Source organism: Mesorhizobium sp. LMG 17147 (assembly GCF_024297145.1).
Classification (GTDB): domain Bacteria; phylum Pseudomonadota; class Alphaproteobacteria; order Rhizobiales; family Rhizobiaceae; genus Mesorhizobium.
This window is the reverse complement of record NZ_JANCTC010000001.1, coordinates 1-55,662: the sequence shown is the minus strand read 5'-3', so window position 1 is coordinate 55,662 and position 55,662 is coordinate 1. Positions and strand designations below refer to the sequence as shown.

General features: G+C 63.4%; 55 protein-coding genes (1 of these 55 only partly in view). 29 read left to right on the top strand and 26 right to left on the bottom strand.

All coding sequences use genetic code 11. The features are described from left to right. Positions 1–490, bottom strand: the 5' portion of a protein-coding gene (locus NMG46_RS00275; protein WP_254815762.1) for an MgtC/SapB family protein. 323 nt of this gene lie to the left of the window's left edge; the window shows 490 of its 813 coding nt (coding positions 1–490); its start codon is at positions 488–490; the stop codon falls past the left edge of the window. Between the two features lie 117 nt (positions 491–607). On the opposite strand from NMG46_RS00275, the gene NMG46_RS00270 reads away from it, so the two are divergent. Both NMG46_RS00270 and NMG46_RS00265 read left to right on the top strand, forming a co-directional pair. Then, complete coding sequence (locus tag NMG46_RS00270; protein WP_254815761.1) at positions 608–775, top strand: hypothetical protein; 168 nt, start codon at positions 608–610, stop codon at positions 773–775. A gap of 30 nt (positions 776–805) precedes the next feature. Continuing rightward, positions 806–1,804, top strand: a complete 999-nt coding sequence (locus NMG46_RS00265; RefSeq protein ID WP_254815760.1) for an ATP-dependent DNA ligase — start codon at positions 806–808, stop codon at positions 1,802–1,804. 133 nt (positions 1,805–1,937) lie between these two features. Here NMG46_RS00265 and NMG46_RS00260 read toward each other — a convergent pair whose 3' ends face one another. Both NMG46_RS00260 and NMG46_RS00255 read right to left on the bottom strand, forming a co-directional pair. Continuing rightward, positions 1,938–2,465: a ferritin-like domain-containing protein gene (locus NMG46_RS00260; RefSeq protein ID WP_254815759.1), complete on the bottom strand. Its 528-nt coding sequence runs from the start codon at positions 2,463–2,465 to the stop codon at positions 1,938–1,940. A 168-nt stretch (positions 2,466–2,633) separates the two neighbouring features. Further along, entirely contained in the window at positions 2,634–3,308 is a 675-nt protein-coding gene (locus NMG46_RS00255) for a Crp/Fnr family transcriptional regulator (RefSeq protein ID WP_254815758.1), read from the bottom strand. Between the two features lie 573 nt (positions 3,309–3,881). On the opposite strand from NMG46_RS00255, the gene NMG46_RS00250 reads away from it, so the two are divergent. Then, a complete protein-coding gene (locus NMG46_RS00250) occupies positions 3,882–4,079 on the top strand; it encodes a hypothetical protein (RefSeq protein WP_254815757.1) in 198 nt (65 codons plus the stop codon). 291 nt (positions 4,080–4,370) lie between these two features. Here NMG46_RS00250 and NMG46_RS00245 read toward each other — a convergent pair whose 3' ends face one another. Next, entirely contained in the window at positions 4,371–4,535 is a 165-nt protein-coding gene (locus NMG46_RS00245; RefSeq protein ID WP_023677107.1) for a DUF3309 family protein, read from the bottom strand. A gap of 307 nt (positions 4,536–4,842) precedes the next feature. Here NMG46_RS00245 and NMG46_RS00240 point away from each other — a divergent pair, with 307 nt between their 5' ends. Beyond that, a complete protein-coding gene (locus tag NMG46_RS00240) occupies positions 4,843–5,154 on the top strand; it encodes a hypothetical protein (RefSeq protein ID WP_254815756.1) in 312 nt (103 codons plus the stop codon). 77 nt (positions 5,155–5,231) lie between these two features. Here the strand turns inward: NMG46_RS00240 and NMG46_RS00235 are convergent, their stop codons facing one another. Further along, a complete protein-coding gene (locus NMG46_RS00235; protein ID WP_254815755.1) occupies positions 5,232–5,474 on the bottom strand; it encodes a hypothetical protein in 243 nt (80 codons plus the stop codon). Positions 5,475–5,737: 263 nt separating this feature from the next. Between NMG46_RS00235 and NMG46_RS00230 the strand changes: the two genes are divergently transcribed. Together NMG46_RS00230 and NMG46_RS00225 are read left to right on the top strand one after the other, a co-directional pair. Continuing rightward, positions 5,738–6,259: a DUF4142 domain-containing protein gene (locus NMG46_RS00230; RefSeq protein ID WP_254815754.1), complete on the top strand. Its 522-nt coding sequence runs from the start codon at positions 5,738–5,740 to the stop codon at positions 6,257–6,259. Between the two features lie 233 nt (positions 6,260–6,492). Then, on the top strand, positions 6,493–6,735 hold the full coding sequence (locus NMG46_RS00225; protein ID WP_254815753.1) for a polymerase: 243 nt from the start codon (positions 6,493–6,495) through the stop codon (positions 6,733–6,735). A gap of 117 nt (positions 6,736–6,852) precedes the next feature. On the opposite strand, the gene NMG46_RS00220 is transcribed toward NMG46_RS00225, so the two are convergent. Further along, entirely contained in the window at positions 6,853–7,641 is a 789-nt protein-coding gene (locus NMG46_RS00220; RefSeq protein ID WP_254815752.1) for a DUF1236 domain-containing protein, read from the bottom strand. Between the two features lie 202 nt (positions 7,642–7,843). Between NMG46_RS00220 and NMG46_RS00215 the strand changes: the two genes are divergently transcribed. The 4 genes from NMG46_RS00215 to NMG46_RS00200 all read left to right on the top strand — a co-directional run bounded on the left by NMG46_RS00215 (position 7,844) and on the right by NMG46_RS00200 (position 11,135). After that, positions 7,844–8,143, top strand: coding sequence for a DUF1236 domain-containing protein (locus tag NMG46_RS00215; RefSeq protein WP_254815751.1), 300 nt, complete (start codon positions 7,844–7,846; stop codon positions 8,141–8,143). A gap of 308 nt (positions 8,144–8,451) precedes the next feature. Continuing rightward, the gene (locus NMG46_RS00210; RefSeq protein WP_254815750.1) at positions 8,452–9,300 is read left to right on the top strand and encodes a MetQ/NlpA family lipoprotein; all 849 of its coding nucleotides are present in this window, start codon (positions 8,452–8,454) and stop codon (positions 9,298–9,300) included. Positions 9,301–9,400: 100 nt separating this feature from the next. Continuing rightward, positions 9,401–10,498, top strand: a complete 1,098-nt coding sequence (locus tag NMG46_RS00205; protein ID WP_254815749.1) for a methionine ABC transporter ATP-binding protein — start codon at positions 9,401–9,403, stop codon at positions 10,496–10,498. After that, the gene (locus NMG46_RS00200) at positions 10,479–11,135 is read left to right on the top strand and encodes a methionine ABC transporter permease (RefSeq protein WP_254815748.1); all 657 of its coding nucleotides are present in this window, start codon (positions 10,479–10,481) and stop codon (positions 11,133–11,135) included. Before NMG46_RS00205 ends, NMG46_RS00200 begins: the two co-directional genes overlap by 20 nt. A gap of 44 nt (positions 11,136–11,179) precedes the next feature. On the opposite strand, the gene NMG46_RS00195 is transcribed toward NMG46_RS00200, so the two are convergent. From NMG46_RS00195 to NMG46_RS00185, 3 genes are read right to left on the bottom strand one after another with little or no spacing between them, the layout of a single operon-like run. Beyond that, a complete protein-coding gene (locus NMG46_RS00195) occupies positions 11,180–11,554 on the bottom strand; it encodes a hypothetical protein (protein WP_254815747.1) in 375 nt (124 codons plus the stop codon). Beyond that, complete coding sequence (locus NMG46_RS00190; protein ID WP_254815746.1) at positions 11,551–13,236, bottom strand: hydantoinase B/oxoprolinase family protein; 1,686 nt, start codon at positions 13,234–13,236, stop codon at positions 11,551–11,553. The genes NMG46_RS00195 and NMG46_RS00190 overlap by 4 nt, the downstream gene beginning before the upstream one ends. 1 nt (position 13,237) lies before the next feature. After that, on the bottom strand, positions 13,238–15,322 hold the full coding sequence (locus NMG46_RS00185; protein WP_254815745.1) for a hydantoinase/oxoprolinase family protein: 2,085 nt from the start codon (positions 15,320–15,322) through the stop codon (positions 13,238–13,240). A 218-nt stretch (positions 15,323–15,540) separates the two neighbouring features. Here NMG46_RS00185 and NMG46_RS00180 point away from each other — a divergent pair, with 218 nt between their 5' ends. The 5 genes from NMG46_RS00180 to NMG46_RS00160 all read left to right on the top strand — a co-directional run bounded on the left by NMG46_RS00180 (position 15,541) and on the right by NMG46_RS00160 (position 21,751). Then, positions 15,541–16,368, top strand: a complete 828-nt coding sequence (locus tag NMG46_RS00180) for a ferredoxin--NADP reductase (RefSeq protein ID WP_254815744.1) — start codon at positions 15,541–15,543, stop codon at positions 16,366–16,368. 163 nt (positions 16,369–16,531) lie between these two features. Further along, positions 16,532–17,581 carry a deoxyribose-phosphate aldolase gene (deoC, locus tag NMG46_RS00175; protein WP_254815743.1) on the top strand — a complete coding sequence of 350 codons (1,050 nt, stop codon included), beginning with the start codon at positions 16,532–16,534 and terminating at the stop codon, positions 17,579–17,581. Positions 17,582–17,594: 13 nt separating this feature from the next. Beyond that, positions 17,595–19,967: an aldehyde dehydrogenase family protein gene (locus NMG46_RS00170; protein ID WP_254815742.1), complete on the top strand. Its 2,373-nt coding sequence runs from the start codon at positions 17,595–17,597 to the stop codon at positions 19,965–19,967. A gap of 177 nt (positions 19,968–20,144) precedes the next feature. Then, positions 20,145–20,876, top strand: coding sequence for an SDR family oxidoreductase (locus NMG46_RS00165; protein ID WP_254815741.1), 732 nt, complete (start codon positions 20,145–20,147; stop codon positions 20,874–20,876). A 29-nt stretch (positions 20,877–20,905) separates the two neighbouring features. Continuing rightward, the gene (locus NMG46_RS00160) at positions 20,906–21,751 is read left to right on the top strand and encodes a fumarylacetoacetate hydrolase family protein (protein WP_254815740.1); all 846 of its coding nucleotides are present in this window, start codon (positions 20,906–20,908) and stop codon (positions 21,749–21,751) included. A 44-nt stretch (positions 21,752–21,795) separates the two neighbouring features. Here the strand turns inward: NMG46_RS00160 and NMG46_RS00155 are convergent, their stop codons facing one another. The 6 genes from NMG46_RS00155 to NMG46_RS00130 all read right to left on the bottom strand — a co-directional run bounded on the left by NMG46_RS00155 (position 21,796) and on the right by NMG46_RS00130 (position 28,102). Further along, positions 21,796–22,794 carry an ABC transporter ATP-binding protein gene (locus tag NMG46_RS00155; RefSeq protein WP_352476910.1) on the bottom strand — a complete coding sequence of 333 codons (999 nt, stop codon included), beginning with the start codon at positions 22,792–22,794 and terminating at the stop codon, positions 21,796–21,798. Positions 22,795–22,809: 15 nt separating this feature from the next. After that, positions 22,810–23,871, bottom strand: coding sequence for a Gfo/Idh/MocA family protein (locus NMG46_RS00150; RefSeq protein ID WP_254815739.1), 1,062 nt, complete (start codon positions 23,869–23,871; stop codon positions 22,810–22,812). Then, the gene (locus tag NMG46_RS00145; protein ID WP_254815738.1) at positions 23,868–24,707 is read right to left on the bottom strand and encodes a carbohydrate ABC transporter permease; all 840 of its coding nucleotides are present in this window, start codon (positions 24,705–24,707) and stop codon (positions 23,868–23,870) included. Before NMG46_RS00145 ends, NMG46_RS00150 begins: the two co-directional genes overlap by 4 nt. 8 nt (positions 24,708–24,715) lie before the next feature. Beyond that, positions 24,716–25,639 (bottom strand): carbohydrate ABC transporter permease, encoded by a 924-nt coding sequence (locus NMG46_RS00140; protein WP_254815737.1) that lies wholly within the window; start codon positions 25,637–25,639, stop codon positions 24,716–24,718. A gap of 241 nt (positions 25,640–25,880) precedes the next feature. Next, on the bottom strand, positions 25,881–27,140 hold the full coding sequence (locus NMG46_RS00135) for an ABC transporter substrate-binding protein (RefSeq protein WP_254815736.1): 1,260 nt from the start codon (positions 27,138–27,140) through the stop codon (positions 25,881–25,883). Between the two features lie 2 nt (positions 27,141–27,142). Beyond that, complete coding sequence (locus NMG46_RS00130) at positions 27,143–28,102, bottom strand: N-acetylmuramic acid 6-phosphate etherase (protein WP_254815735.1); 960 nt, start codon at positions 28,100–28,102, stop codon at positions 27,143–27,145. Positions 28,103–28,301: 199 nt separating this feature from the next. Between NMG46_RS00130 and NMG46_RS00125 the strand changes: the two genes are divergently transcribed. The 4 genes from NMG46_RS00125 to nagA are packed head-to-tail and all read left to right on the top strand — an operon-like array spanning position 28,302 to position 32,159. After that, complete coding sequence (locus tag NMG46_RS00125) at positions 28,302–29,183, top strand: N-acetylglucosamine kinase (protein WP_254815734.1); 882 nt, start codon at positions 28,302–28,304, stop codon at positions 29,181–29,183. After that, positions 29,180–29,962: a GntR family transcriptional regulator gene (locus tag NMG46_RS00120; protein ID WP_254815733.1), complete on the top strand. Its 783-nt coding sequence runs from the start codon at positions 29,180–29,182 to the stop codon at positions 29,960–29,962. The genes NMG46_RS00125 and NMG46_RS00120 overlap by 4 nt, the downstream gene beginning before the upstream one ends. Further along, positions 29,959–30,990: an SIS domain-containing protein gene (locus NMG46_RS00115; RefSeq protein ID WP_254815732.1), complete on the top strand. Its 1,032-nt coding sequence runs from the start codon at positions 29,959–29,961 to the stop codon at positions 30,988–30,990. Before NMG46_RS00120 ends, NMG46_RS00115 begins: the two co-directional genes overlap by 4 nt. After that, positions 30,987–32,159 carry an N-acetylglucosamine-6-phosphate deacetylase gene (gene nagA / locus NMG46_RS00110; protein ID WP_254815731.1) on the top strand — a complete coding sequence of 391 codons (1,173 nt, stop codon included), beginning with the start codon at positions 30,987–30,989 and terminating at the stop codon, positions 32,157–32,159. The genes NMG46_RS00115 and nagA overlap by 4 nt, the downstream gene beginning before the upstream one ends. Positions 32,160–32,161: 2 nt before the next feature. Here nagA and NMG46_RS00105 read toward each other — a convergent pair whose 3' ends face one another. Together NMG46_RS00105 and rpe are read right to left on the bottom strand one after the other, a co-directional pair. After that, positions 32,162–33,685 carry a malonyl-CoA synthase gene (locus NMG46_RS00105; protein WP_254815730.1) on the bottom strand — a complete coding sequence of 508 codons (1,524 nt, stop codon included), beginning with the start codon at positions 33,683–33,685 and terminating at the stop codon, positions 32,162–32,164. A 39-nt stretch (positions 33,686–33,724) separates the two neighbouring features. Beyond that, complete coding sequence (rpe, locus tag NMG46_RS00100) at positions 33,725–34,402, bottom strand: ribulose-phosphate 3-epimerase (RefSeq protein WP_254815729.1); 678 nt, start codon at positions 34,400–34,402, stop codon at positions 33,725–33,727. Positions 34,403–35,186: 784 nt separating this feature from the next. Between rpe and dnaK the strand changes: the two genes are divergently transcribed. The 3 genes from dnaK (at position 35,187) to pmtA (ending at position 39,163) form a co-directional block, all read left to right on the top strand. Continuing rightward, the gene (dnaK, locus tag NMG46_RS00095) at positions 35,187–37,103 is read left to right on the top strand and encodes a molecular chaperone DnaK (protein WP_254815728.1); all 1,917 of its coding nucleotides are present in this window, start codon (positions 35,187–35,189) and stop codon (positions 37,101–37,103) included. Positions 37,104–37,315: 212 nt separating this feature from the next. Then, positions 37,316–38,452, top strand: coding sequence for a molecular chaperone DnaJ (dnaJ, locus tag NMG46_RS00090; RefSeq protein WP_254815727.1), 1,137 nt, complete (start codon positions 37,316–37,318; stop codon positions 38,450–38,452). Between the two features lie 111 nt (positions 38,453–38,563). Next, positions 38,564–39,163 (top strand): phospholipid N-methyltransferase PmtA, encoded by a 600-nt coding sequence (gene pmtA, locus NMG46_RS00085; protein ID WP_254815726.1) that lies wholly within the window; start codon positions 38,564–38,566, stop codon positions 39,161–39,163. Between the two features lie 29 nt (positions 39,164–39,192). On the opposite strand, the gene NMG46_RS00080 is transcribed toward pmtA, so the two are convergent. After that, positions 39,193–40,191 (bottom strand): alpha/beta hydrolase, encoded by a 999-nt coding sequence (locus tag NMG46_RS00080; protein ID WP_254815725.1) that lies wholly within the window; start codon positions 40,189–40,191, stop codon positions 39,193–39,195. A 123-nt stretch (positions 40,192–40,314) separates the two neighbouring features. On the opposite strand from NMG46_RS00080, the gene NMG46_RS00075 reads away from it, so the two are divergent. The 3 genes from NMG46_RS00075 to NMG46_RS00065 are packed head-to-tail and all read left to right on the top strand — an operon-like array spanning position 40,315 to position 41,936. Further along, the gene (locus NMG46_RS00075) at positions 40,315–40,911 is read left to right on the top strand and encodes an NADPH-dependent FMN reductase (protein WP_254815724.1); all 597 of its coding nucleotides are present in this window, start codon (positions 40,315–40,317) and stop codon (positions 40,909–40,911) included. Next, positions 40,908–41,621 (top strand): orotidine-5'-phosphate decarboxylase, encoded by a 714-nt coding sequence (pyrF, locus tag NMG46_RS00070; protein ID WP_254815723.1) that lies wholly within the window; start codon positions 40,908–40,910, stop codon positions 41,619–41,621. The genes NMG46_RS00075 and pyrF overlap by 4 nt, the downstream gene beginning before the upstream one ends. Before the next feature lie 27 nt (positions 41,622–41,648). Next, complete coding sequence (locus NMG46_RS00065; RefSeq protein WP_254815722.1) at positions 41,649–41,936, top strand: DUF1330 domain-containing protein; 288 nt, start codon at positions 41,649–41,651, stop codon at positions 41,934–41,936. On the opposite strand, the gene NMG46_RS00060 is transcribed toward NMG46_RS00065, so the two are convergent. The 6 genes from NMG46_RS00060 to NMG46_RS00035 all read right to left on the bottom strand — a co-directional run bounded on the left by NMG46_RS00060 (position 41,933) and on the right by NMG46_RS00035 (position 48,367). Continuing rightward, complete coding sequence (locus tag NMG46_RS00060; RefSeq protein ID WP_254815721.1) at positions 41,933–42,991, bottom strand: D-alanine:D-lactate ligase-like protein; 1,059 nt, start codon at positions 42,989–42,991, stop codon at positions 41,933–41,935. The genes NMG46_RS00065 and NMG46_RS00060 overlap by 4 nt on opposite strands. A 207-nt stretch (positions 42,992–43,198) precedes the next feature. Next, the gene (locus NMG46_RS00055) at positions 43,199–44,080 is read right to left on the bottom strand and encodes an SMP-30/gluconolactonase/LRE family protein (protein WP_254815720.1); all 882 of its coding nucleotides are present in this window, start codon (positions 44,078–44,080) and stop codon (positions 43,199–43,201) included. Then, positions 44,080–44,718, bottom strand: coding sequence for a 2-dehydro-3-deoxy-6-phosphogalactonate aldolase (locus tag NMG46_RS00050; protein WP_254815719.1), 639 nt, complete (start codon positions 44,716–44,718; stop codon positions 44,080–44,082). Before NMG46_RS00050 ends, NMG46_RS00055 begins: the two co-directional genes overlap by 1 nt. Further along, a complete protein-coding gene (locus tag NMG46_RS00045) occupies positions 44,715–45,665 on the bottom strand; it encodes a 2-dehydro-3-deoxygalactonokinase (protein WP_352882539.1) in 951 nt (316 codons plus the stop codon). Before NMG46_RS00045 ends, NMG46_RS00050 begins: the two co-directional genes overlap by 4 nt. After that, complete coding sequence (locus NMG46_RS00040; protein WP_254815718.1) at positions 45,665–46,432, bottom strand: SDR family NAD(P)-dependent oxidoreductase; 768 nt, start codon at positions 46,430–46,432, stop codon at positions 45,665–45,667. Before NMG46_RS00040 ends, NMG46_RS00045 begins: the two co-directional genes overlap by 1 nt. Before the next feature lie 132 nt (positions 46,433–46,564). Then, a complete protein-coding gene (locus NMG46_RS00035; protein WP_254815717.1) occupies positions 46,565–48,367 on the bottom strand; it encodes a GtrA family protein in 1,803 nt (600 codons plus the stop codon). Positions 48,368–48,495: 128 nt separating this feature from the next. Here NMG46_RS00035 and NMG46_RS00030 point away from each other — a divergent pair, with 128 nt between their 5' ends. From NMG46_RS00030 to NMG46_RS00015, 4 genes are all read left to right on the top strand, one after another. Continuing rightward, a complete protein-coding gene (locus tag NMG46_RS00030; RefSeq protein ID WP_254815716.1) occupies positions 48,496–49,503 on the top strand; it encodes a glycosyltransferase in 1,008 nt (335 codons plus the stop codon). Between the two features lie 8 nt (positions 49,504–49,511). After that, on the top strand, positions 49,512–49,886 hold the full coding sequence (locus NMG46_RS00025; RefSeq protein ID WP_254815715.1) for a GtrA family protein: 375 nt from the start codon (positions 49,512–49,514) through the stop codon (positions 49,884–49,886). 220 nt (positions 49,887–50,106) lie between these two features. Continuing rightward, a complete protein-coding gene (gene gshB, locus NMG46_RS00020) occupies positions 50,107–51,048 on the top strand; it encodes a glutathione synthase (RefSeq protein WP_254815714.1) in 942 nt (313 codons plus the stop codon). 163 nt (positions 51,049–51,211) lie between these two features. Next, positions 51,212–52,744, top strand: coding sequence for a YifB family Mg chelatase-like AAA ATPase (locus tag NMG46_RS00015; protein WP_254815713.1), 1,533 nt, complete (start codon positions 51,212–51,214; stop codon positions 52,742–52,744). Between the two features lie 43 nt (positions 52,745–52,787). Here the strand turns inward: NMG46_RS00015 and NMG46_RS00010 are convergent, their stop codons facing one another. Together NMG46_RS00010 and NMG46_RS00005 are read right to left on the bottom strand one after the other, a co-directional pair. Continuing rightward, positions 52,788–54,962, bottom strand: coding sequence for a malate synthase G (locus NMG46_RS00010; RefSeq protein ID WP_254815712.1), 2,175 nt, complete (start codon positions 54,960–54,962; stop codon positions 52,788–52,790). A gap of 119 nt (positions 54,963–55,081) precedes the next feature. Next, on the bottom strand, positions 55,082–55,662 hold a 581-nt coding region (locus tag NMG46_RS00005; RefSeq protein WP_254815711.1), incomplete at its 5' end, for an ISAs1 family transposase.

Below are 55,662 nucleotides of genomic sequence, written 5' to 3'. Positions count from 1 at the left end.
CGCCCAAGCCGTATTGGCCACCACCGAAAGCCAATCCGATCGCCGTCATCACCCACAAGGTGGCCGCCGTGGTGACGCCGCTGACAAGACTGCCACGGCGAAGAATGGCGCCACCGCCGATAAAGCCGACGCCGGTCAGCACGCCCAGCGGAAAGCGCAAGACGTCCATCGATGCAAACGAATCCGGGTGCTTGCCAACGGTTCCCAGCAGAATGCTGGCCTGGACCATTGCGATGGCGGCCGCCAACCCGACCAGCACGGTGGTGCGTAGCCCCGCCGCGTGCCCGCGCGCTTCCCGGTTGAGGCCTATCAACAGGCCGGCGAGCGCGGTCAGAAGTAGTCGTGCTGCGATGTCCTGCCAAACCGGAACAACGAGGAGCATCGCGGTCACCCGTCGGGCCAGGCGCTGCTGGCCAGGAATAGCGCCATGGTCAAAACGAACAAGGGCAAGAGCGTCTTCATCGCAAATTCTTTTCGTCGATAGCAACAAACGATGCGCCTGGATTTTGGTTGCGCCGCCGACGATTCACCCCGGCGATGGGCAGCGGCGGAACAAAACCTCCGGCCTGCGGGTTGGTGGGTTCACGCCAACGAAGGATTTGCAGTCATGGTCCGCTTGCTGCTTGCTGGAGCCGTCGCTTATCTGGCCTATCGCATCACCAAGGAGATCGGTGGATCCGGCGAGGTCGATCCGCTGTCGCCTTCGGCCGACCAAGCCGGCCGCAAGGCGCCGAGGCGGCAAAGCGGGGCACAGAGGAATGGCCGACGGCGCTAGCGAATGCCGTAGCGGCGGCGCGGACCAGCCATGACCGCATTTCCGTTGCCGCTCGACCTTCGTCCAATGGAAGCCAAAGCCGCCGATGCAATTCCTGGCGGCGACGGGCTTTGGCAATACGAGCCGAAATGGGACGGGTTTCGCTGCCTCGCGTTCAAGGGCGACGATGCGGTCGACCTGCGTGCAAAATCCGGCAGGCCGCTTGGCCGCTATTTTCCCGAACTGGTCGCGGTGCTGCGCGATGTGAGCTCGCGACAGTTTGTTGCCGATGGCGAGATTGTCATCGAGGTCGACGGATCGTCCTCGTTCGAGGCCCTGCAAATGCGCCTTCATCCCGCCGAAAGCAGGATCCGCAAGTTAAGCCTCGAGACGCCTGCCATGCTGGTCCTGTTCGATATGCTGGCCGAACCCGGCGGCAGGATCATCATCGAAGAGCCTCTCACCACCAGGAGGCAGGCGATTGAGGCCTTTGTCGCGACGGCGGCACGGCCCGAACTGCACCTGTCCAAATATACGCACGACGCCGCCACCGCCGAGCGCTGGCTGCAGGGCGCCGGCCACGGCTCCACCGACGGTGTTGTTGCCAAACTGATCGCCGGGCCATACCGGCCCGGCGAGCGCGCCATGGCCAAGGTCAAGCGACTGCGCACTGCGGATTGCGTGGTCGGCGGCTTTCGCTATCTCGCCGGCAGCAACGAAGTCGGATCCCTGCTGCTTGGCCTCTACAATAACGAAGGCAGGCTGGACCATGTCGGGTTCACCTCGACCATCGGCAAGGACGACAGGGCAGCATTGACCAGACGGCTGGAAAAACTGCGGGCCAAACCGGGTTTCACCGGCAAGGCGCCGGGCGGACCAAGCCGCTGGAGCACGGAGCGGAGCGGACAATGGGAACCGATAAAGCCTGAACTGGTGGTCGAGGTTCGGTTCGACCATGTGACAGGGGACCGGTTCCGGCACGGGACAAAGCTGTTGCGCTGGCGGCCGGACAAGGAGCCCCGGCAATGCACGTTCGAGCAGATCGAGTAAGTCCGCTCCGAGGCCCCGCTTCAAGGCTCTAGCCGCCCGCTCTACCGTTCATGACGGACCAATGCAATTCACTGGTTCGCCGCGGCCAACCGAGCCTTGGCAACATTTCCGAGGCTCGGTTGCGGTTTTGAAATCAAGCGGCTTCTTGCATTGCGCGTTCGTTGACACCGCTTTCGCCGAGCTTGGAAAGCGCTTCGTCGGTCGCGACCTCTTCCTTGAGAGTTGCCCTGAGCAGCTCGACAACGTCGCTCTTGCCAAGTTCTTCCGCCCACGCGATCAAAGTGCCGTAGCGAGCGATCTCGTAATGTTCGACAGCTTGCGCCGCACCGACAAGCCCGGCGTCGAGCGCGGGAGCACCATTATACTCCTCGAGCATTTCCGAGCCCTCTTCGATGATGCCGTCAATTGCCGGACAGGTTTTGCCGCGGGCCGGCTTGCCGAATTTCTCGAACACCTCCTCGAGGCGGTCGACATGTCCTTCGGTTTCCATGCGGTGTTTCTCGAAAGCGGCGGTCACTTCTTCCGACTCCGCGCCCTTGGCCATTTTGGGCAGCGCTTTCAGTATCTTCTTCTCGGCGTAGTAGAGGTCTTTGAGCCCGTCGAGGAACAGATCCTCAAGGCCCTTGCTTGCCGCCTTCGCGGCCTTTTTCGTGGTCGCCATGATCCTCTCCCGAATGGTTGGTGCCGCCTCGCAAAGTGGAGGTGTCCGATAACCCTCCGACGGGAAACAAGTTCCCTGACGCTGCGGGAGCTTTGAAAATTTTTTCCGACCCGCGTGTGGTGTCGCAAGGGCCTCGACCTGCGGCAGCAATCGGCGAGGAAAGCGCCGTCAGCGCTCGCCGATATGCTCGAACAGGCGGATGTATTCGGCCTCGGCCAAGCCGTAGCCGCCATCTGCCAGTGCGACGAGACCATCGCGGTCGCGGATGATAATTTCGCCGCGGCGGGACCGGATGAGCCCTCGCCCCTCAAGCAGCTGCAGCGCGACCGTGACACCCGGGCGCCTTACGCCAAGCATGATCGACAGGAATTCGTGAGTGATCGCCAGCCGGCCGCCGTCCACCCGATCGTCACACATCAGCAGCCAGCGCGCCAGCCGGTCTTCAAGTTTCGATCGCGCGTTGACCAGCGCGGTAAAGCCAGTCTGTACATGCAGATATTGCACGTAGCGCAGCAAGAACAGCCGCAGCGTCGGGCTTTGTGTCAGCGCCGCTTTGAACGGCTCGGCGTCGATCTTGGCGGCTTCTCCCGCCAGCTGCACATAGCAATCATGGACCGTACGGTCGTCGCCCATTATCAGGGCCGAGCCGGTCATACCTTCCAAGCCGACAAGGCCAACTTCCGCATCGCTGCCGTTCGGCATCTTCGCAACCACGGAACCGATACCCTCCTCGAGGAAATAGATGGCCTCGATCGGCGATCCGGACACTTCGAGCGATTGCCGTAACTCCAGCGAACAGCGCTCGATGTGCGGCTCGAGAGAAGCGAAATCGCCGGCGTTCATTCGGCGCAACAGCTTGTTTTTGTATGGATTTTTATTGGAATATGGATTCTTATTGGAAGTCGCTGGATCAGACATAGCTGGGCCCAAAACAGGGCAAGAGCTTTCTTATCTCCCAGCCGTCCGCGCCCGGTATAACCTGCGAACGATAGCGCTTATATAAGCACTGAAAGGTATGGAGCCTACTAAATAAAAAAATGAATCGATGCACGGCAGTTCTCCTGCCGCTTGCCTACGAAAGCATCCGACTGAAAGTTAGAGTTGGAAACGTACCAAAGACGGTTTCGTACGAAAACGACAATTGAGATCGCCGAACTCGAAAGAGCCCGTCGCGAGGGATGCAACGGGCTCCATTCGGGCGTCGTGGGCTACGCCCAGTGATCCAAATGAGGGTGGGTTGGATCGCAGCAACAATGCAGGTGCGAGACAGTCGTTCCCAAACTGTCTGCTTGGTAATTTCTGTACATTGAGTTTGGACGAGAGCGGCGCTAATTGAATTGGAGTCGTCCACACAGGTATGGCGAGTGGACGCTTGAAAGACGCTTCGCGCTTTCGCCCTTTTCAAGGGAGGATGGCATGTCGATGCAAGGTGCAGCAACTCCAGCCGAACTGAGCGTGCTGAGAAAAGCGCTCGACGACTGCTGCCGCGAGTTGGGTGTTGCGGACGACAGTCCTGTCCGCGAGCGGTTGGCAGCCCGTATCATGTCGCTGTTCAACGAGGGTGTGCTCAGCGCCGATCTGAAAGAAGCGCTGGCCGCCGATCGCCAACACTAAGCTGCTGCTATGGTGGCGTCCTCGGCGCCGAAAGGTTCGGCACCGAGTCGCCCTTTCTGGCCAGGGTCCCGGTTTGCCAAGGATCTTGGAAATCTTGTCTTTTCACGACAAAACGCCCGGCGCTTATTACCAAGCGGCAGGCGTTTTTGTCGCGAGCGTGACACTAACGCGTGTCACGCTTGACCGGCCTCATGCGATGCACTTTAGGTTCCTGTTTTATGCATGTCGTTATCACAAAACCGCTGCACACCCTCGGGTCAAGCCCGAGGGCATGCTTTTGCGCGCCATGCCTCAAATGCGCCCAAGCAGGACCAGGATAATGACGATAAGCAGCACCAGGCCGAGGCCGCCACCACCGTAATAGCCGGTGCCATAGAACGGTCCGCCGCCCAAGCCGCTGAAGCCGCCAAGCAAGGCAAGGACCAAGATGATGATGAGAATGGTTCCAAGGCCCATGATGTCTGCTCTCCTTGTTTGCGCTGCCGCCATTCGTATCAGCGCGTCGCATTGTACAAAGGTATGAACTCGCAAGAGCCATTCCTGTTCCGGCGGAACGGTAAGGCGTACACTCATGCGGCAAGCAAAATGCCGGGCCGTGCCGTCAGAAAAGTCCCAGATGCATGCCTGCGGAGAATGGCATGGCGGCCGCCTTGAACACCTGAGAACATGCTGAAATTCATGGGGAATTTGTCGGAACCTTCGCCCGCCCGAACGGTTGTTTTCGTAGTCGCAACGCGACGACCCTCGTAAAAGGAGAAGCATCATGTTCACGAAAATTCTCGCAGCTTCCGCGCTTACGATCGGTCTGGCCACGTCAGCGATGGCCCAGAACGTCGGCGATCCCTCCGGAGACGCTACCGACGGCAGCGGGCGGACGATCGTAGTCCCGAATAATGGCGGCCCGGACACCGGTACGGATTCGACCATCACCAACAGCATTCGCGACTTCTCAACGACGAGTTCGAATGCCGACCGGAATTGCCCGCCAGGCCCGCAGGGGGCTCTGCCCGATGCGACCGGCAAGGCTCCTGGCACGATGGCTCCGACAGTGAACGACAACCACTGCGGCAAGTAAGCGCCCGGTGATCACAGCCTGACCAGGCCGCGGAGCCTAGGCTCCGCGGCCTGTTGATTTTTGCCGCAAATTAGCGCCTAACGGCCGCGGTGGTCGAAGCTGACGGCGATCTGCCGACCGTCCAGCGCCCGAACGATGAAGCCAACCAGTTCTTCGTCGGTTTGCCGGAACCAGGGAAAGCGTCTGCGCAAATCGGCTATAACGACGGTGGTCGAGAGAATGTCGCCGGAATGGTAGTCGGCCATGGCGGTATGAACGGCAGCGTCGGTATCAATACCGATTCCTAGCGGCGACTTGATCTGCCCCACGGAAGCCTCCACCCATCTCTCCCGACCGACGATAGCAAGACTGCGGCAAAGCGAAAGAGCTTGTACGATTCCGTACGATCTCGCAGCGTGCGTTGCGATTTGCGGGACGCAGCCGGCGTCCTTTGTTTTGCGTTTCCAAACTATTGTCTGGCGTCGCGGCGGCTGGGCGCCACGACCAGGCAACCTCGCTGCAGCTTCCGCGTTGAGCCATCGAGGGATGACATCAGCCTCGGAGAGCTCCCATGAAAACACTTCTATCCGTCACTGCGGCAGCGATGGTGGCCGGCGCGCCTTTGGTTGCTTTTGCCCAATCGGCGACGCTGACGCCTCTAACGACCGACACCATGAGCAAGGTTGACACTGCGACGTTCGTCAAGACGGTGCCCATCGCCAATACATTCGAAATCGAATCGAGCCGACTTGCGCAGACGCAGGGGAAGGCCGACGACGTAAAAGCCTTCGCGGCGCAAATGGTCACGGACCACACCAAGGCCGACGAGGAGTTCAAGGCGGCGCTCAGCAAGGGTCAGACGACTTCGGCCACCGCGCCAGCCGGCCCGCCGCTGGACACCAAGCACCAGGCGCTGCTCGACCAACTCAAGGAGGCCAGCGGGGACAGCTTCCAATCGAAATACATCGACATGCAGACCCAGGCGCATAAGGAAGCGGTGGCGCTGTTTTCCGCTTACGCAAATTCCGGCGACGATCCGGCGATGAAGGAATTTGCCAAAAAGACGCTGCCGGTGCTGCAAATGCACGAACGTCACGTGAAGGATCTCGCTGCCGCGCATCAATGAGGGCGACGACCGCCAGCGGTTTCGCCAACGGAGACGCCGGGCTTGAAGGGAGCGGCTGTCGTCGGCCGCGGGAACAAAGTACCGAGAGTGCCGTTATTCACTTGGCCTATTCCCGGGAGGATCCAATGGGAGGCGGCATTCGCGAGGCGCCGAGGGCAGTAGAGCTGGGTTTCGGCGCCGTTCCGATTGCCGCTGTCACAGGCTGAATCGATTTCCGGCCGGGACAGGTTACCATGCGCTACGGCGAGATATTTGCAAACGCAACGGCGCTCTTGTTGCTGGCGCTGATGGTTGGCGGCATCTTCATCTTGTTTGGAGAACCGCTGTGGCCGCGGCACTACGCGAGAATGGTGCTGGTCCCGAATATTGATGCCATGGCCACCGCGTCATTCCGAACGAGGTGCGCTCCAAGTCCATGCCTGCCCGACACCATCGATCAGACCATGCTGGCTCCTCGCCCCGAGGACGGACCGTGATCTGCGATTTGCAGACGCTGCAACGCTGTGGAGCGGGATGCGGTAAGGCCCGCCGCGCAAGTCGCGCCGCGGGCTTACCGGTGCAATCAAACGGTCTTGCAAACCGTCCGGCTACAACTAGGTCAGGATAAGCACGATCTTGTAGGTATTCGGATCGACGATGACGATTCGGCCATCGGCCAGCACGAAATATTCATAGGATTCGTAAGCCGGAACAATCTTGACGATGCGCGCCGGCAGACGATGTAGCCGGACCTTCTTTCGCGGAACCTCGACGCCGACAGAGATGTCGAAATCGACATTGGAAACGGGTTGCACGTTCGTTTCCTTGATGACCTGGGTAATCTCTGTCTTCTGTTCAACGGTCACATTGCTGATGGAAGCGGTCGAACTCTGGTCCTGCGTCTGCGTAGAGGCGTTGCCCTTAGTTTGCTCGCTGGTCGTGGTCCCAGTCTTGCCCTGAGCCTGCTCCTCGGTCTTCATTTTCGTGTTGCCTTGGGCCTGCTCGGTAGTGGTGGTTCCGGTTTTGCCCTGGGCCTGCTCGTCGGTTTTCATTTTGGTGTTGCCCGTGGCCTGCTGGTCAGTCGTGGCGCCAGCCTTGCCCTGAGCTTGCTCGTCGGTCTTCATTTTCGGCTTGCCCTGAGCCTGCTGGTCAGTCGTAGCGCCAGCCTTGCCCTGGGCTTGCTCGTCGGTCTTCAGCTTTTTGTTGCCCTGCGCCTGTTGTTCAGTCGTAGCGCCGGCCTTGCCTTGGGCCTGCTCGCCCATCTTTGCGCCATTTGGACAGTTGGCAGTGCCGGCTGCGCAATTGGCGCCGGACTGGTCGTCGGTCGACTGCTGCGTCTGGGCAAGTGCCGCTCCGCAGCTGACGCTGATTGCTAGCATGCTGGTAATCAGAACGCCTTTCATGAGAGATCTCCTTGGAAAATGCGTCCCTTCACCGCGTAAAACTGCGGCTAAAAAACTTTGTTCCAAATTCACCGAGCGAAACGGCAAGCGATCCGAGCGGCGGAACAAGCTTTGCCCGGTGACGTTACCGACCTAGCGACCCCGCTGCGAACGGCATGACGCGGCGCAGCGCAGAGGTGGCTCACGACGAAAGGAGACGATCATGAGAATGCATCTTTCCGCGGCTGCGGCTGGGTTCTTGCTGCTTGCGGGTGTTGGCGCCGCTGCGGCCCAGGACGTGGTCATCGAACCGCAGCAGGAGACGATCGTACGCGAGTATGTGAAAAAGCAGCCTCTGGCGTCCGTCCAGCTTCCCGGCGTGGAGCTCAATGTCGGCTCGACACTGCCCGATACCGTCGAGCTTCATGAAGTTCCCAGCGTCAAATACCGCTACGTCGTCGTCGACAATCGGACCGTCCTGGTCGATCCTGGCACGCGCAGGATCGTGAAGGTCATCGAGTGAACAAGCGCGTCGCTTTGAAGGGACATGCGGCGCGTCCAGCATTGTCGACATCCCAGACTGCTGCCCTTGTTGGGCATTCCGACGCAGAAAGGCCCGCCGTTCCGACGCACGGCGGGCCACATAGCGAGTCACCACGCCAGGCGGCAGGGTCCTGTGCTCGCCAGGCCAGAAACTTTGAGAGAATATTCCCGGCTCCTCATCTGGTGTGAAATACTGTTCTTTGATCTGGCGATCAGCATTTCCGATGATGCCCGCAAGGCTTCGCATTCCGCTTGGCCGCAACGATTGCAAAACCGATGAGATTGACCATGCCTGGGAACACCAACACTTTGCTTCAATTCTTCTCGGCAACTATAAGCCGGCGCGCCGGCTTCGCTGTACTTCTTGCATCAGCGGTTGCGATTGTCAGCCTTGCTGCGCCGTCGTTCGCCGAGGACAAGACGGCGGTCAAGGTCGGCATCATGAGCGGCGAGGACGAGGACGTCTGGCGCGTCGTCACCGCCCAGGCGGCGGAGAGGGGCCTGACGATCGAGACCGTGGTGTTCAACGACTATACCCAGCCGAATGAAGCGCTCGAGCGTGGCGAAATCGACGCCAACGCCTTCCAGCACAAGCCCTATCTCGACAACCAGATCAAGACGCAGGGCTATCACATCGTCCCGGTCGGCTATACCGGGGTCTGGCCGATCGGCCTTTATTCCAAGAAGTACGCGAATATTGGAGACCTGCCCGAAGGCGCCGTCATTGGCGTGCCGAACGACCCGTCCAATGAGGGCCGCGCACTGCGTGTCCTGCAGAGCGAACATCTGATCAAGCTCAGGGAAGGCACCGGCATTCTGGCGACGACCACCGACATCGCCGAAAACCCGAAGCACTTGGTCATCAAGGAGCTGGACGCAGGCATCGTCGGGCGCTCGGTGGAAGACCTCGACGGGGCCGTAGTCAACACGGATTGGGCGCTTAAAAGCGGCCTCACACCGGAGAACCGCATCGCCCAGGAGGCGGTGGCCGACAATCCCTATCGCAATTTCATCGCGGTCAAGGCCGGCAATGAAAACCAGCCCTGGGTAAAGACATTGGTCGCCTCCTACCAGAACGAAAAGGTGAAGGCCGAATTCGACCGGGTCTACAAGGGAACCGGCATCAGCGCCTATTGATGCCGAGCTCGACTGGGCGCTGAAGCCCGGCATGATAAAGCGGTCCGCGCTTCAACGCGGACCGCGATCGCGTTTGCGGGACACCAATACAGGAACTTTTATGAACCAGCATTTCGCCTCGGTCACCGAAGTCACGCATCCCGTCGGCGGCCGCTCCGCGGGACCGAACGATGTCGTGCGCCTCATCGAGCTGAAGCGCCGTTTCGGCGCGACAGCGGCGCTGGACGGCGTGTCGCTCAGCGTGCGCCAGGGCGAGATCCTCGGCATCATCGGCCGCAGCGGCGCCGGCAAGTCGACGCTGATACGCTGCCTGAACGGTCTGGAGCGGCCGGATTCAGGACAGGTCTTCATCGAAGGCCGCGACATCAGCCGGCTCGGCGAGCGCGAATTGCAGCCGCTGCGCCGGCGCATCGGCATGATCTTCCAGCATTTCAACCTGCTGTCCGCCAAAACGGTCGAAGACAATGTAGCGCTGCCGCTCAAGATCGAAGGCCGGCCCAGGGCCGAACGCCTGGCGCGCGCCGCCGAGCTGCTCGAGCTTGTCGGCCTGTCGGAAAAGGCGAAAGCCTATCCGGCGTCGCTGTCGGGCGGGCAGAAGCAGCGCGTCGGCATTGCCCGGGCGCTTGCGGCGCGCCCGGCGCTGCTGCTGTCGGACGAAGCGACCTCGGCGTTGGACCCGGAGACGACGCGCTCCATCCTTGCCTTGCTCAGAGACATCAACCGGCAGCTCGGCCTGACCATCCTGCTCATCACGCACGAGATGGAGGTGATCCGTTCGATCGCCGATCGTGTCGCGGTGATCGACGCTGGGCGGATCGTCGAGCAAGGCCCGGTCTGGTCGATTTTTGCGGACCCCAAGTCGGCGATCACGCAGAGCCTGCTCGGCGGCATCCGGCCGCAATTGCCGGCGGAGATCGCAAGCCGGCTAACGCAGAACGCCGGTGTGGAGGCGATCCTCAGGATCGACGTGGCCGGTGAGGCCGCGCGAAGCCCGCTTTTGTCCGATCTTGCCTTGGCAGTTCCCGGCTCGTTTCGCCTCGTGCATGGCGGCATCGATCACGTCCAGCAGCAGCCTGTCGGGACACTGTTCGTGGCGGTCGCCGGCAGCAATGAAGCTCACCTGGCAGAGGTGATCGCGTTCTTGAAAGCCCGCCAAGCGCGGGTGGAGGTGCTTGGCCATGTCGCCGGTTCTGTTTGAGCTTCTCGTCCGTTCGATCTGGGAAACGATCCTGATGACGGCCGCCTCCGGCCTCATCTCGCTAGTTTTCGGGCTGCCGCTTGGCCTGGCGCTGGTCGCCACCGACCGCGGCGGCATCGCCGAAAACCTGTGGGTGAACCGCGCGCTTGGCGCTGTCATCAACGGCTTCCGCTCTGTGCCTTTCATCATCCTGCTGGTTGCGCTGATCCCGGTGACGCGGCTGATCGTCGGCACCTCGATCGGCACCTGGGCAGCGATCGTTCCGCTGTCGATCGCGGCGACGCCCTACTATGCCCGGATCGCCGAAGTGTCGCTGCGTGAGGTCGACCACGGGCTGATCGAAGCGGCGCGCGCCATGGGCGGCAACCGCTGGACGATCATTCGCGAGGTGCTGGTGCCGGAAGCGCTGCCCGGCATCGTCGCCGGCTTCACGGTGACGCTGGTGACGCTGATCGGCGCCTCGGCGATGGCCGGCGCCATCGGCGCCGGCGGGCTCGGCGACCTCGCCATCCGCTACGGTTACCAGCGCTTCGAAACGTCAGTCATGATCGCCGTGGTCATCGTCCTGATCGTCCTGGTCTGCGGCATCCAGTGGGCCGGCGACCGGCTGGTCGCGAGGCTGGATCACAGGGCATAGCTTCGCGCAGCGGTCGGGCAATATGCCAGCACCCGGTGAGACCCTCACTGCCGGTCCGGCTTCTCCACCGCGCTCAGCGCCGCCAAGCCTTGTAGAGGTGGTTCTCCGGTTTGCAAATATAGCTGGATCAGTTGCTCATCCTCTGCACCTTTATAGGCTAACGGAATACCTCTGATTTGAGCGGGCATGTCCCAATCGAGCGGCCTATCCTCCGACGCGAACCACTTGCATCGCCGAACCTCCACCCAATGCCGGCGAATTGACAAACAATTGCCGAGGCTGTCATCTTCGTAGCCGAACTCCACTCCACAGCACGAACATATGATGTAGCTGGGTTCTTTGCCGTTCTCGCCCCATGGCAGATCGGGAGATTGACCGAGGCCGCAGACACGGCATTTGAATTTGTCTTGTGGATTCATTTGATCCCGAACAGGTCCCTGGCTTGCTCGGCGGTATAGTACCCTAGCCTGACATCCCGAGCGACCAATTGCGGATCGCGCTGCAGCGGATCGCCGTAGCCGCCGCCGCCCGGCGTGCCGACGCGCACGCGATCGCCTGCCTTCAACGCGATGTCCTGCTCCTTGGAAAGATGCGGCGGCACATGTTCCTTGCCGTCGCGGAACACGGCGACCGTGTTGACCGCGCCGTCCTTGCCGCCGAGCGCGCCTTGCGGGCCGAACCGGCCGTGGTCCATGACGAAAGAGGCACGTGCATCGCCGCGCAGGATTTCCACCTCATAGGCAAGCCCAAAACCGCCGCGATGCTTGCCGGCGCCACCGGAGCCTTCGCGCAGCGCATAGTGGCGGTAGAGCACCGGAAAGGCCTGCTCCATGATTTCGACCGGCGGCGACTTGGAGATGCCTATGGTCGAGCAGCCATTGGTCAGGCCGTCGTGATCGGCGTTGCCGCCATAGCCGCCGCCGGAAATCTGGTACATGACGTAGTCGCGGCCGCGCGCCGGATCGTTGCCGCCGAGCGCGAAATTGCCGCTGGAGCCGGCCGGAGCCGCCGTCACCCGGTCCGGCAGCGCCTGCACCATCGCTGCGAACACCGCCTCGGCGATGCGCTGCGAAACCTCGGCGGCGCAGCCCGACACAGGGCGTGGATATTTGGCGTCGAGGAAGGTGCCTTCCGGCCGCTTGACGATCAGCGGTTCGAAGGCGCCGGCGCTGATCGGCACATCCGGGAAAATATGGCGCATAGCGAGATAGACCGAGGACAAGGTCGTCGCCAGAACGCTGTTCATCGGCCCGGCGCAGGGTTTTGATGAGCCCGAGAAGTCGAAGATGAGCGTGTCGCCTTTTTTCTCGACTGCCAGCGCGATGATCAGCGGCTCGTTTACCACGCCGTCTGAATCGACGAAGGCCTGCGAGCGATAGATACCGTCGGGAATGGCCGATATGTTGACGCGCATCTGTTCAGCGGCGCGGCGCCGCAATTCGGCGATCGCTTCGACAACCGTTTCATCTCCGTAACGATCCAGGATTCCATTGAGCCTGTCCTGGCCGATCAGCAGTGCCGCCGCCTGCGCGCGGATATCGCCAATGCGCTGGTCGGCAACACGGATGTTGGAGCAGATGATGGCGTAGATCTCCGGGTCGAGCACGCCCTTCTTGAACAGTTTCACCGGCGGCAACCGCAAGCCTTCCTGCTCGACCGCCGTTGCCGAGGCGGAGAAGCCGCCCGGCACCGAACCGCCAATGTCGGGCCAATGGCCGGTGTTCGACAGCCAGCAGAAGATCTTCCCGTCCCGGTAGACCGGCATGGCGAAGCGCACATCCATCAGATGGGTGCCGCCGAGATAGGGATCGTTGACGATGTAAATATCGCCCGGCTCGGGCGGAAGGCAGCGTCCGTCGGCGATCATCTCGATCACCGTTTTGGTCGAATACTGCATGACGCCGACGAACACCGGCAGGCCCTGGCTGCCTTGCGCGATCAGCGAACCATCGAGCGCCGAATAGATGCCATCCGAACGGTCATTGGCCTCGGCGATAACAGGCGAGAACGCGGCGCGCGAAAACGTCAGGTCCATTTCGTCGCAGACCTGCTGCAGGGCCGCCTGGAGGACCGAAAGCGTAATAGTGTCGAGCTGCGCCATCTCAGGCCTCGCCGATATCGATGATGATGTTGCCGTCGGCATCCGACCGCGCCCGGTCGCCGGGCTCTAGCACGGTAGTGGCGTCCATCTGTTCGAGGATCGCCGGCCCCATGATGACTGCGTCGAGCGGCAGCTTTTCCCTGCTGTAGACCGGCGTATCGTACCAGCGCCCGCCGTACCAGACCGGCCGGATCTCGCGCCGCGCCCCTTCGAGCGTTTTGGCGCGCCCGGCCGGGTCGATCAGCCGGGACAGATCGATCGTCGGCCGCACGCCGGTAACCGACGTGTTGAGGTTGACCAGATTGGCGCGGATTTCCGGCAGCTCGACCTTGAAGCGGGCGAAATATGCACTCTCGAACAGTTGCTGCAGTACCTGACGTGTCACCGCAGACGACGGCAGCGGCACGTTGATGATATGCGTCTGGCCGACGAACTGCATGTCGGCGGAATGCGTGACACGGATTGCTTCCGGCTTCACCGCTTCCTTGCCGATCAGTTCCTCGCCTTCGTTTCGGTGCCGTTCCAATGTCTCGTGGAGTTGGGCTTCATCGAGACTGGCCACCGGCTGGTTGACCGTGTTGACGAAATCATGGCGCAGATCGGCGACGACGCAGCCGAGAGCATTGGTGATGCCCGGCCGCGCCGGCACCAGCACTTTCGGCAGGCCTAGTTCGCGCGCCAATGCCGTCGCATGCAGCGGACCGGCGCCGCCGAAGGCGAACAGCGCGAAATCGCGCGGGTCGTGGCCGCGCGACACCGAGACCATGCGGATGGCGCCGGCCATCTTCACGTTGCCGAGCCGCAGCACCGCACCCGCCGCTTCGACGCCGGACAAGCCTGTGGCGCGGCCGATCCTGTCCTCGAATATGCCGGTGACCCGTTCGACGGTGACCGGGTTTTCCACCGCGAGCAGCTTCTTCGGCGCCAGCCTGCCGAGCACCAGATTCGCATCGGTGATGGTCGGCTCCAAGCCGCCGCGTCCGTAGCAGATTGGCCCGGGATTGGCGCCGGCGCTTTCCGGGCCAATCTGGATCAGGCCTGCCGCATCGACGCGGGCGATCGAGCCGCCGCCGGCGCCGACCGTATGGACCGCCACCATCGGCACGTGGATCGGCATCGCATATTCGATCTCGATCTCGTTCGACACTGCCGGCTCGGCGTTGCGGATCAGCGCCACGTCGGTCGAGGTGCCGCCCATGTCGTAGGTGACCAGGTTTTCGAAGCCGGCGCGTTTGCCGGTATAGGCGGCAGCAATGACGCCGGAAGCGGGGCCGGACATGACGGTCTTGGCCGACTCACGTGTGACAAAGCGGGCCGAGATCATGCCGCCATTGCCGTTCATGATCAGGAAGTCGCGGGCGTAGCCTTTTGACGCCAGCTCCTTGCGCAGCCGCTCGACATAGCGTTCGAGGATCGGTTGGACCGAAGCGTTGACCGAAGCGGTCACGCCGCGCTCGAATTCGCGCGCTTCCGAAAGCAGGGCGTGGCCTGTCGTGATGTAGCCGTTCGGCCAAAGCTCGGCCGCTATCTCGGCGGCGCGCCGCTCATGCGCCGGGTTGACGTAGGAATGCAGGAAATGGATGACCAGGGATTCGCAGCCGGCTGCGATCAGTTGTGAAATCGCTGTCCGCATCTCGGCCTCGTCGAGCGGGATGCGCACCGCGCCCGAGGCCTCGACCCGCTCCGACACTTCGAGCCGCAGATTGCGCGGAATGATCGGGATGAAGGTGCCCGTCATGCCATAGGCCTGCGGCCGTGTCCGCCGGCCAAGCTCGATGACGTCGCGAAAGCCGCGCGTGGTGATCATGCCGGTCTTGGCCAGCCGGCGCTCCAGGACCGCGTTGGTGGTCGTCGTCGTGCCGTGCACGATGAGGTCGATGCCGTCGACCGGAAATCCGGTGGCGCCAAGTGCCGAAACGACGCCGAACGCCTGGTTGTAGACTGTCGTCGGGGTCTTGGCGATGTGCACCCGGCCACCGTCACGGCCGTCGATCAGAAGGAGGTCGGTAAAAGTTCCGCCGACATCGATGCCTGCGACGACGCTGCCAGTCGAATCCAGCGCTTGCGTCGAAAAATTCTGTCCCATTGTCGAAACCCGAAATGCCCGAACTGCCTACATGCCTTAGTTTGGAAAGCTGTTTTACGGCGGCGTCTTGACGCAAATATCGTTTGTATACTAATAAATTCCCGACACAAGAGCTTACCGCTTCGGAGTGTGCAAACGGCTCGCTGGAACCTGACCGGTTCGGGCGCGCAGGTGGAGATTTGGCGCCGGCGCTGAGCCGGCCCAGAAGGTTAGGTTTGATGAACACCACATCCGCGTTCAACACAGCCGGCGCCCGGCCGTTGCAGTTCCCGATACCGGCCAATGTCTATGCCGAAACCGTGGTCTCGGTGAAGCATTACACCGACCGGCTGTTTTCGTTCCGCATCACCCGGCCGCAGTCGCTGCGCTTCCGCTCCGGCGAATTCGTCATGATCGGCCTGCCCAATGCCGAGAAGCCAGTGTTCCGCGCCTATTCGATCGCCAGCCCGTCCTGGGACGACGAACTCGAATTCTTCTCGATCAAGGTGCCGGACGGCCCGCTTACCTCGGAGCTGCAGAAAATCGAGATCGGCGATACCGTCATCATGCGGCAGAAGTCGACGGGTACGCTGGTGGTCGACGCGCTGACGCCGGCCAAGCGCCTGTTCATGATCTCGACCGGCACCGGCATCGCTCCCTTCGCCAGCCTGCTGCGCGATCCCGATACTTATGAGAAGTTCGAGCAGGTGGTCCTGACCCATACCTGCCGCGACAATGCCGAGCTCACCTACGGCCAGGAGCTTGTGGCCGCACTGGAGAACGATCCGCTGATCGGCGAGCTGACCGGCGGCCGCGTCACGCTGTATAATTCGACGACGCGCGAGACCTCCGAGCGCATGGGCCGCATCACCGCGCTGATCGGCTCGGGCAAATTCTACACCGATCTCGGCATCGACAGGCTCAATCCCGAGACCGACCGCATCATGATCTGCGGCTCGATGCATATGCTCAAGGACGTCAAGGAGCTGGCTGAAAGCCACGGCTTCCAGGAAGGCTCGCTGCATCATCCGGCAAGCTTCGTCGTCGAGCGCGCCTTCGTCGGCTGAGACGCGGCAGTTCAGAGTTTACTGGTTTGCGACCCTGATTTTGACCACACGGTCAAAAGTCGGCTGCCTCGACCGTCTTTTTCCGCTATGACCGCTTGAAGGACTCGTGAAGCGCTGCTTCACGGTCTATCTTCGGCATAACTCGCTGAACAAGAGGCAGGAGATGAGCAGCACAATCCGCGAAACCGATCTCGGCACGTCCAAGATCACGCCGCTGCCGGCGCGCGCCGCCGCCAATGCGCCGATGCCGCAAGCCCGCGGCATTGCCCGCAATCCCGGCATGAGGCTCGATCTCGGCTTTATGGAATCGATGCGCAGCGTCAACCGCTCGGCGCTGGAACGCCGCGTCGCCAGCCTAACCAAAAGACGGTCGATCAAGGCCGATAACCAGGCGGCCTGGCTGCTGCGCGCCGTCGCCTGCATGGACCTGACGACGCTGAACTCGAATGACACGGAAGAGCGCGTGCGCCGGCTCTGTGCCAAGGCGGTCAACCCGTTCCGTCGCGACATCGCCGAAGGGCTCGGCATTACTGGTGAAAAGATCCGCCCGGCGGCGGTCTGCGTCTATCATCCCTTCGTCGCCACCGCCGTCGAAGCGCTGCGCGGCAGCGGCGTCCATGTCGCCGCCGTTTCGACCGCCTTCCCGCATGGACTTGCACCGCTTTCGACGCGCCTGCAAGAGATCGAAGCATCGGTCCGCGACGGCGCCGACGAGATCGACGTCGTCATCCCGCGCGGTTTGGTATTCGGGGCGAAATGGCAGGAGCTCTATAACGAGATCGTCTCGATGCGCGCCGCTTGCGGCGAGGCGCATCTGAAGGTGATCCTCGGTACCGGCGACCTCGCCACGCTGCGCAACGTCATGCTCGCCTCGATGGTGGCGATGATGGCGGGTGCAGATTTCATCAAAACCTCGACCGGCAAGGAAAGTGTCAACGCGACGCTGCCGGTCGGCCTTGCCATGGTGCGCGCGATCCGCGCCTATTTCGAGGAAACCGGCTATCTCATCGGCTTCAAGCCGGCCGGTGGCATTTCCACGGCAAAAGCCTCGCTCGATTGGCTGGTGCTGATGAAGGAAGAGCTTGGCCGGCCGTGGCTGGAGCCGGAGCTGTTCCGCTTCGGAGCATCGAGCCTTTTGACCGACATCGAGCGCCAGCTCGAGCATCATCTGACCGGCCACTACTCGGCCAATCATCGCCACGCGATGGCGTGATTCGGAGCGCTTCATGAACATCCTCGAACGCTATCACGCCATGGATTACGGGCTGGCGCCGGAAGCCCGCAACGAGGCCGATGCCTGGCTGGCCGCGCGGGATTTCGGCAAGGCGCTGTTCATCGGCGGCGACTGGAAGGCAGCCAGCGAAGGCAAAACCTTCGACACCAGCGATCCGTCCTCGGGAAAGCTGCTGGCCAAGGTGTCGGACGCTGGTGCCGCCGATATCGACGCGGCGGTGTCGGCCGCCACAAAAGCGCTGCCGAAATGGAACGCCAGCACCGGCTACAGCCGAGCCAAGGTGCTCTATGCCATCGGCCGCGCCATGCAGCGCCACCAACGGCTGTTCGCGGTGCTTGAGACAATCGACAATGGCAAGCCGATCCGCGAAAGCCGCGACATCGACGTGCCGCTGGCGATCCGCCATTTTATCCATCATGCCGGCTGGGCGCAGACGCTGGACAGGGATTTTCCCGGTCACAAGGGCGTCGGCGTCGTCGGCCAGATCATCCCGTGGAACTTCCCGCTCTTGATGCTCGCCTGGAAGATCGCGCCGGCGCTCGCCGCGGGCTGCACCGTGGTGCTCAAACCCGCGGAATTCACGCCACTCACCGCGATCCTGTTTGCCGAGATCTGCGCACGCGCCGGCGTGCCGAAGGGCGTCGTCAACATCGTCCAGGGCGGGCCGGAGGCGGGCGCGGCCATCGTCAACCATCCCGGCGTCCAGAAGATTGCCTTCACCGGTTCGTCCGAGGTCGGCAAGATCATCCGCAAGGCCACTGCCGGCTCGGGCAAGAAACTTTCGCTGGAGCTTGGCGGCAAGTCGGCATTCGTCGTTTTCGAGGATGCCGACCTCGACAGCGCCGTCGAGGGTCTAGTCGATGGTATCTGGTTCAACCAGGGCCAGGTGTGCTGTGCCGGCTCGCGCCTTCTGGTGCAGGAAGGGATCGCCGACGCCTTCATCGCCAAGGTCAAGACGCGGATGAGCCGGCTGCGCGTCGGCAGCCCGCTCGACAAGAACACCGATATCGGCCCGCTGGTCGATTTGACTCAGCTCGATCGCGTCAAGGGCCTGATTGCCGAAGGTGCCAAGCAGGGCGCGATCTGCTGGCAGCCGGACTCGGCACTGCCCGCCGCGGGCTATTACCATCTGCCAACGCTGGCGACCGGTGTTTCGCCGGCTAACATCTTGGCACAGGAAGAGGTGTTCGGGCCGGTGCTCGCCACCATGACCTTCCGCAACACCGAGGAAGCGATCGAGCTCGCCAACAACACACGCTATGGCCTGGCCGCTTCGGTGTGGAGCGAGAACATCAATCTTGCCCTGCACATCGCGCCGCAATTGAAGGCCGGCGTCGTCTGGATCAACGGCACCAATATGTTCGACGCCTCCTGCGGCTTCGGCGGCTATCGCGAGAGCGGCTTTGGCCGCGAAGGCGGGCGCGAGGGCATGTTCGAATATCTCTCGGCAAAACTGCCGCTCGGCCCGATCATCAAACCGGCAACGTCTTCTGCCCAACCTGTCGAGCAGGCGGAAGGTGGCGCCATCGACCGCACGGCAAAGCTGTTCATCGGCGGCAAGCAGGTCCGGCCGGACGGCAATTATTCCTTGGCCATCGCCAGCGCCAAGGGCAAGCTTGCCGGCGAGGTCGGTCTCGGCAACCGCAAGGATATCCGCGACGCCGTCGCGGCCGCGCGCGCCTGCAAGGCCTGGCCGGAGGCGACCGCCTACAACCGCAGCCAGGTACTCTACTACGTGGCCGAAAATCTTTCCGGCCGCGCCGACGAGTTTGCCGCCCGTTTGACCCAGCTCACCGGCGCGACCGCCAAGGCGGCGCGCGAAGAGGTCGAGCTGTCGATCGAGCGCCTGTTCCTCTACGCCGGCCTGGCCGACAAATTCGAGGCCCGCGTCCACCAGCCGCCGGCCCGCGCCGTCACGCTGGCGCTGCACGAGCCAGTCGGCGTCGTCGGCATCATCGCACCGGACAATGCGCCTCTGCTTGGCCTGATCTCGCTGATGGCACCGGCGCTCGCCATGGGCAACACCGTGGTCGCCGTGCCGTCCGAAAAATACCCGCTGCTTGCCACCGACCTCTACCAGGTCATCGAATATTCCGACGTTCCGGCGGGCGCCATCAACATCGTCACCGGCCGTAGCGCCGAGCTGGCCGGCGTGCTGGCCAAGCACGACGATGTCGACGGGCTCTGGATGTTCGCCGATGCCGAGACCTGTGCCAAGGCGGAGGCCGAGTCCATCGGCAATCTCAAGCGTGTCTGGACCGGCAACGGCCACAGCCTCGACTGGGCGTCGAGCGAAGCAGCCGGCGATGCCTTGCTGCGCCGTGCGATCGAGGTCAAGAACGTCTGGGTGCCCTACGGCGACTGAGTGTCCCGGAGGGGACGTCCGGGCTTGACGGGCCAACAGATGTTCTTTACCGAGAAAAAACATTTGGGCGGCAGGCGAATACCGAAACAGGCGGGATGGTACTATCCGCCTGGCACATTGCGCCCGGCCTTGTGCCGGTAAAAAGCCGAACGATTAAAGACGGGCGAGGAGAAAAGCATGGCAGATCTGACTGGCAAGATCGTTGTCGTCACGGCGGCGGCGCAAGGCATCGGCCGGGCAAGTGCGCTGGCGTTCGCCAAGGCCGGCGCCGTCGTCCATGCCACCGACATCAACGAGGTGGTGCTCGCCGATCTCGGCAAGACGCCCGGTATCAAGACCCGCAAGCTCGACGTGCTGAACGATGAGGCGGTGAATGCCGCTTTTGCCGAGATCGGCGCCGTCGACGTGCTGTTCAATTGCGCCGGCTTCGTCCATTCCGGCTCGATCCTCGAGATGAAGGACGGCGATCTCGACTTTGCCTATGATCTCAATGTCCGCTCGATGATCCGCACCATCCGCGCCGTGCTGCCCGGCATGCTGGAACGCGGCGACGGCTCGATCATCAACATGGCGTCGCTGGCCAGTTCGACCAAGGGCGTGCCGAACCGCTTCGTTTACGGGCTGACCAAGGCAGCCGTCATCGGCCTGACCAAATCGGTCGCCGCCGACTATGTCGGCAAGGGCATACGCTGCAATGCGATCTGTCCAGGCACGGTCGAAAGCCCGTCGCTGCAGGATCGCATGCATGCGCAGGGCGACTACGAAGCAGCTCGCGCCGCCTTCATCGCCCGCCAGCCGATGGGCCGCCTCGGCACGCCCGAAGAAATCGCCGATCTCGCCGTCTATCTGGCCGGCGCCACCTATACGTCGGGGCAGGCTTATAATATCGACGGTGGCTGGTCGATCTAAGCTCATCTCAAATCAAGGAGAGGAATTCTATGAAACTGCTGCGCTATGGCGAGGCGGGGAACGAACGCCCCGGCCTGCTCGATGCCGATGGAACGATCCGTGACCTCTCCGCCCATGTCACCGACATTGCCGGCAAGGCGCTTGACCCGGCATCGCTTGAGACATTGTCGAAGCTCGATCCAAAGACGCTGCCGGCGGTTTCCGGCAAGCCGCGGATCGGCGCCTGCGTCGCCGGCACCGGCAAATTCATCTGCATCGGTCTCAACTATTCCGACCACGCCGCCGAAACCGGCGCTACCGTGCCGCCTGAGCCGATCATCTTCATGAAGGCAAGCTCGGCTATTGTCGGGCCGAATGACGACGTGCTGATCCCCCGCGGCTCGGTCAAGACCGACTGGGAGGTCGAGCTCGGCGTGGTCATCGGCAGAAAAGCGAAGTATGTCACCGAGGCCGAGGCGCTGGATTATGTCGCCGGCTATTGCGTCGCGCATGACGTCTCCGAGCGCGCCTTCCAGGCTGAGCGCCAGGGCCAGTGGACCAAGGGCAAGAGCTGCGACACGTTCGGGCCGATCGGTCCGTGGCTGGTGACCAAGGACGAGGTCAAGGACCCGCAGAACATTCCGATGTGGCTGACGGTCAACGGCAAGACGATGCAAAACGGCTCGACCAAGACCATGGTCTTCGGCGTCGCTTATCTCGTGTCCTATCTCAGCCAGTTCATGTCGCTGCACCCCGGCGACATCATCTCGACCGGCACGCCGCCCGGCGTCGGCCTCGGCATGAAGCCGCCGGTGTTCCTGAAGCCCGGCGACGTCGTCGAGCTCGGCATCGAAGGGCTGGGCATCCAGAAGCAGACGTTCAGGGCTGACGTGTAGCGCACCCTTCCCTTCTCTCCTTGTGGGAGAAGGGAAAAGAGCAGCTACTTCAGCACCCTCCCATCGGCCCCAAACCGGTACGTCTTCGCCGGATCCGGCGTCGCGTAGAGCGTGGCACCAGGTTCGGCGTTATAGACGCCAAAAATGCGCACGGTGATCAAGCCGGCCTTCTCGCAGTCGAGATAGAGATTGGTGTCGGCGCCAAGATGCTCGGCATGGACAACCGTGCCTTTCCAGGCACCGGATTTCGCATCGACGGTCAGGTGCTCGGGACGGACACCGATGGTCTTGGCCGTCTCGCCAAGCCTGGCCCCGTCGACGAAGTTCATCTTCGGTGAGCCGATGAAGCCGGCGACGAATTCATTTGCCGGCGAATTGTAAAGCTCCATCGGTCCGCCGATCTGCTCGATCTTTCCCGCGTTCAGCACGACGATCTTGTCGGCCAGTGTCATCGCCTCGACCTGGTCGTGGGTGACATAGATCATCGTGGCCTTCAGCCGACGGTGCAGCTGGGCGATCTCCAGCCTGGTGTTGACGCGCAGCGCGGCATCGAGGTTGGACAGGGGCTCGTCGAACAGAAAAAGCTTGGGCTCGCGCACCACGGCGCGGCCGATGGCGACGCGCTGGCGCTGACCGCCGGAAAGCTCGGCCGGCCGCCTCTCTAGGTAGGGCTCCAGCGACAGCATCGAAGAGGCGATGCCGATGCGGCGGTCGATCTCGGCCGCCGGCGTGCCCGCCTGCTTGAGGCCGAGACCCATGTTGTTCTTCACCGTCAGATGCGGATAGAGCGCATAGGTTTGGAACACCATGGCGATGCCGCGTTTGGCGGGCGGCGTGGCGGAGACGTCCGCCCCGTCGATCACCACGCGGCCCGAGGTCGAGTCCTCCAGCCCGGCAATGACCCTGAGCAGCGTCGACTTTCCACAGCCGGATGGACCGACGAAGACGACGAACTCGCCATCCGTCACCTCGAGGTTGATGCCCTTCAGCACCTCTACCGGCCCGAAGGCCTTTTTGACATTCTCGATGTTCAGCGAGCCCACGGCTTCGTCCCTGTTCTAGAGTTTCACGGCGAGGCCGCTGCGCACGCTCTCGTCGGCGGCAAGGCAGACGGCGAGCGACTTCACCGCGTCGTCCATATGGCGGGTCAAGTCGAGATCCTCGCGGATCGCCTTGAGCACAAATGCCTGTTCGAGATCGCAGAGATCCTGATGGCCTGGTTCACCCTCCATCGACAGCATCTCGTCCGGTTTGGCGAACTTGCCGTCCGCGCCGGTCGCCGCACTATGCAGGCGGATGGTCGAGGTCTTGGTGTGGGTGTCGATGTCGTCGGACCTGACGCCCTCCTTCATGACGATCGACACGCAGCCATTGGGCGAGATCACGTCCTTCACGAAGAAGGCCGTCTCCGAGATCATCGGCCCCCAGCCGGCCTCGTACCAGCCGACCGAACCATCGTCGAACAGCACCTGCAGGTGGCCGTAATTATACATCGTGGGCGCAATCTCGTCGGTCAGCCGCAGCCCCATGCCGCGCACCTCGACCGGCCTGGCGTCGGTGATCTGCAGCATCACGTCGAGATAATGCACGCCGCAGTCGACGATCGGCGACGTCGTCTGCATCAACTGCTTGTGCGTCTCCCAGCTATGGCCGGAGGATTGCTGGTTGAGGTTCATTCGGAACACGTAAGGGCCGCCGAGCTTACGCGCCTCGGCGATCAGCCGGATCCAGGACGGATGGTGGCGCAGGATGTAGCCGATCACCAGTTTTTTGCCGTTGGCCTTGGCTGCCGCGACCACGCGCTTTGCATCGGCGACGGTGGTTGCCAGCGGCTTCTCGAGGAAGACATGGCAGCCGGCCTCGAACGCCCTCACCGCATAGTCGGCATGGCTGTCGGAATAGGTTGCGATGCAGGCGACGTCAGGACTCTCGTCGCGCAGCGCCTGGTCAAAGGAGCGCCTGATGCCATAACTGGCGAGCCCGGCCGGCAACGGCACGTCGGAGCGATTGACCAGTGCCGCGATCTCGAAGCCTGGATTGGTATGGTAGGCCAGCGCATGGCTGCGGCCCATATTGCCGAGACCGGCGACGACGACGCGCAGAGGTTGTTGCGAACTCACTTGACCGCTCCCGAAGTGATGCCGCGGATCAGCTGCCGCGAGAAGATGACGTAGAGGATCAGCACCGGCATGATCGCCAGTGACAGTGCCGCCAGAATGGCGTTCCAGTTGGTGACGAACTGGCCGAGGAACAGCTGGGCGCCGAGCGTCACTGTCTTGGTCTCCTCCGACGGCGCCAGGATCAGCGGGAACCACAGATCGTTCCAGATCGGGATCATGGTGAAGACCGCGACCGTCGCCATCGATGGGCGCACCAGCGGCAGCACCAGCCGGAAAAAGATGGTGTATTCGGACAGGCCGTCGATCCTCCCCGCATTCTTCAGATCGTCCGAGACCTGCTTCATAAATTCCGACAGGATGAAGACGGCAAGCGGCAGGCCCTGCGCCGTGTAGACCAGGATCAGCGCCGTCAGCGTGTTGACCAGCCCGCTCGCCACCATCAACTGCAGGATGGCGACGGTGCCGAGGCGGATCGGGATCATGATGCCGAGCGCCAGATAGAGCCCCATCAGCGAATTGCCGCGGAAGCGGTATTCCGACAGTGCGAACGCAGCCATGGCGCCGAACAGAAGCACGAAGAACAGCGAGGCGACGGTGACGACAAGGCTGTTCTGGAAATAGTGGATGAAGTCGCCCTGGCCGATCACCGTAGCGTAGCCGATCAGGTCGAAGGTCCCTGGCGTCGGCGGCGTCAGCGGCGCGCCGAAAATCCCTGCGCGCGATTTGAACGAATTCATGATGACGAGGATGACCGGAAACAGCGCGATGGCGGTGTAGGTCAACAGGATCGCGTGGGCGCCAATGGTGCGGGGCAGCGAGCGGGTTGCCGTGCTCATGTCGCGCCTCAGAACTGGTAGCGACGCAAGCGCGTCTGCACGAGGAACAGGTAGACGCAGACGCCGCCGAGGATGATCAGGAACATCATCGTGGCGATCGCCGCGCCCATGTTGGGATCGCCGACCTGCAGCTGGAAACCGAAGAAGGCGCGGTAGAGGAAGGTGCCGAGAATATCCGTTGAATAGTTCGGCCCGGCCAGCGCGCCTTGCGCGGTGTAGATCAGGTCGAAAGCGTTGAAATTGCCGACGAAGGTCAGGATCGAGATGATGCCGATCGACGGCAGGATGAGCGGCAGCTTGATCTTCCAGAACTGCGCCATCCCGGTGATGCCGTCGCATTCGGCCGCTTCGATCACCTCTTCGGGAATGGACAGCAGGGCCGCATAGATCAGCATCATCGGGATGCCGACGAACTGCCACACCGAGATTAGGCTGAGCGCGGTCAGCGCATATTGCGCCTTGCCGAGCCAGGGCGTGAACAGGCTTTTCAGGCCGACAAGGTCCATCATATGCGGCGCCACGCCCCATAGCGGCGACAGGATCAGCTTCCAGGCGAAGCCGACAATGACGAAGGACAGGATCGTCGGCACGAAGATCGCCGTGCGGTAGAAGGCGGAAAACCGCAGCCTGGGGCTGGACAGAAGTGCGGCCAAAAGGACGCCGATCGGGTTCTGCACCAGCATATGGATGACGAAGAACCAGACATTGTTCCTGAGCGCGTTCCAGAAATTGACTGACCAGTTGGGATCACCGAACAGCATGCGGAAATTTTCCAGTCCGACGAAGACCTGCGACTGATTGATATTGCGGAACAAGGAAAGCTGCAGCGTGCCGGCCAGAGGCAGGATCATGATCGCCGTATAGACCAGCAGCGCCGGCGCCAGGAAAACGCTGATATGCCAACGGAACGGTCTTTTCGGTGCTGCGGCCATGCGTTCGGTCCCCGCGGATCAGGTCTTGCAATTGCCGTCAAAGGGCGCGGCGCCTCCCTCCCCCTCGAGGGGGAGGGTGCCTCGCACAGCGAGGCGGGTGGGGTCGGCCGAGGCAGCGCGCCATCGTCGTTCGATCGCGCTTTTCAGCAACGATCAAGCCGCAGCCTGCCTCGACCGACCCTCTCTGTCGCCTTCGGCGACATCTCCCCCTTGAGGGGGGAGACAACGCTTCGCCGGGCTCTTACTTCGCCGGCTTATACCAGCTGTCGAGGCCGTCCTGCAGCTTCTTGGCGGCAGCTTCCGGCGTGTCGGTGCCGTTGATGACGTTGGCCGATTCAACCCACGTCTCGTTTTCGAGGTTCGGCGTGCCGCGCGACAGGATCTGGTAAGTCGAGCGGATCGTCGACTTGCACTTGCCGCGCCAGGAGACGAATTCCTGGGCCAGCGGGTCTTCCATCTTCACCGGGGTGTTGTTCAGGCTGAAGAAGCCCGGCAGCGCGTTGGCGTAGATGGTGGCGAAATCCGGCGAGGCCACCCAGGACAGGAAGGTCTTGGCCGCATCCGCGTTCTTCGAGGCCGCATTGAGGCCCATGCCGATGTCGGTGTGGTCGGAGATGTAGCAGGTGTCGCCGGCCTTCTGCACCGGCGGCGGGAAGGCGCCCATCTTGAACTGCGCCTGCGTGTTGAACAGGCCGATCTCCCACGAGCCGGCCGGGTAGATGGCGGCGCGGCCGAGCGTGAACAGGTTCTGGCTGTCCGGATAGGTCTGCGCCTCGAAGCCGTCGCCGAGATAGTCCTTCCACCTGGCCAGTTCCTTGAAGGGCTCGACCCATTGCGGATCAGTCAGCTTCTGCTCGCCCTTGATCAGCGCCAGGCGGCCTTCCTCGCCCTTCCAGTAGTTCGGGCCGATGTTCTGGTAGCCCATGGTCGCCGCTTCCCAGAGGTCCTTGGTGCCCATCGCCATCGGGATGTAGGTGCCGTCGGCCTTGATCTTGTCGAGCGCGGCGAAGAATTCGTCGCGCGTCTCCGGCACCTTGATGCCGAGCTTGTCGAAGGCGTCCTTGTTGTAGATGAAGCCATGGATGACGGAGGCCATCGGCACGCAGAAACTCGACTTGCCGTCGTCGGTTTGCCAGGCGGCCTTGGCGACGTCGGAGAAGTTCTCCATGCCGGGCAGGGTCGAGATGTCGGCGAGGTTGCCCTTCTTGAAGAGTTCCAGCGACTTGTCGAACGGGCGGCAGGTGATCAGGTCGCCGGCCGAGCCGGCGGCGAGCTTGGCGCCGAGGGCGGCGTCATATTCGGTTGGCGCCGACGGCGCGAACACCACCTTGATGTCCGGGTTCTTGGCTTCGAAGGCCGGGATCAGCTTGTCCTTCCAGATGGCAAGGTCGTCGCCGCGCCAGCTTTCGATGTTGAGCGTTACGTCGTCGGCGTAAGCCACCCCGGCGGAGCCGAGAATGCTGGTGCCGAGAAGAAGTGCCGTCAGTAGCTTCGTTGTCATGCTCAGTCTCCCTGTTGACCTTTTTCAGGTTCGGTTTTGATGAGAACAGAGGCATTGCGCCCCTTGCTCCCCTCGATCGCGGAAAGGGCTGGCCGCAGCTTGTGGCCGGTCCCTTCCAGTATCTTCTCGGCCGCGTCGGCGCTGGTGGCGCCGGCGGCGAGCAGAATGGCGGTCTTGACGACGCCGCCGCTCTTTTCGAGCAGGCGCGCCGCCTCGTCCTTGTCGCGCCCGCTGACGGCGGCAACGATGCGTGCGGCGCGGTCGCGCAGCTTGATGTTGTCGGCCATGAGGTTGACCATGTAGCCATCATGGACATGGCCGAGATGGATTGCGGCCAGCGTCGACAGCATGTTGAGCGCGATCTTCTGGGCGGTGCCGGCGCCCATGCGCGTCGAGCCGGCAATCAGCTCCGGCGGCGTTTCGAGCAGGATGGCGATGTCGGCCAGCCGCAGCAGCGGCGCATCCCTGTTGTTGGCGATGGCAATCGTCGCCGCACCGCGGCGCCTGGCTTCCTCGATCGCGCGGACAGCGTAAGGTGTCGAGCCGCTGGCCGAGACGGCGATCAGGCAATCGCTATTGCCGATGCCGGCGGCGGCGACCGCTGCCGAAGCTTCGTCAACATCATCCTCAGGCCCGCCGGCCAGTGTCCTGAAAGCTTCGTCGCCGCCGGCGATCAGGATGGCGATGCGGTCGCGCTGGATACCGAAAGTGCCCGGCAGTTCCAGCGCATCGGCCAATGCCATCAGGCCCGAGCTGCCGGCGGCCGCATAGGCGAGCTTGCCGCCGCTTTTCAGCCGGGTTGCGATAATTTCGGCTGCCGCGGCAATGGCAGGAATGGCGCCGCGTACGGCCTTGGCGGCCTCGATCTGTGCGTTGGCCAAAGAGGAAAGGATGGCGTCCGGGGCCTGGATGTCCAGTCCCTCGGCATTGTGGTGAAGCGCTTCGGTGCGCGTTTCGGCCATCCGCTTTCCTCCAATCCAGAAAACAATACCAAAAAAATACCACTTGTCCACACGCATTAATGAAATCCCTGCGTCGGGATAGGACCGCAGACGAAATCCGCTGATTTCTCAATAAACTAGGCCTTAACTTTTTTGAAATGGAAATTAACCCTTGGCTATTGGTATTTTATTGGTATTATCAGACCCGAGGAGAAATCGCGTGGAATTCGTGCTCGGCATCGATGGCGGCGGCACCAGCTGCAGGGCGGCCCTTGCAACGGCCGACGGCAGCGTCCTCGGCCGCGCCAAAAGCGGCGCCGCCAACATCCGCACCGATCTCACCGGCGCCAGGACGAACATCGTCGACGCGGCCCACCAAGCCTTTGTCGCCGCGGGCAGGGATCCCGCACTGATCCCGCAAACGCCGGCCGTTCTCGGCCTGGCCGGCGCCAATGTCGGCACCTATAGGCAGCAGCTCGAAGCGATCCTGCCGTTCCGCATCAGCCGTGTCGAGACCGACGCCGAAATCGCGCTGGAAGGTGCGGTCGGCTCCGGCGACGGCGCCATGGCCATCCTCGGCACCGGCACCGCCTATATGGCGCGCAGACAAGGCAAGTCGCGCGCCATCGGCGGCTGGGGATTCCAGGTCGGCGACCAGGGCAGCGGCGCCCGCATCGGCCGCGACCTGCTCGAGCAGACGCTGCTCGCCTATGACGGCATCCGCGAAGGCTCGCCGCTGACGCAGGCCATGCTCGCCATCTTCCGCAACAATCCCGAGGATGTGGTCGAATTCACCACCAACGCCAAGCCCGGCGATTTCGGCGGCTTCGCGCCCAAGGTGTTCGAACACGCCGAAAAAGGCGACGTCGTCGCTATCTGGATCCTCGACAAGGCGGTCGCCGATGTCGAGGCAGCGCTTGGCGTGCTCGACCTGGGCGGCGACGATCCGCTCTGCCTGCTCGGCGGGCTGGCGCCGCTTTACGCGCCGCGCCTGTCGGCCCGCTACCGGGCGCTGCTGAAACCGCCGCTCGACGACGCCTTGGGCGGCGCGGTGCAGATGGCGGTTCGGATGTTCGCAAATACGGCGGAGACAGCGCGATGAGCGAGGCCGCCGACCAGATATTCACGGCGCTGAAACAATCGTCGCAGAGCGGCGCGCCGCTCTATCTGCAGCTGAGGAAGAGCATCGAGGACGCGGTCAAACGCGGGCTGATCGGACCGGGCGATGCGCTGCCTTCCGAGCGCGACATCGCCAGCAAGGCCGACATCTCGCGCGTCACCGTGCGCAAGGCGGTGCAGGACCTGGTCAAGGGCGGCATCCTCGTCCAGCGCCATGGTTCCGGCACCTTCGTTGCGCCGCGCATGGAGCGCGTCGAGCAGTCGCTGTCGATGCTGACCTCGTTTACCGAAGACATGGCGCGGCGCGGCATGGCGGTGCGTTCAGCCTGGCTCGACCGCGGCCTCTATCCGCCGTCGCCCGACGAGATGATGGTGCTCGGCCTGGCATCGAACGAATTGGTGGCGCGCGTGGCGCGCCTGCGCATCGCCAACGACACGCCGCTGGCGATCGAGCGCGCCTCGCTATCAACAAGCGTGCTGCCCGATCCGGCGGCGATCGGTTCGTCGCTCTACGCGGCGCTGGAAAAGACCGGCAACAGACCGGTGCGGGCCGTGCAGCGCATTTCCGCCACCAATCTCGGCGATGGCGATGCGCATCTGCTCGAAGTGCCGCCAGGCATTGCCGGCCTGCATATCGAGCGTATCTCCTATCTGGCGAGCGGCAAGGTGATCGAGTTCACCCGCTCCATCTACAGAGGCGACGCCTATGATTTTGTCGCCGAACTCCGGCTAAGCGGGCCGGGCGAAGAGGGCCGGTCATGAGCGCAACAATTACCCATATGCGGCGCGAGATCGACGAGATTCCGGAGGCCACCGCGCGCCTGCTCGACGGCTCGGCCGCGGTGCTGACCGAGGCCGGGCGCGGCATTCGCGAGCGCGACCCGAATTTCGTCGTCACCGTGGCGCGCGGTTCGTCCGACCATGCCGCAACCTTCATGAAATATGCCGTGGAGCTGACCGCCGGGCTGGCGGTTGCATCGGTCGGCCCGTCGATCGCCTCGATCTATGGCGCCAAGCTGAAGCTGAGCGGCTCGGCCTGCCTGGCGATCTCGCAGTCCGGCAAGAGCCCGGACATCGTCGCAATGGCGCAGGCGGCGCGGGCCGGCGGATCGCTGACCGTCGCCATCACCAACACTGCCGATTCGCCGCTGGCACGCGCCTGCGACTACGCCATCGACATACTGGCCGGACCGGAGCGCAGCGTTGCGGCGACGAAGACCTTCGTCAATTCGGCCGTCGCAGGGCTCGCCTTGATGGCGCATTGCACCGGCGACGACAAACTTCTGGCAGCACTCGCCCGCCTGCCGGAGCATTTTCGCAAGGCGATCGCGTGCGACTGGATGGCGCTGGCTGCGGCACTCGAGACGCCGAAATCGCTGTTCATCCTTGGCCGTGGCCCGTCGGCGGCGATCGCCAACGAGGCGGCGCTGAAATTCAAGGAAACCTGCGCCATGCACGCGGAAGCCTATAGTGCCGCCGAGGTCATGCACGGCCCGCTGGCGCTGGTCGGTCCCGGCTTCCCGGTGCTGGCTCTGGCTGCTCGCGATGCGTCCGAACCGTCGGTGGCTGATGCCGCCGACAGCCTGGCCGGCAAGGGCGCCGCCGTCTTTGTGACGTCGAACAAAGCAAGGAGCGCACAGCCGCTGCCGCATGTCGCAACCGGTCATCCGCTGACCGATCCACTGACGCTGATCGTGTCGTTCTATGGTTTCGTCGAGGCTTTTGCCCGCCATCGCGGCCTCGACCCCGACACGCCGCCCAATCTGCGCAAGGTGACGGAAACGCTATGAGCGATCGCTTTGCCCTGACCGGCGCCCGGATTTTCGATGGCGACGACTGGCACGACAATGCGGCGCTTGTCGTGCGCGACGGCCTCGTCGAGGCCATCGTTGCCGCCGGGGCCATTCCACCCGGTGTTGCGCGTATCGAGACCGGCGGCAGCATGCTGGCGCCTGGCTTCGTCGATCTGCAGGTCAATGGTGGCGGCGGCGTCATGCTCAACGACCATCCGGACGTTGCCTCGATCGAGACCATCTGCCGGGCGCACGCACCCTTCGGCACGACGGCGCTGTTACCGACGCTGATCACCGACACGTCCGAGATCACCGCCGCGGCGGTTGCGGCCGGATCCGAGGCGGCACAACGGAAGGTGCCGGGGTTCCTGGGCTTGCATCTTGAAGGGCCGCATCTTTCGATCGCCCGCAAGGGCGCGCATGACCCGGCCCTGATCCGGCCGATGCTGGACTCCGACCAGGCGATGCTGATCGCCGCACGGAAAAATCTGCCCGTGCTGCTGACGACGGTGGCGCCCGAATCCGTCGAGCCCGGCCAGGTGTCGGCACTTAGCAAGGCCGGCATTGTCGTCAGCATCGGCCATTCCGATACCGGCTATGCCACGGCTCGCGCCTTTGCCGAGGCCGGCGCAACGGTGGTCACCCATCTGTTCAATGCGATGAGCCAGATCGGCAATCGCGAGCCAGGGCTGGCGGGCGCCGCAATCGATACCGGCACATTCTATGCCGGCGTCATCGCCGACGGTATCCATGTCGATCCCGCCACCATGGCGATCGCCTTGCGCGCCAAGCAGGGGCCGGGCAAGATCCTGCTCGTCACCGACGCGATGGCGACGATCGGTACCGACATGACCTCGTTCACGCTGAACGGCCGCACCATCCACCGTAAGGATGGCAGGCTGACACTTGCCGACGGCACGCTGGCGGGCGCCGATCTCGACATGATTTCCGCGGTGCGCTTCATGCACCGCGTCGTCGGCCTCGGCCTCGATGAAGCCTTGCGCATGGCCTCGCTCTATCCGGCGCAAGCGATCGGCCAGTCGCACCGGCTCGGGCGATTCGCCAAAGGCACCGCCGCCAACATCGTTTCGCTGTCGGACGATGTAGACATTAAAAGCGTGTGGATCGATGGCGCCAGGGTTTTTGCAACCAGCCCTGCTCGTTAGGGTTAGCCGGCTTTGGACGTATAGAGGTCCTTGTAGGTTTCGCGCAGCAGGTTCTTCTGCACCTTGCCCATCGTGTTGCGTGGCAGTTCGTCGACGAAGATCACCCGTTTCGGATGCTTGTACCTGGCGAGGCGCCCGGCGATGACCTCGATGATCCCTGCGGCGCTGATGGTCGAGCCCGGCGCCCGCACCACGATGGCGGTGACGGCTTCGCCGAAATCCGGGTGGGCAACGCCGATGACAGCGCTTTCGGTGACGCCGGGCAGCGCGTCGATCTCGCTCTCGACCTCCTTCGGATAGATGTTGTAGCCGCCGGAAATGATCAGGTCCTTGCCGCGACCGACGATGTGGACATAGCCGTCGGCATCGATCAGGCCGAGATCGCCGGTGATGAAGAAACCATCGTCACGGAATTCGGCCCTGGTCTTTTCCGGCATGCGCCAGTAGCCGCAAAAGACGTTCGGGCCCTTGACCTCGATCATGCCGACCTCGCCCCGGGCAAGTGTTTCGCCGCCGTCGGGATCGGCAATGCGCAGGGAGACGCCGGGCAACGGGAAGCCAACCGTGCCGGCTCGCCGCTCGCCCTCATACGGGTTCGACGTGTTCATGTTGGTCTCGGTCATGCCGTAGCGCTCGAGGATGGCGTGGCCGGTGCGCTCTCGCCAGGCTCTGTGCGTCTCGGCCAAAAGCGGCGCCGAGCCAGAAATGAACAGGCGGATGTTTTTCGCCGCTTGCCGGTTCAACCCGTCCTGCTGCAGCAGGCGGACGTAGAAGGTCGGCACGCCCATCAGGACGGTGGCGCGCGGCAGCAGCGAGACGATGCGGGCCGGGTCGAATTTGGTTTCGAACAGCATCGAGGCGCCGGCCATCAGGACGACATTGGTGGCGACGAAAAGGCCATGCGTGTGGAAAACCGGCAGCGCGTGAACCAGCACGTCTGCAGCGGTGAAGCGCCAGAGGTCGACCAGCACCCGCGCATTCGAGGCGAGGTTTTCGTGGCTGAGCATGGCGCCTTTCGAACGGCCGGTCGTGCCGGACGTGTAGAGGATCGCAGCAAGGTCGTCCGGTCCGCGCGCCACATCGTGGAAGTCCACGGCCGCCTCAGAGGCGCGATCGGTCAACGAACCCTCGCCCTTGCTGCCGAGTGTCGCGACCGCAGCGCCCGAGGCCTGCGCCAAGGCGCCGATTTCGCTCACTCGCGCCGGGTCGCAGACGACCAGGCGTGGCTCGGCATCCCTGAAGAAATAGTCGAGCTCGGTCAGCGTATAGGCGGTGTTGAGCGGCAGGAAGATCGCGCCGGCACGCAGGCAGGCGAGGTAAAGGAAAATGGCCTCCGGGCTCTTCTCGACCTGAACGGCGACGCGGTCGCCGGCTTCGACGCCGAGCCGCGACAGCGCATGCGCCAGTTGTGCGGAGCGCGCCAGCATATCGCCGTAGCTGATCGAGCGCCCGTCCTCTGCCTCCATCAAAAGGCGTCCGTGCGCGAGCATCCGGGCACGGAAAGCATCAAACAGATGGTTGCTCATGTTTACCCCGAGCGGCTGACTCCGGCCGGACGGCGGCGGTCAGCCGGCCGCCTTGTCCGCCGCCGTCCTGATTGCCTCGATGTTTGCCCGGTAGGCTTCGACGCTGCCGCCCTTGAAGATGGCCGCACCGGCGACCAGCACGCTGGCGCCGGCGGCAGTGACCAGGGGCGCAGTTTCGGGCGAGATGCCGCCGTCGATCTCGATCCTGATCGGCCTGCGGCCGATCAGCGCCTTCACCCGCTTCACCTTGTCGACGATCGCCGGAATGAAGGCCTGGCCGCCGAACCCCGGATTGACCGTCATGATCAGGATCAGATCAAGCCGGTCAAGCACGTATTCGATCATCGTCTCCGGTGTCGCGGGGTTGAGTGACACGCCGGCCTTCTTGCCAAGGTTTTTGATCGTTTGCAGCGACCGGTCGAGATGCGGCCCGGCTTCGGCGTGTACCGTCATGCCATCGCAGCCGGCCTCGGCGAAGGCGGCCAGATAAGGATCGGCCGGGGCGATCATCAGATGGCAGTCGAAGAAGGCCTTGGTGCGGTTGCGGATCGCTTTGATCACCGGCGGCCCAAACGTGATGTTCGGGACGAAATGCCCGTCCATGACGTCGAGGTGGATCCAGTCGGCGCCGGCGGCGGCCACCGCCTCGACCTCGTCGCCGAGCTTCGAGAAATCGGAAGCCAGCACCGATGGCGCGATCAGGGTTTTTTGAGCCATGTCCGCTTCCCGTTGTTGAGCCCGCCTTCGCCCTAATCGTCTCAACGCCGCTTGTCGACAGGAATCCGGCGTCGATATCGCATCTGCGCAGAAGGAGAGAAGCGGTGGCGAGCCACTTCTCTCCTGTGCAGACGTTTCCTCTCCTCCAGTGCAAGGACTTTCCAGAGCAAGGCCTGGATTTCAGTTCGGATGAAGCCGCGGTCTGGCCGTCCGTGGCAGGAAGAGCTTGCGGTTGCCTTGTTTCCACCTTCTGCAGATCGGGCTTCTTCAGCCCAGCGGCGAGCGCCAAGATCGACAATACGCTGGCAGCCTGGATGGCGCGGCGCAAACGGCCGCCACGAGAGCGCACGAACGAGCCGTGGTCGCAAGACATGGATCTCCCCGCACAGATCATGGGAAGGCGATGGTCGCGCTGAGCTCCTGCTGTTCCCTGAGACCATGGAGCCTCTGGATCTGTGGTCATGGGGCTTTCCTTTCCGGGGCCGCACCGCGCGGCACCTGAGCGTCTGTCGCGGGGCGAGGCGGAAAGGTTCATGGGCCGGGGCCGGGCCGGCTGGATCACCGCCGGAAAATACCGGCCTGCCGGTCCCGGATCCGATCAACCGCGATGAATGGTGAACGCCTTGCGCAGAATGCTTGCGCGCCACGCAGCCTGTTCTTATATACGCGCCAAGCCGTCCAGCGCCGAATGCCGGTTGCCGGAGCGGAATTTCTTGTGAACAGGGGCTTTCATCGGAACGCCTGTACGGGTCCTGAGAGCCTGCTTAGCGGAGAGATTAGAACAATGGCAAAAGTAATCGGTATCGATCTGGGAACAACCAACTCCTGTGTCGCCATCATGGATGGCAAGGAATCCAAGGTCATCGAGAATGCGGAAGGCGCCCGCACGACCCCTTCCATCGTCGCCATCAACAGCGACGGCGAGCGCCTCGTCGGCCAGCCGGCCAAGCGCCAGGCGGTCACCAATCCTGAAAACACCATTTTCGCGGTCAAGCGCCTGATCGGCCGCCGCTACGACGATCCGGTGACGGAGAAGGACAAGAAGCTTGTCCCCTACAAGATCGTCAAGGGCGACAATGGCGATGCCTGGGTCGAGGCCGGCGGCAAGAAGCAGTCGCCCAGCCAGATCTCGGCGATGATCCTGCAGAAGATGAAGGAAACGGCGGAGGCCTACCTCGGCGAGAAGGTCGAGAAGGCGGTCATCACCGTTCCGGCCTATTTCAACGACGCCCAGCGCCAGGCGACCAAGGATGCCGGCAAGATCGCCGGCCTCGAAGTGCTGCGCATCATCAACGAGCCGACGGCGGCCGCACTTGCCTATGGACTGGACAAGAAGGAAGGCAAGACGATTGCCGTCTATGACCTTGGCGGCGGCACGTTCGACATTTCGGTGCTCGAAATCGGTGACGGCGTGTTCGAGGTGAAGTCGACCAATGGCGACACCTTCCTCGGCGGCGAGGATTTCGACATGCGCCTGGTCGAATATCTGGCGGCCGAGTTCAAGAAGGAACAGGGCATCGACCTGCGGAACGACAAGCTCGCCCTGCAGCGCCTCAAGGAAGCGGCTGAAAAGGCCAAGATCGAGCTGTCGTCCACCACGCAGACCGAAATCAACCTGCCCTTCATCACCGCCGATGCCACCGGCCCCAAGCACCTGACGCTGAAGCTGACGCGGGCGAAGTTCGAGAGCCTGGTCGAGGATCTCGTCCAGCGCACGATCGATCCCTGCAAGGCGGCGCTCAAGGACGCCGGCCTCAAGGCCGGCGAAATCGACGAAGTCGTCCTGGTCGGCGGCATGACCCGCATGCCCAAGATCCAGGAGATCGTGAAGCAGTTCTTCGGCAAGGAGCCGCACAAGGGCGTCAACCCGGATGAAGTTGTTGCATTGGGCGCCGCCATCCAGGCCGGCGTGCTGCAGGGCGACGTCAAGGACGTGCTGTTGCTCGACGTGACGCCGCTGTCGCTCGGCATCGAGACGCTGGGCGGCGTGTTCACGCGGCTGATCGAACGCAACACGACGATCCCGACGAAGAAGAGCCAGGTGTTCTCCACGGCCGAGGATTCACAGTCGGCGGTGACCATCCGCGTCTTCCAGGGCGAGCGTGAAATGGCCGCCGACAACAAGGCGCTCGGCCAGTTCGATCTGGTCGGCATCCCGCCTGCGCCGCGCGGCGTGCCGCAGATCGAGGTCACCTTCGACATCGACGCCAACGGCATCGTCAACGTCTCGGCCAAGGACAAGGGCACTGGCAAGGAGCACCAGATCCGCATCCAGGCGTCTGGCGGCCTTTCGGACGCCGACATCGAGAAGATGGTCAAGGACGCCGAGGCCAATGCCGAAGCGGACAAGAAGCGGCGCGCGCTGGTCGAGGCCCGCAACCAGGCCGAGGGGCTGGTGCATTCTTCGGAGAAGTCGCTGAAGGAATATGGCGAGAAGGTTTCCGAGGCCGACCGCACGGCGATTGCCGATGCGATCGCGGCATTGAAGACCGCTGCCGAAGGCGACGATGTGACCGAGATCGAGGCCAAGACGCAGACGCTCGCCGAAGTCTCGATGAAACTCGGCCAGGCCATGTACGAGGCTTCGCAGAAGGAAGCCGCCGAGGCCGACGCCAAGGCTGATGCCGCCAAGGACAGCGACGTCGTCGATGCCGATTTCGAGGAAATCGACGAGGACGACGAGAAGAAGAAGTCGGCCTGAACCGCCTGACGTTACAGGTAAGCAAAAAGCCCGGCGCGCAGCCGGGCTTTTTTGCAACCCTTTGCCAGAAAAACGCGGAGCTCCCCGAAAAAATGCGGACAAAGCCTCGTAGACACTGGCATCGCGGCTCCATCACACCTAAATCGGAACAGCGTGCCGGCAAACGACGCAACGATGCTTCAAGACGTTGACTATCCGGACTGCGGGAAAACATGAAAGCTGATTTTTACGAAACGCTGGGCGTGCAAAAGGGCGCCGACGAGAAGGAGCTCAAGAGCGCTTTCCGCAAGTTGGCCATGCAGTTCCATCCCGACCGCAACCCAGGCGACCATGCCTGCGAGCACAAGTTCAAGGAAATCAACGAAGCCTACGAAACGCTGAAGGACCCGCAAAAGCGTGCCGCCTATGATCGCTTCGGCCACGCGGCCTTCGAGCACGGCGGCATGAATGGCGGGGCGCAGGGCTTTGGCGCCGGCGGCTTCGCCGACATTTTCGAAGACATTTTCGGCGACATGATGGGCGGGCGCCAGCGCCGCTCGTCCGGCGGCCGCGAGCGCGGCGCCGACCTGCGCTACAATATGGAAATTACGCTGGAGGAGGCATTTTCCGGCAAGACCGCGCAGATTCGCGTGCCGGCCTCGATCTCCTGCTCGGAATGCTCCGGCAGCGGCGCCAAGCCCGGCACCCAGCCCGTCACCTGCTCGATGTGCAACGGCCACGGCAAGGTGCGCGCCACGCAAGGCTTCTTCTCGATCGAGCGCACCTGCCCGCAATGCCAGGGGCGTGGCCAGACCATCAAGGATCCGTGCCCGAAATGCGCCGGCCAGGGCCGTGTCACCGAGGAGCGCTCGCTGTCCGTAAACATTCCTGCCGGCATCGAGGACGGCACCCGCATCCGGCTGGCCAATGAGGGCGAGGCCGGCCTACGCGGCGGCCCGTCCGGCGATCTCTACATATTCCTCGCGGTCAAGCCGCACGAATTCTTCCAGCGCGACGGCGCCGATCTTTATTGCAAGGTGCCGATCTCGATGACAACGGCAGCGCTTGGCGGCTCGTTCGAGGTGACGACACTGGACGGTACCCAGACGAAGGTGAAGGTGCCGGAAGGCACCCAGAACGGTCGCCAGTTCCGCCTCAAGGGCAAGGGCATGCCGGTGCTGCGCCAGCCCAATATTGGCGACCTCTACATCCAGACCGTGGTTGAGACGCCGCAGAACCTTTCGCGCCGCCAGCGCGAATTGCTGGAAGAATTCGAGCAGCTTTCCTCAAAGGACAATTCGCCTCAGTCGAGCGGATTTTTCGCCCGCATGAAGGACTTTTTCGAAACGTTCGGCGAGCACCGAAGCTGATCCCTGGAAAACGCTTCCCGAGCGTCATCAACACCTTATCCTGGGATTCGCCTTGTCTTGCACCTCGTAGCTGTTAAGTAGCATGCGAGGGAGCGTTGAGGAGGACTTTCGATGACGCGTAGTCCCGGACTGCGAAAGACGCTGGCGGAAAAGTTCGACGACGAGTTGAAGTTCTTCAAGGGCTGGATCGACAAGCCGAAGGCGGTCGGTTCGATCGTCCCGACCAGTTCCGTCACCGCGCGCAAGATGGCCTCGATCGTCGATCCGACATCCGGCCTGCCGGTGCTTGAGGTCGGACCCGGCACAGGCGTCATCACGCGCGCCATTCTCGCCCAGGGCATAAAGCCTGAAAATCTCTATGCGGTCGAATATTCCACTGATTTCGTGCGCCATCTGCGCCAGCTTTATCCAGGCGTCAACGTCATCGAGGGCGACGCCTTCAATCTCGACGCAACGCTCGGCGACAGGCGCGACCTGATCTTCGATTCTGTGATATCGGGCGTGCCGCTGCTCAATTTCCCGGTCGCCCAGCGCATCGCCTATGTCGAGAGCCTGCTCGACCGTATCCCGGCGGGCCGGCCGATCGTGCAACTGACTTACGGGCCGCTGTCGCCGATCCCGCCCGGCCGCGGCGACTATACGGTCGAGCATTTCCATTTCGTCATCCGCAACATTCCGCCGACGCAGCTTTGGATCTATCGACGCGGCTGAACGCATGTCGGAGTTCCGGATGCCGGTCATTACGGCCGGTTGGCCAATCGGTCCAGGAATGCCGTCAGCCTTTCGAACGCCTGCTCTCCCGCCTTGCCGTCGAGATCGAACTGATATTCATGCGGCAGGGCCGGACTGTAGTCGTCCGGAAAGAACAGCGTGTCGACCGCGACGCCTTGCGCCGTGATCGCGCGCGCGATCTGACGCGACTGCGGCGCCAGCGGGTCGGCATTGCCGACCGAGACGAATGCCGGCGGAAATTGCGGCGTCAGGTGCCTGTCGATTGAAAATTCGGCAATGCGCGGGTCATCGTCCAGCCGCTTCACGCCGAGATACGACCACATGACGGTCCTGTTGAAGCCGGCGAAAGGCCCTTCGGGCGAGATCATCGCGGGATCGTAAATGCCGCAGAACAGTGCAACGCCTTTCAATTGCGCGCGCTCTATGCCCGGATCAACGTCCATCGTGGCGGCATAGGCGGGATTGCTGATCGTGGCAGCCAGTTGAGCGACAATCTGCGAGCCGGCGGAGTCGCCGGCAAGGAAAAGCGTGTTGCGATCGATGTGGTAGCGGCCGGCATTGCCGGAAAGAAAGGCAAGCGCCTTGTTGGCCTGGAGGACTGGCGTCGGATAGCGGGCGCCGGGGGCGACGGAATAGCCGACCGAGACAGTGACGTAGCCCCGCCCGGCCAGTATTTTCATATATGCCGAGATGTCGGCCTTGTTTCCGGCAACGAAGCCGCCGCCATGCACCCAGACCACCGTCGGCAACGCCTTTGCCTGAGCGTCCACGGGAAAGAAGACGTCAAGGGTCTCGTCCGGGTCCTCGCCATAGCGCTCGTCGCGCAGTTCGCCGACATTGGCGGGCACGTGCTTTTCAAGCGCGCGGTTCTTTGCCACTGCATCCTTGTGAAAAGCGTAACGGATCAGAAGGACCGAAGGCCACGGGCTGAGGACGAAAGCGGCGTAGCCGGCGGCAGCAGCCACGGCGAGAGCGACAAGACCATAGCCTACCCATTTCAATCCCACGAGGTCCGCCCCTATCCGCTGGCGCCGGTCGCCAAAGCGGCCAGCGCTAAATGCGTGTCGCAATCTCGGCTATTGATTCATCCCACGCATCGCCTATAGCTGCCGCCACAGCAAGGGATTGCGATGCCGATCACCCCGAAAATTCTCGTCGTCGCCGGTTCGGTGCGCAGCGGCGCCTATAGCGGCAGGACTGCCGACGTGGCGCAGAAGGAACTTGCCATGCAGGGCGCGGAGGTGACCCGCATCTCGCTCGCCGACTACCCGTTGCCGATCCTCGACCAGGATCTGGAAAAGGACGAAGGCATTCCCGAAAACGCCGTCAGGCTCGGCCGGATGATCGCCGCCCATGACGGCCTGCTGATCGCGACGCCCGAATACAACGGCTCCATTCCGCCGCTGCTCAAGAACACCATCGACTGGGTGAGCCAACTGCGCAAGGATGGGGGCCGGACGTTCAGGCCGCTTGCCGGCAAGGTCGCCGGCCTCTGCTCGTCTTCCAGCGGACCCTTTGCAGGGATACGCTGCATAAACCATCTGCGCGCTGTGCTGGTGCGCTGCCGGATGGAGGTGGTGACACCGGAGTGTTCGGTGCCGGAGGGCGGTAGCGCCTTCGACGACGAAGGCAACTTCCGGGACGAAAGACTACGCCAATCGATGGAGCACCTATGCCGAACGCTGATCGAAACCTCGCGCATGCTGTCGACGCGGATCGAGGCATGATCCCGGACGCCGCGCGTGCCGACACAATTCAGGAAAGGCTGATCGTCGGCCTCGACCTGCCGACGCTGAGGGAAGCCGAGAAGGCGGTGCGCGAGCTCGACGGGATCGTCTCCTTCTACAAGATCGGCTACCAGCTCGCCTTTGCCGGCGGGCTCGACTTCGCCCGCGAGCTGGCCAGCGGCGGCACCAGGATCTTTCTCGACATGAAGCTGCTCGACATCGATAACACCGTTGCCAAGGGGGTCGACAACATCGTCAGGATGGGCATGAGCATGCTGACCATCCACGCCTATCCGAAGACGATGAAGGCGGCGGTCGAGGCTGCCAGGGGCAGCGACCTTTGCCTGCTCGGGGTTACCGTGCTGACCTCGATGGACGAGCAAGACGTGATCGACGCCGGCTATGAGTATGACCCGCATACGCTGGTGCTGAGGCGCTCCGAGCAGGCGCTGCATGCCGGCATGGGCGGCATCGTCTGTTCGGCCGAGGAAGCGGAGGCGGTACGCCGCATCGTCGGCCCCGATCTGGCGGTAGTGACGCCGGGAATCCGACCGAAGGGCAGCGACCATGGCGACCAGAAACGCGTGGTGACGCCGGCGCAGGCGATCCGCAACGGCTCCAGCCATCTCGTCGTTGGCCGGCCGATCGTCGGCGCCACCGACAGGCGGGCGGCGGCGGAAGCCATTCTCGATGAAATGCGCTCGGCCTGATGCCAGGAATTAACCCGGAGAAATACCATGCCCAAGGGATACTGGATCGCTCGCGTCGATGTGCGCGATGCGGAAGGCTACAAAGACTATGTCGCAGCCGCCAAGCTGGCCTTCGACCGCTTCGGCGCCAAGTTCCTGGCGCGCGGCGGCGCGCATGAGAAGGCAGAGGGACCGGGCCGCGACCGCAACGTGATCATCGAATTTCCGTCGCTTGCGGTGGCGCATGACTGCTACCACTCGCCCGAATACCAGCGCGCCGTCGCGATCCGCCAGAAGGTGGCCGATGGCGAAATCGTCCTGGTCGAGGGGATTTAGGCGCGAAGCCGGTTCGCCGCTGCCTCCGCCATCGCATCGGCGAGGCTCAGGCCCCATTGCTTGCGACAGTAATCGCGAAAATCGAAGCAAGGCAGGCCCGGGCAGACCTCGAACTCGATGACATGCACGCTGTCGTCGGCTTCGACCCGGAAGTCGATGGAAAAGACGTCCCGCAGGCCAAGCCCGACCATCAGGCTTTCGGCGATGCGACGGATTCTTGCATCGGCTCGAGGCTGGCTGGCGCCAACGGGAAGCAGCAACGGCTCGGCGTAATTTCCCGTGGCTTTGGCCGCTTCGCCGGTATTGCCGTAAAGCGCCAAGCTGTCCTGCATGGTTTGGAAATCGCCGCCCGAATCGACAAAGGCGACGCCGAGCGCCTCAATGCCGGTATCCGGCTTCAGGCCGAGAAAGCTGGCCCGCACATTGCGTCCGGGGACATAGGGCTGGACGACGACATCGTCGCGATAGGCGGCGAATACGCGCCGGCTAAGCTTTAGCGCGTGGCCGAGATCGTGACAGCGCGAATCCGGCCAGATGCCGATCTTGGCGCCGAGCCGGTTCGGCTTGACGAACCAGCCGGCCGGCGAGGCCGGCGGCGCGACCAGCCACGCGCCGTCACGGGCAAGGCCCGCCTGCGGCACCGGCAGGCCAAGCGCGCCGAGCACGGCGCCGGACCGGAACTTGTCTTGGCAGAGCGCGAACAACGCATCGTCGGCGCCGATCGCCTTCAGGCCATTCAGCCGTGCCAGAGCCGGTGCTGCGCCGCCACGGAAGTAGGCAATGCCATCGGTCAGCGTCCAGACAAGCGAGGTCTTCGGAACTTCGCCGGCGAGAACGCTTGCGGCGTCGTCGAGCGCCACCGGCGCAAACGACAAGCCGCGCGTTTGGCAAGCGGCGGCAAGTGCGTCGAATTCAGCAGCGATGTCGGTCGATTGCGCCAGGTAGGAGGCGATTTCGGCGGCACGCTCCGGCACATGATTGTCGGTGACCAGCCGATCGAAGCAGGCCTGTTCCGGCTCGTAGACAAGGATCAGCTTCGGCTTGCGGCTTGACATGACTGAACGATTTCCCGGCAGCACGATTGCTAGAGCAATTCCAGGAAAAGTGTGAAACGGTTTTCCGTCCGGAATTGCTTCAAAACAAAGAGATAGAGCGGTTCAGCGTTCCCGCGAAACGATGAACCGTTCTAGCATCGCACGGCGAGCGCATTCGGCCTTCGCGGAATCGGCGTCAGCCGGACGCCTGCACGACAGCAACTGCTCTCAGGCAATCAACACGCGCGGCTCGAAGCGACCATTGACCGGAATGTCGAGCATAAACGTCATGCCGGCTTGCGGGTCGAGCAGGCGCTGCTTCTCGCTCTTGCCCGACCAGGCGGAGGTGACCACGAGCCGGTCGGCATTCCCGCCGACAAAAGCCGGACAGGACGGTTGCGTGACCGGCATCGCCACCGAACGGACAAGCTTGCCGTCGGGCCCATAGGCTTCGACGACGCTGCCGCCCCAGCAGGCGTTCCACAATATGCCGTCGCGGTCGAGCACCGAACCATCGATATAGCCCTTGGCCGAACGGTGGTCGACGAAGACCTTCGGTTCGCCAACCGGCAGGCCGGTCGCCGGATCGCAACCGACGCGCATCAACAGGCCGGTGCTGGTATCGGTGTAATAGGCAATGGTCCCATCCTCGGAAAAGCAGATAGAATTGGGCACCGTGATATCCGCATAGAGCCGGCGCAGCTCGCCCTTGAAGAACCAGTAGATCGAACCGGCGCCCTTCTCCTCGCCTTTGCCCATGGTACCGACCCAGAGCGCGCCGCAAGGGTGAACGCGCGAATCGTTCGAGCGGGTGACCGTATTATCGGCCTCGATCGGCGTGTGCAGCGTCAGCTTGCCGGTCGCGACGTCGCGGACATGCAGGCCGGTCTCGGTGGCGATCAGCTGACGCCGGTCGTCGATGACGGCAATCGCACTGGCCATCTGGTGGAGCTCGTGGATCTTGACCGCACCGCCGGACAGACGCTTTTCCAGGAGCTGGCCGTTGACGATGTCGAACCAGTAGAGCGTGTCGGTCGCAGGGTCATAGCTTGGTCCCTCGCCGAGTTGGCAGACATGGTCGGAAAAAACCGAAACGATGGTCTTGCTCATCATGCCACTCCAAACGCCGCGTCCCAGGCCTGAACTGCGGCTTTCGCCCGTGCTGCCACTTCGTCGACGCTCATTCCCGGCTTGAACAGGCTGGAGCCAAGACCGAAGACGCTGACGCCGGCTGCCTTGTAGCCGGCAAAATCCTTGTCTGAAACGCCGCCGACGGCGCCGACCAGCACATTGGCCGGCAGCACCGCGCGCATCGCCGAAATGCCTGCCGCGCCAAGCACGCTCGCCGGGAAGAATTTCAGGGCCGAAGCACCGAGCCGGATGGCCTGGAATGCCTCGGTCGGCGTGAACACGCCGGGCATCGTCACCATACCGTACTGCATGGCACGGCCCATGACCTCGGCATCGATATTTGGGCTGACCAGCAGCCGCCCGCCGGCCTTGTGCAAGCCGTCGACATCGGCGGCGGTGAGCACCGTGCCGGCGCCGACCAGCGCTGTTGGAGGAAGCGCTTCGACAATGCTGGCGATGGAGGCAAAGGGCTCGGGCGAGTTGAGCGGCACCTCGATCGCTTCGATGCCGGCGCCGAAGATCGCCCGGCCGATCGCCACCGCCTCGCCTGGCTTCAGGCCGCGCAGGATCGCGACCAGACCCCGCTCGAGCTTTGGAAAAGGTGCGGTTTCGGTCATGCGGCAACTCCATTTTTGGCGATCATGCCATTTTCGCGCGCGGCTTCGGCAAGGCCGGCGCGCACCGCCTCGTCGGCGTCGACCGCCCTGAAAGCGAGCCCGGCAAGGCCGAGCGCCTCGGCATAGAGCGTGCCGAGGGCGCCCGACGCGATCAGCACGACGGGCACAGCGCTTGCTCCATAACGGCGATTTGCCGAAGCGATCTCGCCGCCGATCAGCAGGCCGGACAGGCAGGCGGCGGCATCTTCGGGCTTCAGGTCCTGCAACAGGCTGGCGGCGCGGATCGAGAACAATCTTGAAACGACGTCACCGCCTTCGGCCAACGCCTTCAGGCACCAGTCCCGAAAAAACGGACTTTCGGCGGCAACCGGCTGCGGCGGCTCGCCCAGCGAATGGCGCAGGATCGAGTGCGCGGCCAGCACCGAAAACAGCTCGCCGGTCGGCCAGGTGCCGAACCCGGCAACAGAGCCGTCCTCGACCAGCACCCATTTCGAATGGGTGCCGGGCATGCAGACGAGGTGACGTCCCTTTGCCGGCAAACCGGCTCCGGCAAGCTGCGTTTCCTCACCGCGCATGACGTCAGGTGCATCGGCGAGGCGTTGGGCAAGGCCGGGCACGATGCGGATATCGCGGCGCTGGCCGGGGATACGGGCAGCGTCGGCCAGGATAGCGCCGATCGGCGTGGGAACGCTGACATAGGGCGCCTCCAGCCAGCCCTGGCGCGAGCCGGCCATGCCGCAAATGATGACCGGCAGGTTTTCGGGTGCGCCCATGGCGGCCAGATGCCCTTCGAGAATGGACGAAAACCCTTTAGCCTGGGCGGTGATCAGTCCGTCATCGCCGCGCCGCTCGGCGAGAACGTCGCCGGTGCCGTCGAGCAGCCATACTCTCATGCGGGTGGTGCCCCAGTCGACGGCTGCGACGGAAGCTGCCTTGCTCGGTGAGATCACAGGAACCCCCCGTCGACGATCAGCATCTGCGCGGTCAGCATGCGTGAAGCATCCGACGCCAGGAACAGCACGGTGCCGACAATGTCTTCCGGCTGCATCACACGCTTGATGCACTGCTTGGCGACGTGAGCGGCGAGCGCCTGTTCGGTGACCCAGAGCTTTCTCTGCCGCTCGGTGATTACCCAGCCGGGCGCGATCGCGTTGACGCGAATGCCGTCGGCACCGAGCTTGCCGGCGAGACCCTTGGTAAGGCCGACGATGCCCGCCTTGGCGGCGGTATAGGCCGGCATATCGGGATGGTTGATGAGAAACGAGGTCGAGGTGAAATTAATTATCGAGCCGCCACCGGCCCGCTTCATGCCCGGCGCCACCGCCTGTGCGCTGAAGAAATGCGGGCGCAGGTTAATGGCATGGTTGTTGTCCCAGAACTCGACCGTGACGTCTTCGACGGCATGACGGTCATCCTGAGCGGCATTGTTGACCAGCACGGTCACGTCGCCATGCGCCTCGGCGGCTTTGGCGATTGATACCCGCAATGCCTCGATGTCGCGTATGTCGGTCTTGAGATAGAACGGCCGCCGGCCGAGCTCCTTGTCTAACCGATCGGCCAGCGCCAGGCTCGGACGGTCGGCGATATCAATGAAGGCGACCTTTGCCCCCTGGCGGACAAAACCTTCGGTCAAGGCAGCACCAATGCCGGAGCCGCCGCCGGTGATCAGCACCGAAGCGCCTTCGAGGTCGGCAAAGCGTGCCGATGGCATCATGAAATTCTCTCCCGGTCCAATGATCTCGGTCGGCCGGCGCGCATCCTATCCAGCCGTGTCGGGCGGGCAAGGACGAAAGAGTGGATTGACGCGACTTATGTCCGACAAAAGGCCGCACGCGCCGCCGATCGATCAGCCGCCCAGCCGGACGCGGTACAATTCGACGGCGGCTCCGCTGGTCCCGGCAACCGGCTCAAGCCATTCCGGCACGCTGCCGCGCATCAGCCCGGCAAGAAAGCCTGTCGGCGCCTTGGCTGCGAGGAGCTTGCTTTCGGCGCTGCCGGGGCACAGCGCGACGAGGCCGACATTATGATCCGCCACGACCGTCCTGGCATCGGCATCGGACCCAAGGAAGGCATCGAGCGCCAGCAGGTTGCCGGCGACATTGCGATGATAAGGCCCGGCGAAGACGCGATGTCCGGAATAGGCCAGGATAGGCGATCCGAGATTGGAAATTGCCAGTACGGTGGTGCCGGGCAGGCGGCCGAGCGCCGCAAAGGAGGCCTTGCGCTGGCAAGCGACATCGGTGCCGTCGCCATTATCCGCCGTGGTGTTGCTGTCTTCGAAGGCTACCGAGGTCGCCGCGGCAGCCCCAGTCCAGACCGCATTCACCGAAACCAGCCAGACGGCAGCCATGCGCAGCGCCACACCGCGCGACGCGCTGGCCTCGGCCCGTTGACGCCATTTGGCAATCCAGGCGGCAAGCGGAATGACGGCGAAGGCGATCGAGAATGTCGAACCGCGTACCTGCCAGGCGCTGACGATGAAGGCCACGACAAGCAGCGCGCCGACAAGGCTGTCCTGCCGCCGCCAGCCACCGCGGCCAAGGCGAAGCGCCATCAGGACGAGCGCAATGAGCGGCGTGGCATAGCGCGCCACCACCCCGGCCGGATCTTCAGCGAGCAGCTTGAACAGCGACTGCGCCTCGTCGATGTGATCAAGCCACAGCTCCTTGAGGCGCGGATCGAGGTTGGCGTAGGGCGCTGCCAGGCATTGTGGGAACAACAAAACGACGACAGCGCCCAATAGCATGGCGAGCAGGCCAAGTGAGGCGATGCGCCGTTGGCGCGTGCGGCCGGCCGGCTCGATCGACGCTATGGTTGCAAGGCCGGTTGCGGCAATCGCTGCGACGACGAACTGCACGGCCGAGAAGGCGTCGCATTGCGCCTGACCCCAAGCGGACCACGGAATGGTGACGACAAAAACGAGGGCGGAGATGCCGGCAAAGCCGAGGCCGAAATCCCTGGCGATCGACCTCTCGCCATTGACGTCGAGGGCAAACAGCATGGCGACATAGGCGCCGATGGTGGCAACGTATGGCGCGGTTTCCATACCTATGGCCAGCATCAGCCCGGCGCATAGGCCGGAGAGCAATGCCGCCGCCTTGCGCAATGGCGCTTCAAGCAACAAGCTCAGGCTGGCCATGCTCAGCATCAGCTGGATATTGTGGTGATCGAGCGCGCCAGGCGAAAAAATGCCGAGGAAATGCAGTGCGGCGGCGCCGACGACGACAGCCGGCAGCACAGCGCCGTGACCGGCAAAGCTGCGTGCGGCGCGGGCGGTGAAAAATACGGTCAGGCAGAAGAGCAGCGCCGGCCACAGCACCTGCGCAACATTCTCGGCAAAGGCCGCGCCGCCGGTCAGGGCCGATACGGCGATGATGATGGCGGCGATCGGCGCATCGACCAGCCGCGACCAGTGCATGACGAAGCCGCCTTGCAGGCCCATCCGGTACTGGTGCAGATCGAACCAGCCCTGGCCGGCGAGCATGTCGCGAACTTCGACGAGGCGCAGCAGATTGTCGTTGTCGCCGCCGGCATTGGTCAGTGCCGGGAAGCCGGCAAAGGCATTGACGGCAAGTGCCAGCACCGTGGCAAACAGCGCCAGCGCGATATCGGACCTCCAAATGGAGGCGCCATCGTCGGCTGTGCTCATATCAGGACCTTTGGAGGAATACCGGGCGGCTTAAACCTAGCCTTAACAGCTTCAATAAATAGTAAAGCCGCCCGAGCGAGGCCGGCGTTTGAGCGGTCAGGGGCCTCACAGGGCATCCGGAGACGAAAATGCCACAAGAAGTGCGCCATGAGCCGAGCATCGCCGTGCTCCTGCCTTGCTACAATGAGGAGCTGACGATCGGCGAAGTGGTGCGGCGCTTTCGCGAAACGCTGCCTGCCGCCGCGATCTATGTCTACGACAACAATTCGCGCGACCTGACGGCGCTCCGAGCCCGCGCCGCCGGCGCCATTGTTGTGCGCGAGCCGCGCCAGGGCAAAGGCAATGTCGTGCGCCGCATGTTCGCCGACATCGAGGCCGACATCTACCTGATGGCCGACGGCGACGGCACCTATACGCCGGAGGACGCGCCGCAACTGATCAACACGCTGCTGACCGAGCGCTCCGACATGGTGGTGGGCACCAGGCGCGGCGTCACCGACGATGGTGGCAGGACCGGTCATGCCTTCGGCAACCGCATCTTCAACAGCCTCTACAAGCGGCTGTTCGGCTCCGACTTCACCGATATCTTCTCCGGCTACCGCGCCTTCACTCGGCGCTTCGTCAAGAGCTTTCCCGCGGTTTCCGGCGGCTTCGAGATCGAGACCGAAATGTCGGTGCACGCCTCGCAACTCAAACTGCCGGTCAGCGAGATCGGGCTCGACTATGGCCGACGGCCGGAAGGCTCCTCGTCGAAGCTATCGACCTTTCGCGACGGCGCGAAGATCCTGTGGATGTTCGTCATGCTGATGAAGGAGACGCAGCCGCTGCGTTTCTTCGGCGCTTTTTCGGTGTTCTTCCTGGCATCAAGCCTGTTTCTGATGGCGCCGGTGCTGATCGAGTTCGCCGAAACCGGGCTTGTGCCGCGCATGCCGACGTGGGTGCTGTCGGTCGGGCTGCTGCTGCTGTCGATGCTGGCGGCGGTGACCGGGGTAATCCTCGATTCGGTGTCGCGCGGCCGGGCCGAGCAGAAGCGCATCTTCTATCTGTCGATGCCTTCCGGCCGCATCGAACGCGAACGCGCAAGTGCGCTCGCGACTCTGAAGACCGGACCGCGCAAGACCCCGCGGGCGGCTTAGAGCCCTAAATGGGACGCCTCGCCCGCTTCATTGTCGCCGGCGGCATCGGCTTCGTCGCCGACGCGGCGGCGCTTTGGCTGGTGTTGGCGATAGCGCCGCTCGGCCCCTTCGCGGCTCGCATCATCTCGATCGGTTTTGCCCTGTCCGTCACCTGGCTGATCAACCGCCATTTGACCTTCTCGCCTTCCAGCCGCGGCGTCGCGCAAGAGAGCGCACGCTATGGCGGCGTCGGCATTGCCACCAGCCTCGTCAATTATCTCGTCTATTGCGCCATGCTGTTCGCGCTGCCGATGGTGCCGCCGCTCGCCGCCCTTGCGGTCGCCTCACTGGTTGCCATGGCGCTGTCCTTCCTCGGCTATTCCAAGCTGGTCTTCGACCGCTGAAGGCACATCGCATTGGGGTCTGCGCCAAGCGAAGCGCAGCCTCATCATGACCTTGGCCGATTGGCAGAGGCCGCCGATTTCCTTATATCGCTGTCGTCGGTGCATCGGCCCGAAAAATCGGAATCGATTTTCGGAAGGCACGATGCATGGATTCAAGAATGTTGGAGCATATGTGCGTCCAGGTGGACGCACGTCGCTCCAAGTGCGCCGGAGAGCACCCATGCCCCTGAAAGTCGCCGTCCAGATGGACCACATCTCCACCGTGTCGATTGCCGGCGATACGTCGTTTGCGCTGTCGCTGGAAGCGCAGCGGCGCGGGCACCAGTTGTTCCACTACACGCCCGACCGGCTGTCGCTGCGCGACGGCAAGGTGTTTGCCCGTATCGAGGCGATGCAGGTCCGCGACGAGAAGGGCAATCATTATTCGCTAGGCGAAGAAGTCCGCACCGACCTGTCGGAGATGGACGTCATCCTTTTGCGGCAGGATCCGCCCTTCGACATGAACTACATCACCACCACGCATATCCTCGAGCGCATCCATCCGAAGACGCTGGTGGTCAACGACCCAGCCTGGGTGCGCAACAGCCCGGAAAAGATCTTCGTCACCGAATTTCCCGACCTGATGCCGGATACGCTTATCACCAAGGACCCGCTCGAGGTCGCCGCCTTCCGCAAGGAGTTCGGCGATATCATCGTCAAGCCGCTCTACGGCAATGGCGGCGCCGGCATCTTCCACCTGCATGAGGCCGACCGCAACCTCGCCTCGCTGCTCGAAATGTTCGGCCAGATGTTCCGCGAACCCTACATCGTTCAGCGCTACCTCAAGGAGGTGCGGGCTGGCGACAAGCGCATCATCCTGATCGACGGCGAGCCTGTCGGCGCCATCAACCGCGTGCCGGCCGAGCACGATTCGCGCTCCAACATGCATGTCGGCGGCCGCGCCGAAAAGACCGAGCTGACGGAACGCGAACGCGAGATCTGCTCCCGCATCGGCCCCTCGCTGAAGGAGCGCGGCTTCATCCTCGTCGGCATCGACGTCATCGGCGACTACATGACCGAGATCAACGTGACCTCACCGACCGGCATACGCGAAGTGCAGCGCTTCGGCGGCGCCGACATCGCCAGCCTGTTCTGGAATGCGGTGGAGGAGAAGCGCAGCTAGCCTCGCTTCGCGAGCGGCCGCGTTGCAAACCATCGCAGCCGTTGCGTTCAGCCGTTCCCCAAATGTTCTTGCCTTCGCCGGAAATCTATGGTTGTCTCTGGTGACGCCGTTCGCGGCATGATCGCAAAGGCTTCGGGCAAGAGCCTGCATCCGGGGTGAAGACATGGTGGCGCGGGTTCGCACGGTTGCTTTCCAAGGCATCGAGGCCGTGCCGGTCGACGTGCAGGTGATGATCGCGCCGGGCAAGGTCAACATGCACATCGTCGGGCTGGCCGACAAGGCTGTAGCCGAAAGCCGCGAGCGGGTGCAGGCAGCACTTCATGCATCCGGCCTGTCGATGCCGTCGAAGAAGGTCACCGTCAATCTGGCACCCGCCGACCTGCCGAAGGAGGGCAGCCACTACGATTTGCCGATCGCGCTCGGGCTGATGGCGGCGCTCGGTGCCATTCCGGGCGACATGCTGGCCGGCTATGTCGTGCTTGGCGAATTGTCGCTCGACGGAACCATTGCTGCGGTGGCCGGCGCGCTGCCGGCGGCAATCGGCGCCAATGCCGAAGGCAAGGGGCTGATCTGCCCGTTCGCCTGCGGGCCGGAAGCGGCCTGGGCCGGCAAGGATTTCGACATATTGGCGCCGCGCAGCCTGATTGCCATCGCCAATCATTTTCGTGGCACGCAGGTTCTGTCACGGCCGGAAGCCGGCATCCATGCCGCCGCGCGCGACCTGCCCGACCTTGCCGACATCAAGGGCCAGGAGACCGCCAAGCGGGCGCTGGAGGTGGCGGCCGCCGGCGGCCACAATCTTTTGATGGTCGGGCCGCCGGGGTCGGGAAAATCGATGCTGGCGCAGCGGCTGCCGTCGATCCTGCCGCCGCTGGCACCCAGGGAATTGCTCGAAGTCTCGATGATCGCCTCGGTGGCCGGCGAGCTCGGGGAAGGAAAACTCACCGACCGGCGGCCGTTCCGCGCGCCACATCATTCGGCCTCGATGGCGGCGATGGTCGGTGGCGGGTTGCGCGTGCGGCCGGGCGAGGCCTCGCTCGCCCATCACGGCGTGCTGTTCCTCGACGAGTTTCCCGAATTCTCGCCGCAGGCGCTCGATGCGCTGCGCCAGCCGCTGGAGACCGGCGACTGCATGATCGCGCGCGCCAATCATCGCGTCACTTATCCGGCGCGCATCCAGCTGGTCGCGGCGATGAACCCGTGCCGCTGCGGCATGGCCGGCGAGCCGGGCTATCGCTGCCTGCGCGGCGACCGCTGCCGCACCGACTACCAGGCGCGCATTTCCGGCCCGCTGCTCGACCGCATCGATCTCAGGATCGAGGTGCCGGCGGTCTCGGCCAGCGATCTGATCCGGCCGGACCGGGCGGAGAAGAGCGCAGCCGTGGCACTACGCGTGGCGCGTGCCCGTACGATCCAGCGTGAGCGTTTCGAACGGCTCGGCGCGACCTCCGCCACCACCAACGCGCATTGCTCGCCGTCAGTCATCGAGGAGATCGCCATGCCGGATGCCGCCGGCCTGTCGCTGCTGAGGGATGCCAGCGAAAAGCTCGGCTTTTCCGCACGAGCCTATCATCGCGTGCTGAAGGTGGCGCGGACACTGGCCGATCTCGAGGCCAGCGAGGCGGTCGGCCGCATCCATCTGGCCGAGGCGATTTCCTACCGCATGAGTTCGGAGCGGATGGCACAAGCGGCGTGAGGGACGCTCCCCTCCCCCTTGAGGGGAGGGGGGACGCTGGCGACTATCGCTCCTGCCCTTTCGCCTTCAATTCCAGCCTCCGCGCGTGCAGCACTGGCTCGGTGTAGCCATTGGGCTGGACGCGGCCCTTGAAGACCAGGTCACAGGCAGCAAGAAACGCGATGGACTTGCCGAAATCCGGTGCCATCCGCCGGTAGAGCGGATCGCCTTCATTCTGGCGGTCGACGATAGCCGCCATGCGCTTCATCGTCTCCATGACCTGCTCGGGCGTGCAGACGCGGTGATGCAGCCAGTTGGCGATGTGCTGAGAGGAGATGCGCAGCGTGGCGCGGTCCTCCATCAGGCCGACGTCGTTTATATCTGGTACTTTCGAGCAGCCGACGCCCTGGTCGATCCAGCGCACGACATAGCCCAGAATCCCCTGCGCGTTGTTGTCGAGCTCCTTCTGGATATCTTCCTGAGACCAGTTCGGCAGCCTTGCCACCGGCACCGACAGGATGTCGTCGAGCCTGGCCTTGGGCCGGCTCTTCAGAGCCTGCTGCACGGCGTGGACGTCGACCTTGTGGTAGTGCGTGGCGTGCAGGGTTGCCGCCGTCGGCGACGGCACCCAGGCGGTGTTGGCGCCGGCCTTGGGGTGCGCGATCTTCTCGGCCAGCATTGCCGCCATCAGGTCGGGCATCGCCCACATGCCCTTGCCTATCTGGGCGTGGCCGGCCAACCCGCATTCCAGCCCGGTATCGACGTTCCAGGCTTCGTAGGCGGCAATCCAGGCGGCCTGTTTCATGTCGCCCTTGCGGATCATCGGGCCGGCTTCCATTGAGGTGTGGATCTCGTCGCCGGTGCGGTCGAGGAAGCCGGTGTTGATGAAGACGACGCGGTCTTTGGCGGCGCGGATCGCCTCCTTGAGGTTGACGGTGGTGCGCCGCTCCTCGTCCATGATGCCCATCTTGATGGTGTCTTTCGCCATGCCGAGCAGCGCTTCGACGCGGTCGAAAATCTCGACGGCGAAGGTGACTTCCTCCGGCCCGTGCATCTTGGGCTTTACGATGTACATGGAGCCCGCGCGAGAATTGGCGCGGCGCCCGTTCGGGCCGATGTCGTGCAGCGCGATCAGCGCCGTCAGCGCCGCATCCATGATGCCTTCCGGCACCTCGTTGCCGTCGCGGTCCGATATCGCCGGATTGGTCATGAGGTGGCCGACATTCCTGACCAGCATCAGCGAGCGGCCGGGCAAGGTCAGCGTGCCGCCATCCGGCGCGGTATAGGTGCGGTCGGGGTTGAGCCTGCGGACAAAGCTCTTGCCGGCCTTGGTGATCTCTTCCGCCAAGTCGCCCTTCATCAGGCCGAGCCAGTTGCGGTAGACCAGCACCTTGTCCTGCGCATCCACCGCGGCGACCGAATCCTCGCAGTCCTGGATGGTGGTCAGCGCCGATTCCAGCACGACATCGGCAATGCCGGCCGGATCGGTGCGGCCGATCTGGTTGTTGTGGTCGACAACGATTTCGATGTGCAGGCCATTCTTGACCAGCAGGACGGCTTCGGGATTGGCGGCATCGCCGCGATAGCCGGCAAACTGCTTGAGGTCGGCAAGCGTGGTGGCGCCGGCACCCTCGCCCAGCCGCAACATGCCGTTGGCGACCGCAAGCCCGTTGACCCCCGCCCATTTGCCTGTGGTGAGCGGCACCGCCTCGTCGAAGAAGCTTTTCACCCAGGCGACGACCTTGGCACCGCGCGCCGGATTGAATTTGTTGCCTCGCTCGGCGCCGTCCGTCTCCGGGATGGCATCGGTGCCGTAGAGCGCATCGTACAGCGAGCCCCAGCGCGCATTGGCGGCATTCAGCGCATAACGCGCGTTCATTACCGGCACCACCAGCTGCGGCCCGGCGACCAGCGCGATTTCCGGGTCGACATTTTCGGTAGTCACGCCGAAGGCCGGCCCCTCGGGCAGGAGATAGCCGATCTCGCGGAGGAAGCTCTTGTAGGCCTCCATGTCGAGCGGCGCGCCATTGTCGCGGTACCAGCGGTCGAGCTTGTCCTGCATGACGTCGCGCTTTTCGAGCAGCGCCCGGTTTTTTGGCGAGAGATCATGGACGATGGCCGAAAAACCGTTCCAGAATGCCTGCGCCTCGATGCCGGTGCCCGGCAGCGCCTCGTTCACGACAAAATCATGAAGCTCGCGGGCAATCCGCAATCCGGCGATCTCGACGCGATCGGTCATCAGGGCTTCTCCAGACGAAAGGCTAGGCCGGGCCTTTGACATGTCAGGGTGGCAGGGTCAATTCGGCTTAGGTGAAGGTAGGGCGTTTTCGCTGCCCATCTCCCCCCTCGAGGGCAGGGCTATCGCATATGAGTGATGGCATTGATGAGATAGTCGTCGTTCCAGGCGCATTTCTTGATGCGATGGCTGATGGGGACTTTGGCTGCATCGGCGGTCTGAAGGATGTTTCTGGCGAGGCGATTGAGAAGGGCTGTGTTGGCGGGAGCATTATCCTTGCGGGCACGGCTGAGATCCTCATCGAGATGGGCATCAAGCATCCAATGCAGGCCGTTCTCGATCTGCCAATGAGCTCTAGTGAGGTCGAGCGCCCGTTGCGGCGACATGAGCGTGGAGGCCATGAACAGGCGCATCAACGGCCTGGCCTGATCGCGTCGGCTGGTGATGCGGATGAAGGCCAGGTGGCCGGGCATCAGCGGCTCGGCCGCCGCCACGATCTCGGCCTGCCGCCACTCGTTGCGGCCGTGGCTGGTCTCGGTCCGCTCGGCCATGGAAGGGGTGGCGTCGGCCAGTTGCAGGTTGGCACGGCGCAGCCAATGACGACGGTTGCCCTTCAGCGCAAGCAGGTAATCGCCACCTCTTTGGGTAATGGCCGCAGCCATGCGGGTGTGGCAGTGGAGCGCGTCGGCGGTGACCAATCTGC

What these genes read in the sequence shown, in the direction of transcription:
- NMG46_RS00270 (WP_254815761.1), top strand. Translation starts at nt 608, where the DNA reads ATGGTCCGCTTGCTGCTTGCTGGAGCCGTCGCTTATCTGGCCTATCGC.
- NMG46_RS00265 (WP_254815760.1), top strand. Translation starts at nt 806, where the DNA reads ATGACCGCATTTCCGTTGCCGCTCGACCTTCGTCCAATGGAAGCCAAA.
- NMG46_RS00260 (WP_254815759.1), bottom strand. Translation starts at nt 2,465, where the DNA reads ATGGCGACCACGAAAAAGGCCGCGAAGGCGGCAAGCAAGGGCCTTGAG.
- NMG46_RS00255 (WP_254815758.1), bottom strand. Translation starts at nt 3,308, where the DNA reads ATGAACGCCGGCGATTTCGCTTCTCTCGAGCCGCACATCGAGCGCTGT.
- NMG46_RS00250 (WP_254815757.1), top strand. Translation starts at nt 3,882, where the DNA reads ATGTCGATGCAAGGTGCAGCAACTCCAGCCGAACTGAGCGTGCTGAGA.
- NMG46_RS00245 (WP_023677107.1), bottom strand. Translation starts at nt 4,535, where the DNA reads ATGGGCCTTGGAACCATTCTCATCATCATCTTGGTCCTTGCCTTGCTT.
- NMG46_RS00240 (WP_254815756.1), top strand. Translation starts at nt 4,843, where the DNA reads ATGTTCACGAAAATTCTCGCAGCTTCCGCGCTTACGATCGGTCTGGCC.
- NMG46_RS00230 (WP_254815754.1), top strand. Translation starts at nt 5,738, where the DNA reads ATGGTGGCCGGCGCGCCTTTGGTTGCTTTTGCCCAATCGGCGACGCTG.
- NMG46_RS00225 (WP_254815753.1), top strand. Translation starts at nt 6,493, where the DNA reads ATGCGCTACGGCGAGATATTTGCAAACGCAACGGCGCTCTTGTTGCTG.
- NMG46_RS00220 (WP_254815752.1), bottom strand. Translation starts at nt 7,641, where the DNA reads ATGAAAGGCGTTCTGATTACCAGCATGCTAGCAATCAGCGTCAGCTGC.
- NMG46_RS00215 (WP_254815751.1), top strand. Translation starts at nt 7,844, where the DNA reads ATGAGAATGCATCTTTCCGCGGCTGCGGCTGGGTTCTTGCTGCTTGCG.
- NMG46_RS00210 (WP_254815750.1), top strand. Translation starts at nt 8,452, where the DNA reads ATGCCTGGGAACACCAACACTTTGCTTCAATTCTTCTCGGCAACTATA.
- NMG46_RS00205 (WP_254815749.1), top strand. Translation starts at nt 9,401, where the DNA reads ATGAACCAGCATTTCGCCTCGGTCACCGAAGTCACGCATCCCGTCGGC.
- NMG46_RS00200 (WP_254815748.1), top strand. Translation starts at nt 10,479, where the DNA reads ATGTCGCCGGTTCTGTTTGAGCTTCTCGTCCGTTCGATCTGGGAAACG.
- NMG46_RS00195 (WP_254815747.1), bottom strand. Translation starts at nt 11,554, where the DNA reads ATGAATCCACAAGACAAATTCAAATGCCGTGTCTGCGGCCTCGGTCAA.
- NMG46_RS00190 (WP_254815746.1), bottom strand. Translation starts at nt 13,236, where the DNA reads ATGGCGCAGCTCGACACTATTACGCTTTCGGTCCTCCAGGCGGCCCTG.
- NMG46_RS00185 (WP_254815745.1), bottom strand. Translation starts at nt 15,322, where the DNA reads ATGGGACAGAATTTTTCGACGCAAGCGCTGGATTCGACTGGCAGCGTC.
- NMG46_RS00180 (WP_254815744.1), top strand. Translation starts at nt 15,541, where the DNA reads ATGAACACCACATCCGCGTTCAACACAGCCGGCGCCCGGCCGTTGCAG.
- deoC (WP_254815743.1), top strand. Translation starts at nt 16,532, where the DNA reads ATGAGCAGCACAATCCGCGAAACCGATCTCGGCACGTCCAAGATCACG.
- NMG46_RS00170 (WP_254815742.1), top strand. Translation starts at nt 17,595, where the DNA reads ATGAACATCCTCGAACGCTATCACGCCATGGATTACGGGCTGGCGCCG.
- NMG46_RS00165 (WP_254815741.1), top strand. Translation starts at nt 20,145, where the DNA reads ATGGCAGATCTGACTGGCAAGATCGTTGTCGTCACGGCGGCGGCGCAA.
- NMG46_RS00160 (WP_254815740.1), top strand. Translation starts at nt 20,906, where the DNA reads ATGAAACTGCTGCGCTATGGCGAGGCGGGGAACGAACGCCCCGGCCTG.
- NMG46_RS00145 (WP_254815738.1), bottom strand. Translation starts at nt 24,707, where the DNA reads ATGAGCACGGCAACCCGCTCGCTGCCCCGCACCATTGGCGCCCACGCG.
- NMG46_RS00140 (WP_254815737.1), bottom strand. Translation starts at nt 25,639, where the DNA reads ATGGCCGCAGCACCGAAAAGACCGTTCCGTTGGCATATCAGCGTTTTC.
- NMG46_RS00135 (WP_254815736.1), bottom strand. Translation starts at nt 27,140, where the DNA reads ATGACAACGAAGCTACTGACGGCACTTCTTCTCGGCACCAGCATTCTC.
- NMG46_RS00130 (WP_254815735.1), bottom strand. Translation starts at nt 28,102, where the DNA reads ATGGCCGAAACGCGCACCGAAGCGCTTCACCACAATGCCGAGGGACTG.
- NMG46_RS00120 (WP_254815733.1), top strand. Translation starts at nt 29,180, where the DNA reads ATGAGCGAGGCCGCCGACCAGATATTCACGGCGCTGAAACAATCGTCG.
- NMG46_RS00115 (WP_254815732.1), top strand. Translation starts at nt 29,959, where the DNA reads ATGAGCGCAACAATTACCCATATGCGGCGCGAGATCGACGAGATTCCG.
- nagA (WP_254815731.1), top strand. Translation starts at nt 30,987, where the DNA reads ATGAGCGATCGCTTTGCCCTGACCGGCGCCCGGATTTTCGATGGCGAC.
- NMG46_RS00105 (WP_254815730.1), bottom strand. Translation starts at nt 33,685, where the DNA reads ATGAGCAACCATCTGTTTGATGCTTTCCGTGCCCGGATGCTCGCGCAC.
- rpe (WP_254815729.1), bottom strand. Translation starts at nt 34,402, where the DNA reads ATGGCTCAAAAAACCCTGATCGCGCCATCGGTGCTGGCTTCCGATTTC.
- dnaK (WP_254815728.1), top strand. Translation starts at nt 35,187, where the DNA reads ATGGCAAAAGTAATCGGTATCGATCTGGGAACAACCAACTCCTGTGTC.
- dnaJ (WP_254815727.1), top strand. Translation starts at nt 37,316, where the DNA reads ATGAAAGCTGATTTTTACGAAACGCTGGGCGTGCAAAAGGGCGCCGAC.
- pmtA (WP_254815726.1), top strand. Translation starts at nt 38,564, where the DNA reads ATGACGCGTAGTCCCGGACTGCGAAAGACGCTGGCGGAAAAGTTCGAC.
- NMG46_RS00075 (WP_254815724.1), top strand. Translation starts at nt 40,315, where the DNA reads ATGCCGATCACCCCGAAAATTCTCGTCGTCGCCGGTTCGGTGCGCAGC.
- pyrF (WP_254815723.1), top strand. Translation starts at nt 40,908, where the DNA reads ATGATCCCGGACGCCGCGCGTGCCGACACAATTCAGGAAAGGCTGATC.
- NMG46_RS00065 (WP_254815722.1), top strand. Translation starts at nt 41,649, where the DNA reads ATGCCCAAGGGATACTGGATCGCTCGCGTCGATGTGCGCGATGCGGAA.
- NMG46_RS00060 (WP_254815721.1), bottom strand. Translation starts at nt 42,991, where the DNA reads ATGTCAAGCCGCAAGCCGAAGCTGATCCTTGTCTACGAGCCGGAACAG.
- NMG46_RS00055 (WP_254815720.1), bottom strand. Translation starts at nt 44,080, where the DNA reads ATGAGCAAGACCATCGTTTCGGTTTTTTCCGACCATGTCTGCCAACTC.
- NMG46_RS00050 (WP_254815719.1), bottom strand. Translation starts at nt 44,718, where the DNA reads ATGACCGAAACCGCACCTTTTCCAAAGCTCGAGCGGGGTCTGGTCGCG.
- NMG46_RS00040 (WP_254815718.1), bottom strand. Translation starts at nt 46,432, where the DNA reads ATGATGCCATCGGCACGCTTTGCCGACCTCGAAGGCGCTTCGGTGCTG.
- NMG46_RS00035 (WP_254815717.1), bottom strand. Translation starts at nt 48,367, where the DNA reads ATGAGCACAGCCGACGATGGCGCCTCCATTTGGAGGTCCGATATCGCG.
- NMG46_RS00030 (WP_254815716.1), top strand. Translation starts at nt 48,496, where the DNA reads ATGCCACAAGAAGTGCGCCATGAGCCGAGCATCGCCGTGCTCCTGCCT.
- NMG46_RS00025 (WP_254815715.1), top strand. Translation starts at nt 49,512, where the DNA reads ATGGGACGCCTCGCCCGCTTCATTGTCGCCGGCGGCATCGGCTTCGTC.
- gshB (WP_254815714.1), top strand. Translation starts at nt 50,107, where the DNA reads ATGCCCCTGAAAGTCGCCGTCCAGATGGACCACATCTCCACCGTGTCG.
- NMG46_RS00015 (WP_254815713.1), top strand. Translation starts at nt 51,212, where the DNA reads ATGGTGGCGCGGGTTCGCACGGTTGCTTTCCAAGGCATCGAGGCCGTG.
- NMG46_RS00010 (WP_254815712.1), bottom strand. Translation starts at nt 54,962, where the DNA reads ATGACCGATCGCGTCGAGATCGCCGGATTGCGGATTGCCCGCGAGCTT.